Origin of the sequence: Peribacillus sp. YIM B13472 (assembly GCF_042788005.1) — a bacterium.
Taxonomy (GTDB): domain Bacteria; phylum Bacillota; class Bacilli; order Bacillales; family DSM-1321; genus Peribacillus; species Peribacillus simplex_E.
In genome coordinates this window covers 1-44305 of the sequence record NZ_JBHZPG010000041.1, presented here as the reverse complement: position 1 = coordinate 44305, position 44305 = coordinate 1, and the positions used below count along the sequence as shown (strand labels likewise).

49 protein-coding genes and 2 pseudogenes are annotated in these 44305 nt (G+C 40.2%); 33 read left to right on the top strand and 18 right to left on the bottom strand.

Annotation, left to right across the window (positions count from 1 at the left end):
- The first annotated feature begins 297 nt into the window (after window positions 1-297).
- Window positions 298-840: a hypothetical protein gene (locus ACFX4I_RS23075; protein ID WP_309519742.1), complete on the top strand. Its 543-nt coding sequence runs from the start codon at window positions 298-300 to the stop codon at window positions 838-840.
- A 301-nt stretch (window positions 841-1141) separates the two neighbouring features.
- Here the strand turns inward: ACFX4I_RS23075 and ACFX4I_RS23070 are convergent, their stop codons facing one another.
- Window positions 1142-1858, bottom strand: a complete 717-nt coding sequence (locus ACFX4I_RS23070) for a 3-ketoacyl-ACP reductase (protein ID WP_309519743.1) — start codon at window positions 1856-1858, stop codon at window positions 1142-1144.
- A gap of 279 nt (window positions 1859-2137) precedes the next feature.
- Here ACFX4I_RS23070 and ACFX4I_RS23065 point away from each other — a divergent pair, with 279 nt between their 5' ends.
- Entirely contained in the window at window positions 2138-2518 is a 381-nt protein-coding gene (locus ACFX4I_RS23065; protein ID WP_309519744.1) for a winged helix-turn-helix transcriptional regulator, read from the top strand.
- A gap of 326 nt (window positions 2519-2844) precedes the next feature.
- Here ACFX4I_RS23065 and ACFX4I_RS23060 read toward each other — a convergent pair whose 3' ends face one another.
- Window positions 2845-3570, bottom strand: coding sequence for a DUF4261 domain-containing protein (locus ACFX4I_RS23060; RefSeq protein WP_230302979.1), 726 nt, complete (start codon window positions 3568-3570; stop codon window positions 2845-2847).
- A gap of 260 nt (window positions 3571-3830) precedes the next feature.
- Here ACFX4I_RS23060 and ACFX4I_RS23055 point away from each other — a divergent pair, with 260 nt between their 5' ends.
- Window positions 3831-4550, top strand: a complete 720-nt coding sequence (locus ACFX4I_RS23055) for a YebC/PmpR family DNA-binding transcriptional regulator (RefSeq protein WP_053536610.1) — start codon at window positions 3831-3833, stop codon at window positions 4548-4550.
- Between the two features lie 100 nt (window positions 4551-4650).
- On the opposite strand, the gene ACFX4I_RS23050 is transcribed toward ACFX4I_RS23055, so the two are convergent.
- Window positions 4651-6057, bottom strand: coding sequence for a polysaccharide deacetylase family protein (locus tag ACFX4I_RS23050; protein ID WP_377423262.1), 1407 nt, complete (start codon window positions 6055-6057; stop codon window positions 4651-4653).
- Between the two features lie 185 nt (window positions 6058-6242).
- Between ACFX4I_RS23050 and ACFX4I_RS23045 the strand changes: the two genes are divergently transcribed.
- Window positions 6243-6758 (top strand): RNA polymerase sigma factor SigV, encoded by a 516-nt coding sequence (locus ACFX4I_RS23045; protein WP_377423260.1) that lies wholly within the window; start codon window positions 6243-6245, stop codon window positions 6756-6758.
- Complete coding sequence (rsiV, locus tag ACFX4I_RS23040) at window positions 6743-7612, top strand: anti-sigma-V factor RsiV (protein ID WP_377423258.1); 870 nt, start codon at window positions 6743-6745, stop codon at window positions 7610-7612. Before ACFX4I_RS23045 ends, rsiV begins: the two co-directional genes overlap by 16 nt.
- An 88-nt stretch (window positions 7613-7700) precedes the next feature.
- Here the strand turns inward: rsiV and ACFX4I_RS23035 are convergent, their stop codons facing one another.
- Entirely contained in the window at window positions 7701-7925 is a 225-nt protein-coding gene (locus ACFX4I_RS23035; protein ID WP_230302983.1) for a hypothetical protein, read from the bottom strand.
- 347 nt (window positions 7926-8272) lie between these two features.
- Between ACFX4I_RS23035 and ACFX4I_RS23030 the strand changes: the two genes are divergently transcribed.
- Window positions 8273-9766: a peptide MFS transporter gene (locus ACFX4I_RS23030; protein WP_230302984.1), complete on the top strand. Its 1494-nt coding sequence runs from the start codon at window positions 8273-8275 to the stop codon at window positions 9764-9766.
- A gap of 178 nt (window positions 9767-9944) precedes the next feature.
- Here ACFX4I_RS23030 and ACFX4I_RS23025 read toward each other — a convergent pair whose 3' ends face one another.
- Window positions 9945-10217 carry a YesK family protein gene (locus ACFX4I_RS23025; protein WP_230302985.1) on the bottom strand — a complete coding sequence of 91 codons (273 nt, stop codon included), beginning with the start codon at window positions 10215-10217 and terminating at the stop codon, window positions 9945-9947.
- Between the two features lie 713 nt (window positions 10218-10930).
- Here ACFX4I_RS23025 and ACFX4I_RS23020 point away from each other — a divergent pair.
- Window positions 10931-11122, top strand: coding sequence for a hypothetical protein (locus ACFX4I_RS23020; protein ID WP_377423255.1), 192 nt, complete (start codon window positions 10931-10933; stop codon window positions 11120-11122).
- A gap of 210 nt (window positions 11123-11332) precedes the next feature.
- Here ACFX4I_RS23020 and ACFX4I_RS23015 read toward each other — a convergent pair whose 3' ends face one another.
- From ACFX4I_RS23015 to ACFX4I_RS23000, 4 genes are all read right to left on the bottom strand, one after another.
- Window positions 11333-12280 carry a hypothetical protein gene (locus tag ACFX4I_RS23015; protein ID WP_230302986.1) on the bottom strand — a complete coding sequence of 316 codons (948 nt, stop codon included), beginning with the start codon at window positions 12278-12280 and terminating at the stop codon, window positions 11333-11335.
- 225 nt (window positions 12281-12505) lie between these two features.
- Complete coding sequence (gene bioA, locus ACFX4I_RS23010) at window positions 12506-13888, bottom strand: adenosylmethionine--8-amino-7-oxononanoate transaminase (RefSeq protein WP_377423253.1); 1383 nt, start codon at window positions 13886-13888, stop codon at window positions 12506-12508.
- Window positions 13885-14592: a dethiobiotin synthase gene (gene bioD, locus ACFX4I_RS23005; RefSeq protein ID WP_377423250.1), complete on the bottom strand. Its 708-nt coding sequence runs from the start codon at window positions 14590-14592 to the stop codon at window positions 13885-13887. Before bioD ends, bioA begins: the two co-directional genes overlap by 4 nt.
- On the bottom strand, window positions 14571-15155 hold the full coding sequence (locus ACFX4I_RS23000; protein WP_230302989.1) for a biotin transporter BioY: 585 nt from the start codon (window positions 15153-15155) through the stop codon (window positions 14571-14573). The genes bioD and ACFX4I_RS23000 overlap by 22 nt, the downstream gene beginning before the upstream one ends.
- A 396-nt stretch (window positions 15156-15551) precedes the next feature.
- Between ACFX4I_RS23000 and bioB the strand changes: the two genes are divergently transcribed.
- The 5 genes from bioB (at window position 15552) to modA (ending at window position 20503) form a co-directional block, all read left to right on the top strand.
- Window positions 15552-16517, top strand: a complete 966-nt coding sequence (gene bioB, locus ACFX4I_RS22995) for a biotin synthase BioB (protein WP_063234977.1) — start codon at window positions 15552-15554, stop codon at window positions 16515-16517.
- A gap of 467 nt (window positions 16518-16984) precedes the next feature.
- Window positions 16985-17683, top strand: coding sequence for a polysaccharide deacetylase family protein (locus ACFX4I_RS22990; RefSeq protein WP_377423269.1), 699 nt, complete (start codon window positions 16985-16987; stop codon window positions 17681-17683).
- Between the two features lie 17 nt (window positions 17684-17700).
- Window positions 17701-18300 (top strand): DedA family protein, encoded by a 600-nt coding sequence (locus tag ACFX4I_RS22985; RefSeq protein ID WP_377423247.1) that lies wholly within the window; start codon window positions 17701-17703, stop codon window positions 18298-18300.
- Between the two features lie 130 nt (window positions 18301-18430).
- Window positions 18431-19597 carry an MGDG synthase family glycosyltransferase gene (locus tag ACFX4I_RS22980; RefSeq protein ID WP_377423244.1) on the top strand — a complete coding sequence of 389 codons (1167 nt, stop codon included), beginning with the start codon at window positions 18431-18433 and terminating at the stop codon, window positions 19595-19597.
- A gap of 102 nt (window positions 19598-19699) precedes the next feature.
- The gene (gene modA, locus ACFX4I_RS22975) at window positions 19700-20503 is read left to right on the top strand and encodes a molybdate ABC transporter substrate-binding protein (RefSeq protein ID WP_377423242.1); all 804 of its coding nucleotides are present in this window, start codon (window positions 19700-19702) and stop codon (window positions 20501-20503) included.
- A gap of 201 nt (window positions 20504-20704) precedes the next feature.
- Here the strand turns inward: modA and ACFX4I_RS22970 are convergent, their stop codons facing one another.
- Entirely contained in the window at window positions 20705-21202 is a 498-nt protein-coding gene (locus ACFX4I_RS22970; RefSeq protein ID WP_230304119.1) for a VanZ family protein, read from the bottom strand.
- A 120-nt stretch (window positions 21203-21322) separates the two neighbouring features.
- On the opposite strand from ACFX4I_RS22970, the gene ACFX4I_RS22965 reads away from it, so the two are divergent.
- From ACFX4I_RS22965 to ACFX4I_RS22915, 11 genes and pseudogenes are all read left to right on the top strand, one after another.
- Window positions 21323-21694, top strand: coding sequence for a hypothetical protein (locus tag ACFX4I_RS22965; protein WP_377423239.1), 372 nt, complete (start codon window positions 21323-21325; stop codon window positions 21692-21694).
- Window positions 21691-22191 (top strand): hypothetical protein, encoded by a 501-nt coding sequence (locus tag ACFX4I_RS22960; RefSeq protein WP_377423237.1) that lies wholly within the window; start codon window positions 21691-21693, stop codon window positions 22189-22191. The genes ACFX4I_RS22965 and ACFX4I_RS22960 overlap by 4 nt, the downstream gene beginning before the upstream one ends.
- Window positions 22192-22229: 38 nt before the next feature.
- Window positions 22230-22742: pseudogene (locus ACFX4I_RS22955) on the top strand (GrpB family protein).
- 115 nt (window positions 22743-22857) lie between these two features.
- Window positions 22858-23163, top strand: a pseudogene (locus tag ACFX4I_RS22950) (2-keto-3-deoxygluconate permease); the annotation flags it as partial.
- Window positions 23164-23415: 252 nt separating this feature from the next.
- Entirely contained in the window at window positions 23416-23853 is a 438-nt protein-coding gene (locus ACFX4I_RS22945) for a GrpB family protein (protein WP_377423267.1), read from the top strand.
- A complete protein-coding gene (locus ACFX4I_RS22940; protein ID WP_377423235.1) occupies window positions 23834-24433 on the top strand; it encodes a YdbC family protein in 600 nt (199 codons plus the stop codon). Before ACFX4I_RS22945 ends, ACFX4I_RS22940 begins: the two co-directional genes overlap by 20 nt.
- A gap of 109 nt (window positions 24434-24542) precedes the next feature.
- Complete coding sequence (locus tag ACFX4I_RS22935) at window positions 24543-25298, top strand: AAA family ATPase (RefSeq protein ID WP_283932260.1); 756 nt, start codon at window positions 24543-24545, stop codon at window positions 25296-25298.
- A 187-nt stretch (window positions 25299-25485) separates the two neighbouring features.
- Window positions 25486-25866 carry a GntR family transcriptional regulator gene (locus ACFX4I_RS22930; protein WP_230304112.1) on the top strand — a complete coding sequence of 127 codons (381 nt, stop codon included), beginning with the start codon at window positions 25486-25488 and terminating at the stop codon, window positions 25864-25866.
- A complete protein-coding gene (locus tag ACFX4I_RS22925; protein WP_377423232.1) occupies window positions 25863-26549 on the top strand; it encodes an ABC transporter ATP-binding protein in 687 nt (228 codons plus the stop codon). The genes ACFX4I_RS22930 and ACFX4I_RS22925 overlap by 4 nt, the downstream gene beginning before the upstream one ends.
- On the top strand, window positions 26546-27376 hold the full coding sequence (locus tag ACFX4I_RS22920) for a hypothetical protein (protein WP_309519753.1): 831 nt from the start codon (window positions 26546-26548) through the stop codon (window positions 27374-27376). Before ACFX4I_RS22925 ends, ACFX4I_RS22920 begins: the two co-directional genes overlap by 4 nt.
- 25 nt (window positions 27377-27401) lie before the next feature.
- Complete coding sequence (locus tag ACFX4I_RS22915) at window positions 27402-28604, top strand: hypothetical protein (protein ID WP_377423229.1); 1203 nt, start codon at window positions 27402-27404, stop codon at window positions 28602-28604.
- Window positions 28605-28676: 72 nt separating this feature from the next.
- Here the strand turns inward: ACFX4I_RS22915 and ACFX4I_RS22910 are convergent, their stop codons facing one another.
- The 4 genes from ACFX4I_RS22910 to ACFX4I_RS22895 form a co-directional block, all read right to left on the bottom strand.
- The gene (locus tag ACFX4I_RS22910) at window positions 28677-29876 is read right to left on the bottom strand and encodes an MFS transporter (RefSeq protein WP_377423226.1); all 1200 of its coding nucleotides are present in this window, start codon (window positions 29874-29876) and stop codon (window positions 28677-28679) included.
- 12 nt (window positions 29877-29888) lie between these two features.
- Window positions 29889-30308, bottom strand: a complete 420-nt coding sequence (locus ACFX4I_RS22905; protein ID WP_230303685.1) for a MarR family winged helix-turn-helix transcriptional regulator — start codon at window positions 30306-30308, stop codon at window positions 29889-29891.
- A 122-nt stretch (window positions 30309-30430) separates the two neighbouring features.
- Window positions 30431-30622 (bottom strand): hypothetical protein, encoded by a 192-nt coding sequence (locus ACFX4I_RS22900; protein WP_377423224.1) that lies wholly within the window; start codon window positions 30620-30622, stop codon window positions 30431-30433.
- A gap of 304 nt (window positions 30623-30926) precedes the next feature.
- On the bottom strand, window positions 30927-31577 hold the full coding sequence (locus tag ACFX4I_RS22895; RefSeq protein ID WP_377423222.1) for a DUF6944 family repetitive protein: 651 nt from the start codon (window positions 31575-31577) through the stop codon (window positions 30927-30929).
- A gap of 129 nt (window positions 31578-31706) precedes the next feature.
- On the opposite strand from ACFX4I_RS22895, the gene ACFX4I_RS22890 reads away from it, so the two are divergent.
- The 9 genes from ACFX4I_RS22890 (at window position 31707) to ACFX4I_RS22850 (ending at window position 40360) form a co-directional block, all read left to right on the top strand.
- A complete protein-coding gene (locus ACFX4I_RS22890; protein ID WP_377423220.1) occupies window positions 31707-32186 on the top strand; it encodes a DUF4306 domain-containing protein in 480 nt (159 codons plus the stop codon).
- Window positions 32187-32473: 287 nt separating this feature from the next.
- Window positions 32474-33121: a pentapeptide repeat-containing protein gene (locus tag ACFX4I_RS22885; RefSeq protein ID WP_230303679.1), complete on the top strand. Its 648-nt coding sequence runs from the start codon at window positions 32474-32476 to the stop codon at window positions 33119-33121.
- A 213-nt stretch (window positions 33122-33334) separates the two neighbouring features.
- Entirely contained in the window at window positions 33335-34054 is a 720-nt protein-coding gene (locus tag ACFX4I_RS22880) for a VOC family protein (RefSeq protein ID WP_377423218.1), read from the top strand.
- A 193-nt stretch (window positions 34055-34247) separates the two neighbouring features.
- A complete protein-coding gene (locus ACFX4I_RS22875) occupies window positions 34248-35528 on the top strand; it encodes a M20 family metallopeptidase (RefSeq protein ID WP_377423215.1) in 1281 nt (426 codons plus the stop codon).
- A gap of 309 nt (window positions 35529-35837) precedes the next feature.
- On the top strand, window positions 35838-36050 hold the full coding sequence (locus tag ACFX4I_RS22870) for a hypothetical protein (RefSeq protein WP_377423213.1): 213 nt from the start codon (window positions 35838-35840) through the stop codon (window positions 36048-36050).
- A 16-nt stretch (window positions 36051-36066) separates the two neighbouring features.
- On the top strand, window positions 36067-36387 hold the full coding sequence (locus tag ACFX4I_RS22865; protein WP_377423211.1) for an alpha/beta fold hydrolase: 321 nt from the start codon (window positions 36067-36069) through the stop codon (window positions 36385-36387).
- Between the two features lie 127 nt (window positions 36388-36514).
- Window positions 36515-36829 carry a thioredoxin family protein gene (locus ACFX4I_RS22860; protein ID WP_076370176.1) on the top strand — a complete coding sequence of 105 codons (315 nt, stop codon included), beginning with the start codon at window positions 36515-36517 and terminating at the stop codon, window positions 36827-36829.
- Window positions 36830-37001: 172 nt separating this feature from the next.
- A complete protein-coding gene (locus ACFX4I_RS22855) occupies window positions 37002-37508 on the top strand; it encodes an Rrf2 family transcriptional regulator (protein ID WP_230303674.1) in 507 nt (168 codons plus the stop codon).
- A gap of 2 nt (window positions 37509-37510) precedes the next feature.
- Window positions 37511-40360, top strand: a complete 2850-nt coding sequence (locus tag ACFX4I_RS22850; RefSeq protein WP_377423265.1) for a YhgE/Pip family protein — start codon at window positions 37511-37513, stop codon at window positions 40358-40360.
- Between the two features lie 46 nt (window positions 40361-40406).
- Here ACFX4I_RS22850 and ACFX4I_RS22845 read toward each other — a convergent pair whose 3' ends face one another.
- The 4 genes from ACFX4I_RS22845 to ACFX4I_RS22830 form a co-directional block, all read right to left on the bottom strand.
- The gene (locus tag ACFX4I_RS22845) at window positions 40407-40778 is read right to left on the bottom strand and encodes an ArsR/SmtB family transcription factor (protein WP_061465208.1); all 372 of its coding nucleotides are present in this window, start codon (window positions 40776-40778) and stop codon (window positions 40407-40409) included.
- A complete protein-coding gene (locus tag ACFX4I_RS22840) occupies window positions 40779-41207 on the bottom strand; it encodes an SRPBCC family protein (RefSeq protein WP_230303673.1) in 429 nt (142 codons plus the stop codon).
- Window positions 41208-41332: 125 nt separating this feature from the next.
- Entirely contained in the window at window positions 41333-41776 is a 444-nt protein-coding gene (locus tag ACFX4I_RS22835; protein WP_230303672.1) for a DUF6376 family protein, read from the bottom strand.
- Between the two features lie 33 nt (window positions 41777-41809).
- Window positions 41810-42415, bottom strand: a complete 606-nt coding sequence (locus ACFX4I_RS22830; RefSeq protein WP_377423208.1) for a protein kinase family protein — start codon at window positions 42413-42415, stop codon at window positions 41810-41812.
- A gap of 589 nt (window positions 42416-43004) precedes the next feature.
- Here ACFX4I_RS22830 and ACFX4I_RS22825 point away from each other — a divergent pair.
- A partial coding sequence (locus ACFX4I_RS22825; RefSeq protein ID WP_377423206.1) for an SH3 domain-containing protein occupies window positions 43005-44305 on the top strand: 1301 nt, incomplete at its 3' end.

The window sequence follows — 44305 nt, the reverse complement described above, 5'->3', positions numbered from 1 at the left end:
TTATACGAGATCGTAGTCCCAACCAGCCTAATCATGTTTCCACAAGTAGGGGGTGAACTGTTTAGTTGACGGGGTCCAAGCCCCACGGGCAGGAACGTTCTACCCCAGCTACCGTTATCATATATCGATATAAAAAATGGTCAACCAGAAATAACTGGCTGACCTTTATAATACGAACGGGGCAGGATAGTTCAACAAGCATAGTGTACTCGTACTGTGCGGTATTAAAGATAAACACTACTTAATAACTCATATCTTCAATGCTTCAGGGCATCTTATTTAATAATAAGAAAGGGCGTGATTGTTATTAGGTTATTAAGATTATTTGTCCTATGTATTCCTTTTTACTTCACATTCACTGGAACAACTTACGCAAGTAATGACAGTAAAGAGTTTGAAAAGTCGCTTTCTGAAATTGGTTACACTTCAGTACATCAAGCTTTACAAGATAGTAATAAGCATTTTAATCATACTATTTCTTTGCCTATTCAATTACCTCCAGTACCGTTCACTCATAATTACGGCAGGTTTAATAACCCTAAAGGTAAACTCAATGATGGCTTTGAGGTAGAATACTTTAATAAAGGCCTATCTGAAAACCACTATATGATTCGGGTTAGACCAGTTGAAAATAGAATTAAATTTAAAAAAGGTTTTATTGACCAAACATTCAAATTAAATGATGGAAATTCTGCCATATATAGTACCAAGAGTTCTAGTGTGATTAACCTTTTAATTTTCGAAAAAGACGGATGGCAATATATGTTAAGTGTGGATAAGAGAATTTCTAATAAAGTAACATCGGAAATATTGGTAGAAATCGCAAATTCCATAAAATAAATTACCTTACAGTTTGGGTCAACTCTACAATAATCCTTAATGAACTATCGGGGCAGGATAGTTGAAGAGTGCTGTTTGATCTTTATTCAACAATTGGGCCATTAAAGGGCAAAAGACTTATTAATCTAAGGAGTAGGGTTCGTAAGGAGTAAATTACCAATAAACAAGATGGCGATATTTTCAGATAATTGAAGGGTATAATATTTAAAACTTACTGTGGTGATAAGGTCTTATTATTCTAAAAAAGGAAGACGCCATCCAAAATACATCGGATAGCGCCTTGATATTTCGAATAGTTCTATTAAGGGTTCGTCGACCAAAGTCCGGCATGTTTTAATACAACACGTGGATGAAGTTTTAGCTGTGCAACCATTAAATCTGCTAAATCTTCTGCTTGCATCACTTTTTCTGGATTGCCGTCTGTTAAGTTTAGCTCAACAGCCATATCTGTTGCAACTGTACTTGGCGTTAACGTTGTAACACGAATATTTTTCTTACGCACTTCAAGCATTAATGACTCACTTAGTCCGATAACTGCAGCTTTTGAAGCTGAGTATGCACTTGTAATTGGTGCACCTTTTTGACCAGCTGTTGATGAGATATTAATAATGTCGCCTGTGTTGCGCTCTATCATTTCCGGTAATACCGCACGTGTTGTGTAGTACACACCTTTTACGTTGACATCGATAATATTTGTCCATTCTTCAGGCGTTAAGTCCATGAAGTTACCGAATTTTGAGATGCCGGCATTGTTTACTAAAATATCGATTGCACCAAGCTCGCCGCGAATTGATTCAACTGCTGTGGTAATAGAGTCTAAATCCGCTACATTTGCCGCCGCGATTGCTACCTTCACATCATACTGTTTAAGTTCTTTTGCTACTTGTTGTAAATTTTCAAGAGTACGTCCAATAAGACCTACGTGAATACCTTCTTGCGCAAAAGCTACTGCTGTTGCACGTCCTATTCCACGCCCTGCTCCTGTAACTAACGCCACTTTTCCTGCGATTGTTTGCATGTTTTTCGCTCCTTTAGATGAGATAGTTTTATTTTAGACGAAATAAAGTGTATTAAACTAAAACATTTTAATAATTAAGTCAAGTAAGTTTGATAGTATTGTTCTGGTAATATAATTAATAGCGCTGTTTCACTCATAAATGTTTGCCGCCTAAAATAGATAAAGATTGGTCTTTAAGACTAACCTCATTCTACTACGGTTTTCTATTTTGTGAAGAATGCACTTTTTTGTGCGTAGGTTACCAAAAGGTTACTTATTATATGAAAGGGAGTTAGCTCTATGTCGGATAAATTAAGAGAAGAGATAAAAGAGAGAATATTAAATAATGATTATCATTGTGAAAAAGAACTTACCTTATCGATTATTAGCGGGAAATGGAAAGTTGTTATTTTGTGGCATTTAGGTGTAGAAGGAACACATCGCTTCAGTGAACTTCAAAGACTTTTTCCGAAAATATCTCATAAGATATTAACAAACCAATTACGTGAACTGATGGAAGATGGAATTGTTCATAGAGAAGTGTTTCCAGAAATTCCTCCGAAAGTGGAATATTCAATGACTGAACTAGGGATGACGTTATTACCAATCGTTGAGATGATGTATGAATGGGGAAAAAAGAGAATCGATCAAATTAAACAAGAAAGCAACTATTTTGAATAAGAAAAATAACGAGATCATTTCCAATGATCTAAATTGCCTGTGCTGTTAGCAAAAGTTATATTGAATATAAAAAAGGGTATTTTGTTGTATAAAAAATTTCATTTATTCCATAATCATGGCGCGATTCTTTAATAAGAATCACTTTTTTTAATGAACGAACGGTTGCGTTAGTTCCATAGGATGCACTTAAGAAGACCACGAAAAAGGTGGTCTCTTTTATTTGTTCAAAAATCAACATTAATCTTTAACAAAGCCTTTAAATAAAAAAACTGCAGGCAAACTCGCTTTATGCGAATTTGCCTGCAGTCGGGGAGCGAATCGCTCCTCTATTTACTTGTCCCTAAATTCCATAATCCAAACGGGTTGTAGAATGGGTGGTCTTCTTCATATCTAAAGTCCTGAAGGCCCGTCAATATAAAGTCGGGTGCATCCTGTTGAATGCTAAAGGTTTCGCCATTCTTAAAGAGAGGGCGTTCACCTAAATGGTAATAATTAAATGTGTTTAGCAGGGCAGCCGCCTCTTTCGGGCTCATTGTGTTAAGTGTCACGGCATCCGGAAGACCAAAAGCTTTCATTCCGAATGAACAATAATAATCTTCCTCTCCGATGATCGTGACAAAATGGGCATATACCGAGAGAATATCCGGGCTATGATGAAGATGCTGCCAATCTTCCTTTGAATGGGCAATTCCAGCCGTTTCTATTTTCACTGCCATTCCGCCTGCCCTTAGGATCGCTGCCCCGGCATCGATCAAATCGATAACAGTTCCGGTATCGGATACATCGGCTATTATATAAACGGTAAAGGTATGGTCATTGATTTCCTCTAATGCATTCTCTGAAAAGGCGTCTTTACTGGCGTAGGAAAAGCTCTCTTTCAAAGTGGGTTCATAATCATGGATCTCCGCCTGAAAAGTAATGTTCTTATCACTGTTATGAAAAACATTCCCGGCTAAAAGATACCCTTTGCTTTGGGAAGCGACCGTTTGAATCAATTCTGTCCGGTCCTTCCATTTACCGGGTATCCCGATGATGATTTGGTTGTCCTTCATGGATCATCTCTCCTTTCCGATCACTTCATACTATACCACTGCTGATGTTTTCCATAGTATTTCATATAAAATAGCGCCAGGCTCCGATAAATGCCAGTGATGGATGTACAGGACTTTTTCAAAATTATACAATTGATGTATAATATAATCTAGTAAACGTATAGCCTATCTTCAAAGGAATTCCCCTGGTGGTTTTTCTCATAGGGCCGTATCTTAATAATCTATTTGTATATATCAATGATGAAAGAGAGTGGAATATAATGGGTCGTAAGTGGAATAACATTAAAGAAAAAAAAGCGTCAAAAGATGCTAATACTAGTCGGATTTATGCTAAGTTCGGACGGGAAATATATGTAGTGGCAAAACAAGGTGAACCAGATCCAGAGTCCAATCAGGCATTAAGGGTCGTACTTGAGCGTGCGAAAACGTACAATGTTCCAAGAGCGATCATTGACCGTGCGATTGAAAAAGCCAAAGGCGGTTCGGAAGAAAACTATGACGAACTTCGTTATGAAGGATTCGGTCCGAATGGTTCAATGGTCATCGTGGATGCATTGACAAACAACGTGAACCGGACGGCATCTGATGTACGTGCCGCATTTGGGAAAAATGGCGGGAATATGGGTGTCAGCGGATCTGTTGCTTATATGTTCGATGCAACGGCTGTCATCGGGATTGAAGGTAAAACGGCTGATGATGTACTTGAACTGTTAATGGAAGCGGATGTTGATGTACGTGACATCATTGAAGAAGAAGAAAGTGTCATCGTTTATGCCGAACCTGAACAATTCCATGCTGTACAACAAGCATTCAAGGATGCAGGAATCAGCGATTTTACAGTGGCCGAGCTGACGATGCTTGCACAAAATGACCTAACCCTTCCAGAAGATGCACAAGCACAATTCGAAAAAATGATTGATGCATTGGAAGATTTGGAAGATGTTCAACAAGTTTATCATAATGTAGATCTTGGTGAATGATAAAATGAGCAGACCTTTGCTATATGATCAAAGGTCTGCTTATTTTATTTGAAAGGAAAGAGCCTGTTTACGAATCACGAAACAGGCTCTTTCCTTTTGATTATTCATTTATGGTGATTCCGGAAAGTTCACGGTCTTCCTGTACCTTTTCCAATTCCGAAATTGTAACCAGTTGATAACCTTGGTCATGCAGTTGTTTGATGATTTTTCCTGCAGCCTGGGCGCTAGTTTGATAGATATCATGCATTAATATGATACTGCCATCTTTGGCTTTGCTCATCACTTTGTTTACGATTTTCTTTTCATTCCGTTCTTTCCAATCTTCGGGATCGACATCCCAAAGTGTGACTTTCATATCCTCCATGTATTCACGCACATTACTGCTAATCGCTCCATATGGGGGACGGACGAGATTTGGCTCAGTACCTGTAGCTTTTTCTACAGCGTCTTGGGTCTTTTCGATTTGACTTTTGATTTTGTTCTTGCTTAAGCGCGTCAGCTGCGGATGATCCCATGAATGGTTGCCGATCTCATTTCCTTGCTGCAGCATTTTTTGCAGAACTTCCGGATAGTGCTGTACGCGGCTTCCAAGCACGAAAAACGTCGCGTGTCCATCATACTTGTTCAGGTCTCTAAGAATGGACATGGTATGACTTGGATGCGGCCCGTCATCGAACGTCAAGGCAATGACCTTTTTTGAAGGGTCGATCCATTCATTTTGCACGGGCAGTTTGGCGACGATATGTTTCGGCTGCCATTCCTTTACACGATCCTCATTCAAATCTTGACTTTGATATGAATCTAGCAAACTATCTTTAAAAAGTTCCTTCTTGATGGCTATTGTATGGGTCTTAGTTGAATCATCAGTCTTAACGTGGAATACAAGCGTATTTTTCAAGACTGAAAAAGAATTGAAGTTGGCTGCCTTCAGTTTGTTTTCCTTTTTAATGAGACTGTTTGAAATGCCTTCTTCTTCCTTCTCCGTTAACTCTTCAAAAACAATATCGGATAAAACGGATAAATAATCAGTATCCGTGGCAAAGATGTCTTCTATGGAGAGCTTTTGCTGAGATGGAATATCATAAGTGAAGATCTGGGATCCAGACTGCTTCTTTCCTTCCACTTGCTCATATTTATCGAAGGAAATCGTAATGGTCTGTTTGCTGAAATGGAGGATCGTATAGGTGAGGTTAAGCTCGGAAGCTTTTCCGTCGGATGCTTTCCATTTCTTCTCATAATCCTTAATTTCTTTCTTGATGTAGGCTTCTAGCTGTTTGTCGATATTTTCCAAATGCAGAACGGGCCTGCTGGCTGAATATCCGCCTTTCGTATTATCTTTCACATACGTTTGAATATCGGCTTCTGGATAATTTTTATCAGTTGTATAGGCCGAAACGGTTCTTTTCTTATCAAAAGCTAGGCTTTTGATGGCTAACCCCATCGTTCCCACAGCAGCTGTTAGACAAAATAGAAAAATAAAGACTTTTTTATAATTTAATTTACTCATGATGCACTCCACCTCGATAATCATTCTACTATATAGACGCGCCAAAAGCCTTAAAAGTTTGTAAAAAATTTCATTTTTTTATATTTATAGATTTCCTTGTTCTTTTTCAAACTTTTATGGCTGCACCAACGTCTATCCTTTGTACCCAGGATACGTAATTTAAATGTAAGGAGCTCTTTCATGCAATGAAAAATCTAGATATGAATCAATTAATCGCGGCCCGGATAACCGAACGGCAAGAAAATTTGTACAGGCTTGCTTTTTACTATGTTAAAAACCAAGAGGATGCGCTTGATATCGTGCAGGAATCAATCAGGAAAGCGCTGGTCTCCAGCAGCAAAATCAAAGACGCTGCTTCTATAGATAGTTGGTTATATAAGATCATCGTCCGAACGGCACTGGATGTTTTGCGGAAGAAAAAGAAACTGACCGTCGCCGATGACGAAACTATAGAATACTTAAGCAGCGGTGAGGAAGATCACTATCCTGACCTGGATTTGCAAAAGGCCCTTGAAGGACTGTCGGTCAAGTACAAAACGGTAGTCGTTCTCCGTTTCTTCGAGGACCTGAAGCTGGAAGAGATAGCGGAAGTGCTGGAAGAGAACGTAAGCACGATTAAAACGAGATTATATAAAGCGCTGCAACTATTGCGGATCTACATGACTGAACGGGAGGAAACGAAAAAATGGAAAAAAAATTAAAAGATCTGCGGGAAGAATATCTTAAAACACCGATACCAAAGGAATTGAATGATGTCGTTCAAGCGGCCTTGAATGAAAAGCCCAGGAAGAAGCCAAGGGTTGGCAGGAATATCCTCATGTCAGCGGCTGCAGCGCTTCTGATTGTGACAGCTTCCGTAAACATCAGTCCGGCAGCGGCGAAAGCCATGAGTGAAATTCCGATAGTCGATAAGGTCATCAAAGTGATTACCTTCGTTGAATGGAAAGAAGAAGCGAACAATTCCTCGGCAGTAATCAAAACACCTGCCATATCCGGTCTTGAGAATAAACAGCTCGAAGATAGCTTGAATGAGAAATACTTATCGGAAAGCAAGCAGCTTTATAAGGAATTCACGGACTCCATGTCAAAACTGAAGGAAGGGGAAAAGGGCAATATGTCGGTGGAAAGCGGATATGTGATATTGACGGATAATGAAACGATATTATCCGTACAGCGTTATACGGATACGATTTCTGCTTCCAGTTCTACAGAAAGTCAATTCGATACAGTCGACAAGAAAAACGAAGTGCTATTAACGCTAAATAGCCTATTTAAAGATGATCGTTATCTTCAGGTGATCAGTGAGAACATCAAGGAACAGATGAAGAGGCAGATGGCTGAAGATCCGGAAAAGATATATTGGGTCGAAGATGATGACCTTACTGCATTTAAAGGAATCGATGAAAACCAAAACTTTTATATAAACGAAGATGGCAAGCTAGTCATCGCCTTTAACAGCTATGAAGCTGCGCCGGGATATATGGGGGCCGTAGAGTTCATCATTCCGACAAAGGTGCTGTCAGACCTTCTTGTGGGCGATCAATATATCCATTAAAACGGCCTTATTTGTAATTCTTATGACGGGCGGGAGGTTTTTAAAACGGCAAAATACCCATTTAAAAAGACGAACCAACGTTACTTGATTACAGTAACCTTGGCTCGTCTCTTTTTTGTTCGAATTTCATCTGATCCAGTTCAAGCCTCATTTTTTCCGTCTCCATAAGAAAATTTTCATGTTTAAGTTTTTCAAGTTCCAATTCAACTTGCAGCATTTTGTGTTTGGTTTTTGACTGTTTTTCGAAATGGCTTGTCAGTATGCCGATTATAGGGATGGAAAAAATCAGCACAACGGTTATGATCCCTAGCATTATCGTGCCCTCCTCATTTTTTTATATCTATTATACGGTGTATATAACGATTGAAGTTGGTTTTTTTCAAAATGGTTCTCCCTGTTTTTCCGTTTCTCATTGTATTGTGCATGGAAACCAAAGTGATATGAAACGTAATGCCATTGGTGAAATTAGGGCAATATATCTTTGATGGCAGCTCCCTATTAGACTATATAGGGTGTTTTTTACTGTGAAATCCGGACTTTGGCTTGCATGGTGGCAACCCGCGTCTATTTACTTTGAAATTAATTATTTAAATATACTAAATATTTATTTACAAAGGAGAAAATAAAAGTTATTATACAATAATAAAAGGAGGGCTAGGTATGGCAACGATAAATAAACAGAAAATTGTGGATAGTGTACCTCAAAAAGGTTTTTTTGGAAACCCTAAAGGATTATTCACCCTTTTCTTTACTGAGTTCTGGGAGCGTTTCTCCTATTATGGCATGAAGGCCATTCTTGTTTACTATATGTATTACGAAGTTTCTAAAGGGGGACTAGGTCTTGATGAACCCACAGCCCTTGCCCTTGTATCCATTTACGGATCTTTAGTATATATGTCAGGTATAATTGGCGGATGGCTTGCCGATAGGATCTTCGGGACTTCAAAAGCCGTATTTTACGGTGGTATCTTGATCATGCTCGGGCATATTGTCCTTGCTGTACCAGGCAGTCTCTCCATGTTCTTTGTTTCAATGGTACTCATTGTTCTTGGTACTGGTTTATTAAAACCGAATGTTTCCAGCATTGTCGGTGAAATTTATGCGGAAAATGACGAACGTAGGGATTCCGGTTTCAGTATTTTCTATATGGGTATCAACATGGGTGCATTCCTTTCACCGTTTGTTGTCGGAACAGTCGGAATGGACTACAGCTTCCATCTTGGTTTTGGACTTGCGGCAATTGGTATGTTAATTGGACTCATCGTCTTTGTTGCAACAAAGAAAAAGAACCTTGGCCTTGCTGGGACTCTTCCTGCTAACCCATTATCACAGAATGAAAAGAAAAGCGTATTCACTAAATTGGGGATAGCCGCACTTATCATAGCTGCCATCATCGGCATTACTGCCGCTAAAGGCATCTTAACGATTCAAACCTTTATTAATCTTGTAGGTATCCTAGGGATCGTTATTCCGACCCTTTATTTCATTTTCATGTATCGCAGCCCTAAAACAACTTCTGTTGAACGTTCACGCTTGATTGCCTATATTCCTTTGTTTATAGCAGCTGTCATGTTCTGGGCGATTCAAGAGCAAGGTGCAACTATATTAGCAAGCTATGCAGACAAACGGACACAGTTGAATTTTGCTGGAATAGAAATAAACCCGGCATGGTTCCAATCTTTGAACCCTTTGTTCATCATCACCCTTGCACCAGTATTTGCATGGTTATGGATTAAACTAGGAAAGCGTCAGCCGACCATTCCGCAAAAATTCTCAATAGGTTTACTGTTCGCCGGTTTATCATTCCTGGTGATCCTGCTTCCTGTTTATTTCAGTGGATCCGACTCATTAGTCAATCCACTATGGCTTGTACTTAGCTATTTCCTTGTAGTACTTGGAGAACTTTGTTTATCTCCTGTTGGACTTTCAGCAACTACAAAATTGGCTCCAGCTGCATTCTCGGCACAAACGATGAGCCTGTGGTTCCTGGCAAGTGCAGCAGCACAAGCATTAAACGCACAAATCGTCAGATTCTATACACCCCAAACCGAAATGGCTTATTTTGGCGTGATTGGCGTTGCTTCAATAATCCTTGGACTAATCCTGATGGTCTTATCACCAAAGATTCAAGGTTTCATGAAAGGCATTCGTTAACACTTAGCCATCAACGAAAAAGATGACCTCCGAATTAAACGGGGTCATCTTTTTTATTATTATTTCTTTCCTTTTAGCTATAGAACGAGCTGGTTCCTGCTTAGCTTTTTTTCATTTCGGCAATTGTTTTTTTTGTTTTTGTATATATTCCTGTTTTCATAGTTATTTGAAATGAATTCTAGCTTTGCACACGTCTGTTTTTACTCGCAATAACCGAGGCCGCAATAGCAAAGGGAAGTAAAAAGAAAGCCAGTATTCCATATCCAGCTCCTTCAAACCCTCTAATGTTCACAAAACCAATGTAAAACAAAATAATTGAAGTTACTACGGTTAATATGCCTGGTAAAAGCCTTATAAATAAAGATAAATGTAATTTTCTAAACCACCACGCCAAAAATACTACTAACATTCCAGGGACACAAGCAACCAGGAGTGGAACTCCCAACATCATTTTGTAACCTCCTCAAATATCTTATGTGAATAATACCATAATAAGGAATTTTTTTCTTTTTTATTTAAAAAATGAAAAAGACAGCCGGGGGGCTGCTGCCTTCTTCGATGTGTAAGGGAGGAAAACAAAAAAAGTCGAATGTAAAGATAAAAGTAGGTTTATGCAAGTTGGATTCCCGGGAGGTGTAAAGGCAAAAATCGTGAGGTAAATTACATTCTTAATAAAACCTTTTGAATAAAAAGCGAAGCAGTTAGCTATAGTGCCTACTGTTTTGTTGAGGTATAAATTTCGAACGTTGATTTCCATTCCAGGCACTCGCTATCCGCGGACGGTCCGGGAGCCTCCTCGGCGCGCTTTTCTAAGCAGGAGTCTCGAACACCCGCTCCAATCAACTTTGTTTTAAAATTTTGATGGAAACCCTTTTGTTGACAAAACGGACTTCGGAATGGTCTAATCCGAACCGTGATTTTAAACAGGACTAGGTTAAACTTCATGGTTTTTTCCTGTTTTATAAAGCCACATTAAATTGAAGGAATATGCGATACTCCTTGCAGGCTAGATTTTGTAATATAAACAAATATGATACCCATGAGGGTGCCTTTTCTAATGCCATCGATTCATTGAAGGAGATGACCAATGGCTGCGCATAAAAAAGTCATTTAAACATAATTATATATATAACGATAGGTGTTTTTATGGGTAGGAGGGAAGATATGGAGGGAAGGAAGTATAAGTATGAGCTACTATTGAGAAGCGCCAGGAAAGTCGGGTCCAAACCTAAAGGTATTGAAATGCCATCTTCACCTGTATGGAGTCCCGATCATATAAAATCAGCTAAGGATTGGATCGGCTGGAGCCCCATTCTGGAACCGTATATTAATACATATCTTGGACTTAAAAAATAACCCCGTGAGTCATCAGGGGTTATTTTTAATTTACATTTGATAATACTTTTTTTACTGACGGACTATTCGGTGTCAACTTGTTCGAATGATAAGTTGGAATAACGACCTCGTGAGGCTGTGACTTACCAACCTTACTTGCGGATTTAAATAGTTTGGATTTACTATATTTTCTTTTAGGTAAAGACATCGTTATCACCTCTTTCCTTTATTTTACTTAATTTCTTCCTCAGATTCAACATCTGCCTCTTCTTGAATAGCCAAAGATGTGTGATATCTTCGGTATAATTCATATGTTAATGAAGCTAAGCCTGATACTAAATGGCCGTCATATTCATCAAAAATGGTTCGATAGCTCTTTAGGACAATAATATAAGTAATTAAGCATTCTTCCTCAGTCAGCAGATTTTCTTCGACGTTAATTGTATGGATCATAAAGTTTTTAAAGTGTATGTATCTATCATTCTCTTTATTGATAGGAAGCCCGATTCCTTTCACTTTTGCTGAGGGAAGAGATTTTTTAACAAGTTTAGGAGCTGAATAATTCTTTTTAAACTTGGTTTCCGTCACTATATCAAATTCAAAATGGGAGTCCCAATTATTTTTATAGTGATCTCTCATGTATAGGAGCATTTCTTCAAGAAAGTCCTTATAGCTTGTATTATCCCTTTCAACTTCTAAAAACAATGATTTAAAATCCTCTTTTAACCAGTAAGAGAGAAGTCCGAATTTATCTTGTTGAATGGTCAAATTCTTAGCTACCTCGATGGCTTGAGATTCTCTTTCAACTTCGAGGGTCATGAATTTAAATCTTTTAACGCTCAATAGCGGGATGGGTATGAGTATAAAAAGGAATAGCAGGATTAAAAAGTAACCGACATGTTCAAATATGATTTTTGCTTTTGGTGATTCCGCTAATGGTTTTAAAACCAATGATGTAACGGTGGGATCCTTTTCAATGACTTTACTTTCCTTTACTTTTTCACTTTTACTTGATTGTTCCTGTTTCGACTCTTGAACATTACCAGCAGGTGCCTGAAAATAGCGAATAATTCCAGAGACGATAATTAGAATGAGCAGACTTATATAAGCAAAAGTATAAAAAGTCCTGATCCAGTCTTTTCTGGTAGGGGAATCATACTCTTTTTCTATGCCTGACAAAACGGTTCACCTCTTTCCTTTTACCCTGATTATAGCAGAAATACCTAAAAATATTAAAAATATCTAGGTTAATCTATAGGTTTGTAAAACTGAAAAAGAGGCTAATGATGATTTTTTGCCGTGCAGACAATGGAAGGAAATCAGCATATGTACTCCGTATTCCCAAAGTGCTTTGTGAAGAAAGGAAGAAACCGGATGAGCCCTGCTCTTCCGGTTCTTTGTGAATCAGTTTGCTGCTGGAATCAATCCTTTATGAATGGAGACTTCCTGAATGGCACGGTAGACGGTTTCGACCATGAAATCGAGTTCCTTTTCTGACATGGAAAGGATCGGCATCATCGTGATGACTGGTCCAAGTTCCCGGATGATCAGGCCATTTTCCCGTGCTGTATGGATGATTCCGGAAACGACGTTCTCTTGGAGTGTGAACGTTTCTTTTGTTACGCGGTCTTTAACGATTTCCACTCCAATCATGAAGCCGCGCTGGCGAATATCGCCGACTATCGGAAGTTCGTATAGCGCTTGCAGTCTTTGTGATAGATAGTTAGATTTTTTCTGGATGTCTTTTATGAGATTGCGGCTTTCCATCAGCTCGATATTCTTCAGGGCCAGTGCACAGGCTAGCTGGTTTCCTGTATAGGTGTGGCCGTGATAGAAAGTTTTATGTTCTTCCCGTTCTCCCAAGAAGGATTGAAAGATCTGCTCGTTCATGATGGTGGCTGCGAGTGGCATATATCCCCCAGTGATCCCTTTGCCCATACACATGATATCGGGGACGACCTCTTCCTGTTCGCAGGCAAACATTGTACCGGTGCGACCGAATCCTACGGCCACCTCGTCACAAATTAAGAGGATATTGTACTTTTTGCATAATTGTTCGACCTCTTTCAAAAAGCCCTGGGGATGGGTTATGATGCCTGCTGCTCCCTGCACTAGCGGTTCGATGATCAATCCTGCAATTTCCTCTGATTGTTCTTGCAGTAACATCTCCAGTTCTTTCAAGCAATGGTTTTTCACGGCTTCTTGATCCCCATACTCTGTCATGTGATAGGCATATGGTGAAGGGGCGGAAATCCGTTGAAATAAGAGTGGCTTAAAGATTCTATGGAATAGATCCATTCCGCCAACACTCACGGCACCGACAGTATCGCCATGGTATGCTTCGTCAAGGGAGACGAATTTGTTTTTATTCTGATGCTTGACGGGATCGATATTCTGCCAATATTGATAAGCGACTTTAAGGGCGATTTCCACAGCGGCAGATCCCGTGTCGGAGTAGAAGACTTTCGATAAAGAACCAGGAGTGATCTCTGCCAGCTTTTTTGCCAGTAAGATCGATGGTACATTCGCGGATCCAAGCAGCGTGGAGTGCGCTACTTTATTCACTTGTTCAATAAGGGCGCCGTTTAATTCCGGCTCGTTATGCCCGTGCACATTCACCCATAATGAAGCATAGCCGTCGAGGTAGCGTTTGCCATCCACATCAATCAGGTAGCTGCCTTCGCCGCGCTCGATGATCAGCGGTTTACTTTCCCGATACGTTTTCATTTGTGTGAATGGATGCCATACATATTCCTTATCCCATTGCTCTAAATCCTGACTGTTCATGCTTGGAACACCTCTTTCAGTTGTTGGGTATAATTTTGATCACCAAGTAAATCAAGGATGCAGTTCCTCAAGTCTTTTCTGACATCGGCCATTGTTGGGATGCAGGCGAGGCCATTCAGCCCTGTCAGCTTTTCAATGGTTTCGATATTGTCTTGATGGATCCGATCCTCTGACCGGTAATGGTTATACAAAATGGTTTTCACGCATATATCATGGATTTGGGCATACGAATGCGTCGTCACGACATTATGAATCGCCCCTAAACCACTTGTAGATACGAATACGACAGGCATGCCGCAATCTCTTATGAAATCCGTCGTCATATAGAAACCGTTGGATCGTTCAATGAGCGGGACAGCCAATCCGCCAGCACCCTCGACTAATACGATGTCATACATTTCCTCAAGTTCATGAACCCTTTCCACGACTTTCTTCTTATCAATTTGACTACCCGTCAATTTAATCGCCAAATGTGGAGAGGTTTCAGGTTCCAGTGTGTAAAACCCTGATTCCTTTACACCGAGTTCCTGCTCAAACCAAGATATGTCCGGGTATGTATTATTTTCCTCATTGATTCCAGTTTGAAATGGCTTGAATATCGTGACGCTTTTTCCCATTGTTTGAAGAGACAGATAGAGTGCACTCGTGACGATGGTCTTTCCAATATCCGTGCCAGTTCCGGTTATAAAGTAGGCTTGGCCCATGGGTGATTCAGCTCCTTTACGTTTATATATTTTGCAATGCGCGGACGTACTTGTTGAATGATGACAGCACATAGAATGCATAGCATTAAATCACCGGGTACAGGTAATAAGAAGCCGTAGAGAATCGTTTGGTTGATTGAAAGCGGTGTTTCCACAATCCACTTCATCGCACCATACAGCCAGATGCAGCCTGAAAAGTAAACTGTCAGCAAAGAGGCGGCATTAGCAAAGAATATGGAACGAATCGTGGAGAGGGAAAACCGGTTGATCAGCCATCCATTTACATAGGCTCCCAGTATATATCCGAGCAAATAGCCGAAAGTGGGTTTGAATATGTAGCCGAATCCCCCGCCTTCAGCAAACACGGGCACCCCGATAAGTCCGATCAAGACGTAGCATAACTGACTGAGCATCCCAAGCCGGGGCCCCAATAATGCGCCTGCCAAATAGACTGCCAGAATTTGCAGTGTGAATGGTATGTAAGGGATAGGTATCTTAATAAAGGCGCCAATGGCAGTTAACGCGGTAAAAAGGGCCACATAAGAAATTGTCCTTGCTTTCAAATTTTCAACCTCCTTTTTAGAAATGGCTGGCAGAATGCCCACTATTAGTTTGCCTGATTCTCATTTTATATGTCAACTAATTTATACATTTAGTTAACATATAAAATGCCAGCTTTCTTAGGATTTAAAGGGCAGACTAGGAAAATATTGAAAAAAGACCATTGAATAATATTTTGTATGTATGTTATTATTCAAACGATATGTTAACTTAAAATATTTAAGGTTAACATATTAAAAGTTTTATTATGTCGGGAGAACTATTCATATCGCTTATTTCTTCCTTGTCATGCATTTGTGCACATGCGAACGAGGGAAAGTAGATTAGAGATGGGGACACTATAGAACATTAAAAGAAAAGAGGGATTAGGTTTGGAAACATTGGTTAGGGATTGGAAGATGTTAGCGGAGAACGTTATCAAAGGATATAAAGTGACGGAGGAAGAGGCATTATCCATCGTACAAGCCCCAGACGAAGAGGTATTGGAAATTCTGAATGCAGCCTATCTCATACGTAAGCACCATTATGGGAAAAAGGTTAAATTGAATATGATCATCAATACGAAGTCAGGATTATGTCCCGAAGATTGCGGCTACTGCTCGCAGTCGATCGTTTCGGAAGCCCCAATCGATAAATATGCTTGGCTGACTAAAGAAAAGATTGTCGAGGGAGCGCAAGAATCAATTCGTCGCAAAGCGGGTACTTATTGCATCGTCGCGTCCGGCCGGCGTCCGACCAACAGGGAAATCGATCATGTCATTGAAGCGGTAAAAGAAATCCGCGAAACGACGGATCTTAAAATCTGCTGCTGTTTAGGTTTCCTGAATGAGGAACATGCCGGCAAACTAGCGGAAGCCGGCGTTCATCGCTACAACCACAACTTGAATACATCACAGGAAAACTACAGCAAAATTACATCGACACATACATATGAAGACCGGGTAGATACAGTTGAAGCTGTGAAGGATGCCGGAATGTCCCCATGTTCTGGTGCCATTTTCGGTATGGGGGAATCTGAGGCCGAAGCGGTGGAAATCGCCCTATCCTTACGAAGCCTTGATGCAGATTCCATTCCTTGTAATTTTCTCAATGCAATTGACGGAACGCCGCTTGAGGGAACTTCCGAGTTGACTCCCACTAAATGCCTGAAATTGATTTCGATGATGAGGTTCGTTAATCCGAGTAAGGAAATCCGTCTGGCCGGCGGTCGTGAGGTCAATCTCCGTTCCATGCAGCCCATGGCACTTTATGCAGCCAATTCCATCTTCGTCGGCGATTATTTAACGACAGCCGGTCAAGAACCCACAGCGGATTGGGGAATCATCGAAGACCTGGGATTTGAAATTGAAGAATGTGCTCTTTAATTGGATTTTTTTAAAAAAACACCCTCAGGGTGTTTTTTTTTAGTTTGTCGATAAAATACTGTATGAAACCCTTACTGGATGGAAAAAATTTGAGACACTCCTGCCGAATAACTGACCCCGCTAGATGCTTGCTTTGATAAGGCTTGGCAGACAGTCGGCGGAAAGGGAGCGGGTTTCTGAAATCAACTGAACACTTTTCAAGAAAAAACTGCAGGGAACCCGTTTTCTCCTATAGTCTGGATGTTTTATGAATTTGCTGTAAGCAGGCTATTGGTCTGTAAAAATTTACAAAAATAAAAAAATAATTGATAAGTGAAAAGAATGAAATAAAAATGCTAAATTGTAAGGAGAGGTTTTTTAATGAATTACCTGAATACAATAACATTTGCTGCATTGCGGTAAATGATTATGATAAAGGGAAAGGATCAGTATTGGTAATATCAATAATGAGAGGATAGTTTTGTGTGATGCATATATGGCTGATTAGTTTTATTATTTTATTATTGTTATTAATCTTTTATACGATTATCCCAACGGTGCTTATTCGTGTATGCAGTCTGGGAATAACAAAAAAAATCAATTCGAATAATGGGATTGCGCTAACTTTCGATGATGGCCCAAATCCTGAATATACGATAAAATTGCTTGATCTTTTAAAAGAATATGAGATAAAGGCCACATTTTTTGTTGTTGGCAGTAAAGTGAAAAGCAATCCTGAGATTATTAAAAGAATGCATGAAGAGGGACATACTATCGGTATCCATCATTTTCATCATGTTTCAAGTTGGGTGCTATCACCAATCCATCTACGGAAGCAGTTGGAAATGACTGATAAGGCGATAAGTGAATGTACGAATGAAAAGGTTGTTTTTTATAGACCGCCATGGGGCCATTTTAATCTATTCACCCCACTTTTCAGTAAGAAATATAGAGTGATAATGTGGTCTGGCATTTTCGGGGATTGGAAGGCCGAAAATTGCAAAAATACTCTGCTTGATCAACTGCGAAGCACTTCGACAGAAGGTTCCATCCTGTTGCTTCATGACTGTGGTGAAACCTTGGGGGCGGATAAAGAGGCACCAGGCTATATGATTGAAATGTTAAACATTTACCTGCAGGAAAGTAAGGAAAAAGGAACACACTTCATTTCTTTAAAAGACTTATAACTAATTCTGGGGGTATTATGAATATAGATACGCTTTTACATTTTATTGATTCATATGGATACCTGATCATTTTTCTTTTTTTATTCTTCGGCATTGTGGGAGTGCCTGCTCCAGAAGAATCACTTCTATTCCTAATTGGGGTGTTGGTTGTCCAAGGTAAGCTCTCTATGGGGTTAGCAGTGCTGTGTGCAATTCTCGGCGCCTTTATCGGAATGCTTGCAGCTTATGCATGCGGAAAATATGTGGGGTATCCATTTATAAATAAATATGGAAGATTCATTGGGATTACGAGTGAACGCTGGGAGAAAGCAAAGAAAAAATATACGGATAATGCACAAAAAACCTTAGTAATGGGATTTTATATTCCGGGAATAAGACAAATTAGTCCATATTTTGCAGGGATCTCATCTATACCCTTTCGGAAATACTTCCTTTTTTCCCTATTAGGCACCATACTTTGGACCGTCCCCTTTATAGTGGCCGGTTATTATGTGGGGGATGCTTTTAATATTAATCCTAAATATGTTCCATATTTAGGTGTTGTATTTTTAGTTATTTTTGTACTATATGTTACTATCAAATACATGAAAAAGAGAAAACAAATGTCCAAAAGTTGAGTCGGCTCCTTATTATAAACCGTTGAAATGAAATTCATTTAAAGGATTTGTTCAACGATATTTTAAGAGGAAGATATCATGAGCTATATATTTTCGTATTTTCAGAATGATTTCTTAGGAGATGACACATATGAAGAAGGTTTTGTTTTTACCTCTCTTTCGAATGCAGTCGGGACATCATCAAGTTGCAGAGGCATTGATGGATATGTTAAAAAAGCATTCAAATGGGATAACTTATAAAAAAATCGATCTAATCAGTTATACCAATACTTCTCTAGAAAAAATCATCGCAAGCAGTTATCTAACATGGATCCGTTATGCGCCGGAAACCTATAATCTTGCCTATAAGAATCTGTTTTATGTGCACTCGCCAAAGGAACGGATATTTAAATGGTATCAGCAATTATTCATGAATAAACTGGAACAATTGATAGCAGAGGAAGAGCCTGATTTAATTGTGTGCACACACGGTTTCCCTTCCTATCTTTTGAGTCAGCTAAAAATAAAAGGGAAGTGCAGCACACCGGTAATAAACGTGTACACGGACTTCTTCATTAATAATGTGTGGGGAAGCGAAGGGATAGATGCCCATTTTCTTCCTAGTCAAGAAGTAAAAGAAAAGCTGATGAGCAAGCGTCAAATACCAAAACAAACGATGATGGTCACTGGCATTCCCGTGCACGAGGAAATCACTAAAAATGCTTCTGTACAAAAAAACACAGAACGGCCCAAAATTTTGATATCCGGAGGAAATAGCGGTCTGGGAGGGATTTTGAACTTAGGTGATGAGTTAAAGACTTCAACCGACTTTGATTATTTAGTTCTTTGCGGAAATAACAACAAGCTGTATGAAGAAATCGATACATGGAACTTACCTCATATCAAACCATTGCCTTATATCTCATCAAGGTCTGAAATGAATAGGCTTTATGAAGAAGTTGACGCAATCGTTACGAAACCCGGCGGTGTCACAATTAGCGAAGCATTGCGAAAAAGGCTTCCCATTTTTGTTCACTCCAGGCTTCCGGGGCAGGAGGAAATTAATCTGCAGTATTTAAAACAACAAGGACTTGTATTTAAACTTAATCAGAAAATGCCTTTTGAAAAACAATTGCTGAGTATATTAAAAGATCAGAAAAAAATGAAAAAGTGGAACACATCCATAGAATCCTATCATAAAGAAATAGAGTTGGAGAAACCTGAGGGAATAGTGGAGGTCATGAAATTGATCCTTAACCTTAATCAAAATGATACGCCTTCCTATCTAGTCCGACAGCCCAAACTTCTATATAGCTGAGATGTATTGTGTTCTCACTGGTGAACTTAAATGAAGAATGAATACGGAAGGCTGCTGAATTAGCAGCCTTCCTATAATGAAAGGTCGGAAGGAAGAGGGACTTTGAAAAAAATATACCTTATGATTTTTTCGATAATGATGCTTGTGATAGTGGGGGCAGGGTGTTCAACTGATAAAGAAAAAAGCGCAGAAAAGCAGACGCAACAAGCTGACGAGAAAGTGGAACTGACGATTTCGGCAGCTGCAAGTTTGCAAGATTCCTTAAATGATATAAAGAATTCTTTTGAAAAAGAGAATGCAAATGTGAAAGTTCATTATAACTTTGGAGCCTCTGGAGCGCTTTTGCAGCAGATATCCCAAGGAGCACCTGTTGACCTGTTTTTCTCAGCTGCAGAAGATAAATTTGATAAATTAGTAGAGGAAGGTCTTATTGAAGAGAAAAACGGAATCGATTTAGTCGGTAATGATCTGGTGCTGGTGGTGCCAAAGGATTCCAAAAAGCGAATCGGATCACTGGAAGACCTCACTAAGGCCGCTAAAATTTCGATTGGCACTCCAGAGTCTGTACCGGCAGGGCAGTATGCGAAACAAACTTTGGAAAACATGAATCTCTTTAAAGAGGTTGAAGATCGATTGGTATATGCCAAGGATGTCCGGCAAGTGCTTACATATGTGGAAACGGGGAACGTGGACGCAGGGCTCGTCTATAAAACGGATGCGCTCAATTCACCAAAAGTTGAAATCATTGCAACAGCCCAAGCAGATTTACATGATCCGATCATATATCCCGTCGGAATGATCAATGACCTGGACCATGCCAAGGAAGCCAAGCTATTCTATGACTATCTCCAAACGGAAGCCTCCATGAAAATCTTTGAAAAATACGGATTTAAAGATTTGAAATAACCACCAATCTGGTGGTCTTTTTTTATGTATCTTAAGTAATATTAGGTATATTTTCCTTTATATTGAAACCTCTTCTCGCTTTAATCGTAAGAATAAGAACATAGTTGTATTCATCTATCAAGATAAGCGGATAATTCGACCTACGCGGGAAGGATTCGAAGCTGCGTAAAAAAGACCTTGTGACAAAACAAGGACAGCAAATTACTGTCCTTGGGCTTGACTGCGCATGGTTCGATTCTTTAGGAAGACTGTGTAAAACAGCTTAATCGGCAGGTATCCTATAATTCCACCGAGAGTATTCAGGATCAAATCATCGGTATCAAAACTTCCTAATTCAAATAAAAGCTGAAGAACCTCATAGGTGAAGCTAAAACAGAATGTTGCAATCAAGATCGATTTAAATCGGGAAAACATTTTTGATAGTAATGGAAGCATAAAGCCAAATGGTACAAACCCGATGATATTCCCCACTATGTTCTCAATCCGGATGGATGTATTTACATCCGCTATGAACAGGTAATGGAAAATGGTTTTAAAAGGGATGAAGTTATGGGAACCCCAATAGCGGCCATTGAAGGAAAAACTAATATGATCATTCATTTCTGTTATCGAGAAGGTTTTAAATAAAATGAGCTTTGTAAGAATTAATAGATAAAGAATCATACATAGCGATAAAAGGATTTTTACAAAAATTTTCATGATGCAACTCCAATATAAAAGTAGGAAACATTTATCATTTTATCATAAATGGTATATGATGATTTTAATGTAATATTTTACAAGTAAATTAGAGCAAATTTACCAAGGAGGAGTAAAAAAGTGGAGGAAGCAATAATTGATTTTCTCATTGCAGTCATATTAATTATTGGTTTCACATACGGTCTCATAAGGCAATTTAGACAATGTGTCAGTATCAGGAAGGGAAATAAATCGGAGTATGCACATTACAAGCGGATACTGATTGGAAACTATCTGATTTGCCTATCTTATTCAGGTTTTCTTTTTTCTTATATTTTGAATTCATTATTGGCATCCCGTATTATACCGTCTTCATTTATTACAAGTGATAATACTAGTTTTTGCTGTTTCAGTTTTCTTGCCATTCTATTAATCGCTAAATTTGGGATTATTCCAAAGAAAAAGGAACAAGTTGAATTACAAGAATACATAGTTGAGAAAGAGGAAATATGAAGAAAATTTCGCTTACCTTATTAATCGTATGTATATCGATCACCTTTTTATTGAATTTTACCATGCCTGAATTTGCTGGCAAAATGAAAGATAATATAAGTTCCATGAATATCATTTACTCATACAGTGTCACAAAAACATTCTCGGAACAAACCCAAGATACGATCGAAATCGCATCCGTGCCTTCAAGGGAAACCGAGACCAGGAACGTCGATTTCCGAAGTGATGTTAAGCTTGAGGACACTCCGCTGAATATAAAAAGTGTAGTGAAAGAGAGCTTGAACAAGCCGCAAGATTATAAATTCAAAGAAAAATTAACCGGTCCGGAAAAAGGGTTTTCATACCGGAAATATTATCTTACCAAAAATTATGATAAAGGAAGATATACAGTCATCCGAACGAATAAAATAACGGGAAAAGAAAAAGTGTATGTCGGAACCTATCATGTGCCGAGCGCGCAAGATCCTTTCGTCGAATGGTCACGTGATGTAAAATGATGGCGGACAATAGCTTTTAAATGAAAAGTTGAGTGATTATATGGGGAAAAAAAGTGAAGATCGAGGATTATAATCCTGATTGGGCTAGGGAATTTCAACAGGAAAAAGCGAGGATAGTGGAGGTTTTAAAGAACTATTCCCTTTGTGTTGAGCACATTGGAAGTACGTCCGTCAAAGGCTTGGGAGCAAAACCGATTTTGGACATCATGGCTGGCATCCAACATTTAGATGAAGCTGACATGTTCATTGAACCCTTGAAATCGATTGGGTATGAGTTTGTCCTGCATAAGGAGTTTCCCGAAAGGCGTTTTTTTAGAAAAGGTCAATGGAGAGCGGGAACACACCATTTGCATATCTATAAATACGGAAGTGAACAGTGGAAGACTCAACTTTCATTCAGGGACTATCTAAGAAGCCATCCTGACGTACGAAGACAATAACAGGAATTAAAATTATCCTTAGCTCAAAAGCATCCTGCAGATATAGTGGGGTACACGAATGCGAAAGCACCATTTATATTAAATGTCATAGAATCAGCAAATGGTGGGTGACTTCCAAGGGTAAAGTTATAGCCGTGTTTCGGTAAATTACCAGAAAGAGAATGAAACTTCAACGGTTAGCTGTTCTGAAGGGAAATGGTAACGGCAGTGAATTTAAAAAGGTGTCTTATATCTACTGGACCGCTACGTTACAGGCTCGGATGGTGTTGCTGGGGTCGCAGCATCTTCAACAGCGGGGGCGGCAGTTGCAGTGCCTTTCATTATTGCCGAGTTAAACCCGCAATTTGCTCCTGTAGCAGAATCGGCAACAGCGATCATCGCGACAAGTGTATTGGTGACAGCAATTCTAACACCCATGCTGACGATGTGGGTTGCAAAGAAACAAGAAGAAAGAGGGATTCCGCAGCGAAGAGGCATGAAACCAACTATTTTGAAGGATCCACCTGTGACTTCCATACAAAAAGCGAAGTAAAACCAATAAAATGTAAGCGTTATCTAAAAAGCAACTGGGGTTATTATCCCGGATGCTTTTTTTGTGATACACGCACATTGGTGTTAAAATAAGGAAAAATAAAAAGGGATATAAATGCCAATTCCTATCAAGGAGGCTTTCATGAGAAAGGTCGAGGTCGTACCATATAAGAAAGAATGGTCCAAGCTATTTCATGATGAATGCCAAAAATTACAGGATATTTTCGGGCTTGAATTGATATAGTTATACCATATTGGCAGTACAGCCATCCCGGCAATCCATGCCAAGCCAGTAATAGATATTTTGGCAGTGGTAAAAGATGTGGAATGTGTGGCTGATTTTAATAAAGAGATTGAAGAGATAGGGTATGATGCCAGGGGGGAGAACGGAATCTCTGGACGGCGGTTTTTTCGTAAAGGCGGGGATGAGAGGACTCACCATATTCACATGTTTAAAAAAGGACATGAAGAAATAGCCAAACACCTCGCTTTTCGGGATTATTTGCTGGCACACCCTGAGGAAGCACAAGAGTATAGCAGGCTGAAGCAGCGTTTGGCAGCGGAATTCCCAGATGATATCAAAGGATATGTAAACGGGAAAAATGATTTCATGAAAAAGAGTGATGAAAGAGCGAAACATTGGGCGGCGTCCTTGAATGAGGGGAATCATCATGTTAATGAAGTGGATTAAATGCCGAGTGAATGAGGAAAACAAGCGTTCATTCTCAAAAGCACAAGAGGGATGGGGAGAATTGCGCCATTGTTCTGGTTTCATGGGACAAAGCGGAGGGTGGAATAGACATGAACCCTATGAAGCAGGCATTCTCTCCGTTTGGAAAGATCTTAAATCTTATCAAGGTTTCATGCAGCATCAACATGATGAAATATTCGTGAAGAGTGACCAAGGAAGTACATATATAAATATTTCTGTCGATATATACGAGAAAATATTCAATATAGGAACAACAGACATTACGGATTTTTTTGGCAAGGGGAATTTACTTCGAGTGGATGACTGTTCTGTTGAAAATGATAAACAAGCCGGATTTGAGCAGGTGCAAAAGGACATATGGAACAAAGGGATGACACCGGGCATGCTGTCTGGTGCAATCGGAAAAAGGCAATCCGGGAGATATCTGGCTGCCTCATTATGGGACAATGAATATTCACATCAACGGTATGTGGATAAGGAATTGGCTGCCCTGATAAAGGAATCGGGAGTGAATACAGGAAGTTTATTTGAATTGCATCCAAAATGGGAGGTCATTTAGAATCAAATATTATCAATCTATCAATTTTGGATAATCAATAGCGTCCAGTGGAATGTAAGAATGATCACATTTCAGCGCTCCAAATATATTTTACAGAAGGTGATTACAAATGAAACTAGATTATGATTCACAGTACATCAGGGGCATCTACCTGAATAGAGACCGAATATCTTCGTATGCCCATTTCCCTCTTGACCTGCCGGTTATCAAGCACCTTCATGAAGTGGCTTTTCATCCCAGTGTTACCTATGTTATCGGTGAAAATGGAATGGGAAAGTCCACTTTGCTTGAAGGTATTGCGATTGCATATGGCTTCAATCCGGAAGGCGGAACGTTGAATTTCAATTTTTCCAATTATGATTCACATTCCAATTTGGACGAATACCTCCGTTTGAAAAAGGGCGTGTACAAACCAAAGGATCATTTTTTCTTTAGGGCGGAAACCTTTTACAATTTAGCTACGAATATAGAGGAATTGGACAGGGAGGCATCGTTCGGGTCGAAAATCATCGATTCCTTCGGTGGAAAATCACTTCACCAGCAATCTCATGGGGAATCGTTTTTTTCAGCTTTTGTAGAACGATTTCAAGGCAATGGATTGTATATCCTCGATGAGCCTGAAGCTGCTTTGTCGCCATTGAGACAAATATCGATGCTGGCCAGGATAAATGAGCTTGTTCAACAAGGTTCCCAATTCATCATTTCCACCCATTCCCCGATCATCATGGCCTATCCGGATGCTAAAATCCTCCAAATTTCAGATGAGGGAATGAGTGAGGTGACTTTAGAGGAGTCCAATCACTATTTGCTAATGAAACAGTTTTTTGAAGATAAAGATCGGCTGCTGCATCATCTTTTCGAATGAGATTCTAGCATCTCCTTTAAAAAAACCCCGACTGCACTGCGCATTCGGGGTTTTCATTTTGTTGAAATTCATTATTGACAGTTTAAGTGTATTACGGGTATAGTACATCTATAAGGTGTATGAACCACTTAGTACATACACGTAAGACACTATGCATATCTTTTTTAATAAATAGGGGGTGGTTTTAATGAACGTAAATACCCGGGAACCGGTATATCTGCAAGTCGTTAGGCATTTTAAAGAACAAATAGCCATAGGCAAATTCGTGGCCGGACAGGAAATTCCCTCCCGAAGAGAACTGGCGGCTTCACTGAACATAAATCCTAATACTGCCCAAAAAGCGTATAAAGAAATGGAGGAACAGGGCTTGATTCATACTGAACGAAATTTCCCCAGTCAAATCACGACGAATGAAACGATTTTACAGGCTGTGAGGCAGGAATTGATTTTGGCAGCCGTCGATACGTTTGTCGATGCGATTCGTCCGATTAATGTACCAGTTGATGAATTGCTTCGTGTGGTTAAAGAAAAATACTCGGAAGAAATAAGGGAGGAGGAAGAAAAATGATAGAAGTAAAAAAGATCTCCAAGAATTATGGCCGGAAAAAGATCTTGGATAGTGTTTCATTTACAGCCAATAAAGGGGAAGTCACCTGCCTGATCGGAATAAATGGTGTCGGTAAAACGACTACACTCAAAGCGATCATGGGATTGACGCCATATAAAGGTGAAATCCTGATCGATGGTCAAAAGATGACTAAGGATAGTTATGAAAAAATCACCTTCATTCCGGACGCACCGACCATGCTTCCGCAAATGACCATTAAACAGGCCATGGTTTTCATGTCGGATTTCTATACGTCCTGGAATCCGGAAAGAGCTAACCAACTGATGGGGTTTTTCAAGCTTAAAGAGGAAAATCGCATTTCGGAATTGTCAAAAGGGAATACAGCTAAGCTCAACCTGATGCTTGGTCTGTCCCTTGACGTGGATTATGTACTGATGGACGAACCATTTTCGGGAATCGATATATTTAGCCGCGAGCAAATTGCCGATGTCTTTGCGAGCCACCTAATTGAAGATAGGGGAGTCATCATCACGACCCATGAAATCGGTGATATTGAACATTTAATCGATAAGGTCATTTTATTGGATAACGGTACCGTACTTAAAGAGTTCAATACAGAAGAAATGCGGGAAGAGGAAGGAAAATCGGTAGTCGATGTAATGAGAGAGGTGTATCAAGCATGATGCGATATATAAAACTAGTGAACTTTGAAATCAATCGTTTCAGTAAAATCTATCTTAGCTTATTGTTGATCACCTTGGTTTCGCAATTTGCAGGAGTGATCATCGTAACGAAGAGTCTTCTTAAAGATGCCAGGGAGACCATTTCAAATGAAAAACTATCGGAAGCCGCTTATATTGCAAATTATGGAGGCATTGATTTTACCCATATCGCCAATACCCTCTTGTTTGTAGGACCGATTGCGCTGAGTGCGGTTGCCCTTATTTTTTATATTTTCCTTATTTGGTACCGTGATTGGTTTGGAAAAAATACATTCATTTATCGCATATTGATGTTACCGACATCCAGATTATCGATCTACCTTTCCAAAGCTACGGCCATCTTCCTGATGGTATTAGGTTTGATTGCTTTCCAGATCATCATTTTACCAATGGAGAATGCCCTGTTTCATTCAAATGTGCCGGAAGCGCTCTTGAATGAAATATCAATATCCACCATCACGAAAGCCAGTCAGGTTTTGGCATTGATCATCCCAAGCACGTTCACGCAATTCCTGCTTTCCTATGGCATTGGACTTATGATCATGTCGATATTATTCACAGCGATCATGTTTGAAAGAAGTTTCCGCATAAAAGGAGTCGTAATGGGCTTGGTGTATTGCGGAATCGCTATAGCGTTGTTTTTAGCTCCATTTTTCGTAATGGCGTTTGGGGATTTCTATTTTTACCCTAATGAATTATTTGGCCTGCTGCTCGCATTAGGTATCATTTTGACAGGATTATCGGTTTGGCTTGGTGCCTGGTTATTGAAAAATCGCGTGACCGTATAACAACAACTTTAAAGGAGTGAACAAGGTGAAACGTTATTTATGCAGCATCATTATTGGAATGGTTGTCATCTTAAGCATCGGGACCTATTATGTCAAATTTTCCTCCGCTTCCAGCCTTCCAAAGTATACGTTCAAGACACTGGAAGGCAGTGATAAAGAGCTTGATCCGGTAATCATAAATGCTACGCTTGAAAATGGTTCTTTTTATGAACCATTAACATTTGAATCCAATACAACCACATATGCCAGTGAAAGGTCTTACTTGGAGAACTTAAATGGAAGACAAGATCATCAAATTGAAAGATTAATAAAAGAACATCGTTCGTTTATGCGTGGCAAGGATTCCATAAGTTCTTTATATGAAGACGATGATTTTCTCGCTTACGCTTGGGTGAATAGCGAAATTACGAATAACGGGAAAATGGAAGCGGAGTTTGATATCGGTTTACTGGAGAAGAAGGACGAAGAAGAAACTTCTTTCCAAATCGAGCTTCCGAATCAAGAGAGAATCATGAATACTGATGTCAGGGATGTGCAGTTGGTCCATTCAAAACTACAGGTTTTAACGATGAATGATGTGAATGTTAACAATGAGAAGCAGACGAAAGAGGTTCATCTGTATACGATCGATGTAGCCAATAAAAAAGTCTTGAGCGATAAAACCCTTGTATCTGAAACCTTTACTTACCCTAATCAAGTTGATTTCGAGATGCCAACTGATGTTGCTCCCTCCCAGCCAAATAACATGGTATTCATTTCGGTAATTAAAGGGGTAAATCATGAGGATGGCTTTAAGGAAAAACTAAAGGAAAGCAAGCTTTTATCTTATAATTATGAAACGGAAAAATTAGAAACGGTTAAAAAAGGATCGCTTAGCTTGGACATGGAAAGATCAGGATATGCAGACAGAAAAAACCTTTATTTAGTTGAAACGAAATCAGGTAAATATCGCATTAAAACATTTGACCTCAGCAGTCAAACGTTAACGAATGATACGGAGCTGGATTTAGCCGTTAATAAAAAGGAACATTTCGCTGCCATTAAGAACGGGCGTGTGTACCTCCTATTAGGCAACGAAGTGGATCAAGACTCTTTAACTTACAAGCCTGTCCAACTTCTAATTGCCGATTTAACGACTGGAAAGACTTTATATAAAGGTGAAACAGTCATAAATAAAAAGAACAGCAAAAGTTTTGGACTTTTTATCAATGACTTGGAAGTAAAGTAAATACCTACTATCTATAAAAGCTTTAAATGAAAAAGGGATATCCCCCAATGGGATATCCCTTTTTTTTATCATTTAAATGGAAGCCAGGTTCGTTCTGGCTGCACGTTCCTTCTTGCCGTGCAAGAAGTAGTAAAGGACGGAGGTTGCGATGACCACAATGCCCAGGATGACATAAAGTGTGCTGTAACCTGTTAATGGAATGATGAATCCCAGAATATAAGGGCCGAATCCAAGTCCTGCATCAAGCATGATAAAGAAGGTGGATGTTGCCATCCCCATTCGGTGAGGCGGTGTCAGTTTAACGGCAATCGCCTGCGAGCTTGATTGCATATTACCGAATCCGAGGCCAATGAGGAAACCAGCTGCCAGTAAAGTGAAACTATTTGTTGTCATACTTAGAAGCAGCAAGCCGACTCCGAAAATAATGAAAGCCGGATACATAATGAAATTCGATCCTTTCCGGTCCATCAATGGTCCTGAAAAAGGACGTGATAACAATACGGCTACTGCGTAAACGACAAAGAAGAAGCTTGCCGTATTGACCAGATCAATTTCAATGGCATAAAAACTGATGAAAGAGAGGACACTGGAATAACAGAATGCCAATAATAGAGTGATGATTGAGATGGGCAGTGCCTTAGGTTCGATGAAATTGGAAAGCTTGAATCCTTTGCTTTCCGTAACTTTAGCCGTCACTTTCAATGCCGGGACATACAGGAAGAATGCTGTAATCAGGGAGATCACCCCTAAAGCCAGGCAGAAACTGAAAATCACTTGGAAGCTTGTATGTTGAGCCATATACAGACCGATGAAAGGACCGATTGCCGTCGCAAGTGTCGCACTCATGCTGTAATAGCCGATGCCTTCTCCCTTTCGAGTTGCCGGGATGATCTGGGCGACGATCGTTCCTGTCGCAGTACTCGCCATCCCCATCGCCATCCCATGGATCAGGCGGTTAACAAGCAGGAAGCCAATTCCAAGGTCCACAAAATATAGAAGTGTTGTCAAAGTGAAAAAGATCAAACCGATGAATAATGTTTTCTTGCGGCCAATTGAATCAATGAAACGGCCAATGAACAGACGTCCGATTAACGTCCCGATAATAAAAATACCCGATATGAGTCCGGCTTCGCTTGTAGAAGCATCCAATTCATTAACAGCATAGATGGCAAGTGTGACCATCAGTAAATAAAAGATTAATGTTATGAAAAAATTGATGGACGAAACGATGACAAAGTCCTTCGTCCACAGTCTGGCTCTGGATTGTTCCATTTTATTATCTCCTTACTTTATAATATTATTTCTTATTTCGCCCATGATACGTATGGCTGCAAGTTGTTCCTCTTCCGTGATTCCTTTCAAGATATCCTGTTCGTATTGATCGATTGTCACGCGGACTTCGCTGTATATCTTTTTGCCAAGCTCCGTAAGCCGCATTCTTTTCTCGCGTTTATCTTTGCTGGGCACATGCTCGACATACCCCAGTTCTTCCAAGCGGGCAATGGTCCTCGTAATCGTTGGTTTTTCCACACTTTGATAATTGGCAAGCTCTACAAGCGTTGCCGAATCATAATTGAATAAGAAATGTAAAATGGACCATTGCGCCCTGTGTAAATCATGCTTACCCAGCTGGATATTAAGATTATTTTCAAACGGACGGTACAGCAGCAAAAATTGCTGAAAGAACTTTTGGTAAGTCTCTATCAGAAACACCCCTTATACATAATATATAGTTACCCTTAGTAATTGTTACCCTCGGTAACTATAATAACAAAACAAATCCATTCTGTCCACTCGGATTTGAAGTGTTTAAAAGAACCAACCCCTCATGAGTAACGCCCATTTACGAGTAAAGCGCCGAAATTCACGAGTAAAAGGCCGAAATTCACGAGTAAAATAGCAGAATTCACGAGTAAAAGGCCGAAATTTACGAGTAAAACGTCTAAACTCACGAGTAACGCGCCAAATCCACGAGTGAAAGCCTCAAACTCACGAGTAAAACACCAAAAAGCGATCATAAAGGTAGATGACAGGTGCTAAAGGGATTTCATCATCATATTGAGCTGCTTGTTTCAAATTTAAAGAGGACCATTGTTTTGGGGCTGTTTTTAGGACGAGATGTGCTCTGTGCTATTTCAAGAGAGGGGAAGCGGGAAGAGTTGGAGATTGGGTGAGATGTACATGTTTTTGTACAAGCTTGAAACAAGGTTTCTTGACTAAGGGGAAGAGGAGTTCCACCCTTTATGCCGCTAAGCATCCATTTGCCGGTATCCTCTATATTTCGGAGATCGGATGAAGGTCGAGCTCGTGGCCCCTTAATCATCATACATAATAGTTGGCATAGCTATATTGGCCGTTATGTCCATCTTTACCTTTCTCGGGCTGTTCGTGTTCTGGGCCAAGTGAAAAGGCATCGATCAATATGAATGCACCGAAAACTTGGGTCCAGCTGCCTAGTAAAAGAATTTGTTCTCCCATTCGTTGTTTTTCATTTAAAATGAAAATATTTCCAATAGATTCCAAAAAAGAACCTGCTGCAATGAGGCCATTTCCCTTAATCTCAAAAGAGCGTGAAATAGACTCCTCCGTCAGTGATGCCCCGAATGCTTCAAAAGCGGCACCTAGCCCTTGGACTCCACTGCCGATTGCATCGGTTCTGGTGCCCTCCTCCTCTGAACCACTCAACTGCATATCTATTCCAACTGCATTTGCAGTATTGCCAATAGCCTCAAGCCAAGCACCGAATATGAAATAGGTTTCCACACTTTCATTTTCCGGGTTCAGCATTTTTGAACGGCCGATTGCCTGCAGCGAATTTCCAACGGCTTCAATGCCATTCCCTTTGAGGACCAGATCTTTTCCGAGGTTAGTGCCCGTTAAAGTTTGCCGGGTTTGCCCGATTGCACCTACAAGTGTGCCGATGCCAAGTAACCATGCTCCTGAAATAAGGAGGTCATCTCTATGAGTGATCATATCTCAAACGCTCCTTAAAAGTGGTTAGATTATATTATTCAGGAAACAGTGTTTGTTTACTTATTGCTTTAACCGGCATTTTTAAATATAAACCATTTTTTGGTATAATGGCAGCTGGAGGAGATGAGATTGACTTTTAACAATTTATTGCAAATGATTATCGCTGCACTTTTCTTTATGGGTTTTACGTTCTGTACCTGGTATGAAGGCAGCGAAATTCTGGATAGGCCTTTGGAATGGAAGTATTCCACGCATTTCACAAAAGTAGATGATGATCAGGCGTTGGATGCAAATGATATTTCGAATTTCGACCATTTCGTGTATGCCGCAAAATTCAAACCGTTATTTCCATTTTTTATGGTCCTTGCCGCATCTTACTTAATCATACTTACGGGATATATCCTATTTAAAAGAAGTATTAAAAAAATGGCGCTATTCTTGTTGGGATTGGGTGTCCTTTTTCTGCTTTCAACTGGTTTTGTATCCAATTCCCCGACTGTTGGAGGTAATATCTTTACAGCATTTTTTCTGATAGGCGGAATGATAGCCATAATAGGTGCAGCTCTATATTATTTCCGGATGCCAACAGGATTACATACTGAAGTTTAAAGTTACAAGGCTGCCGATGAGGCAGCTTTTTTTTTGCTAATGTTGATGGAAGATGACACAAAATAACGAAAAATAATAGTCATTTTCGCGAAATTCTTAGATTGAACTTCACTGAAATATAGCTTATATTTAAGTCGAATTAGAGTAGACCGGTTGCTATTACCAGCTGTGGGCCCATATCGGTTTAAACCTTTAAAAAATAAATCATACCGTTTCCGGTAAAGAAGTGTGATGCAGTTGGAAAAAAATTATCCAGTGATTGAAGAATAAAGTGAAAAGGTGATAATATGTCAGGCAAAATCAGAATTGAACAGCCAAAGATCCCTCAAGACTTAACTCAAGCGAACTTTCAGGAAATATATTATCAAGATGAGCCTTATCTTGAGTCCTGTATTATAACCAATTGTACGATCGATAGAGAAAAGATGGACAAAATCGTATTATCACAGGTTGTTTTTAAAAATGTGACATTCAGCGATGTATCGTTCAGGAATATCGAGTTGACGGATGTCACTTTTGACCATTGCGATTTGACGAATGCCGATTTCATGGGCGGCTCGATTCATCGGGTGGAATTCAAAGAGTCCAAACTATTAGGCATTAACCTGTCTGACGCGAGTTTAGGGAATGTCTACTTTGAGAATTGTAACTTGAATTTAAGTGCTTTTGGTTATTCCAGTTTAAAGCAAGTGAAGTTCGATCATTGCTCATTGGAAAGTGCTGATTTTTATGAGTGTAAATTCATCAAAGTGAAGTTCGAAACATGTAGATTAAATGAAGTGAACTTTTCCCGGACACCGCTCAAAGGAATCGATATTAGCAGTTCTACATTTCAAAGGCTTACCGTATCCCTGGAAGATTTAAATGGATGCGAAGTTTCCCCGGACCAAGCGATAGGCTTTGCAGCCATGCTGGGCCTGAAAATTAAAGAGTGAATCTTTTAAGGTGAAAAAATGACTCAATGGACCTGAAACGAGGGACCACCGAATTTGGTGGTCCTTTTTTGAGTTGGCTTATCGCTAATTGTTGGCGATTTGTAGCGAAAATGGGTAGCGTGTATATGAATATATGATTTTGAAAAGTACGGAATGTTTGCATAAATTCAGGATTACTTTACAATATTTGTTAGTTGGAAGGGGGATTGAACGTTGATTATCAATAAGGTCACTTTGTATAGTCATGCATGGGATGAAATGCGGAATTTTTATGTTGATGTGTTAGGATTTGAGTTACTATCGCAAACTGATGATGTTTTTGAAATTAAGGCAGGGGAAAGTGTGCTAGAAATCAAAAAATATCATCACAAAGAAAAGCCTTTTTACCATTTTGCCATGAACATACCGACCAATTTATTTACTTCGGCAAAAGCTTGGGCGAAATCAAAAGTGGAATTGACTAGAGAAGATGGGGATGACGAAGTTTATTTCAGCTTTTCTGATGCGCATGCTTTTTATTTTTTAGACCCTTCAGGCAACATTGTCGAGTTCATATCGAGATATTCCGTATCACCCAAATCCGAGGCTAAGTATTTTTCAGCTCAAAACGTCCTGTGCATCAGTGAAATAAACATTACGACAGATGAAGTCAGGGATTTGGGAAATAAGTTGATCAGTAATGGTGTACCTGTAAGGAATGGTGAAGCGATAAGTGATAATGGATTAAATTTCATGGGGGAACATGAAGCAGGTTCGTTTTTACTTTTAGGTCCAAGGAAACGGCGGTGGATTTTTTCGAATAAAGAGTCGGAAATCTTTCCGCTTTCGATAGTCATAAATCAGCAACTGGATATTTCAATGGATGGCAAAGGATTTATGGAATTAAAACCAGTCAAGCATAATCAGCCAAATAGTGGAAAGAATTGCTGTTAAGATAACGGAGGTTAGGCATTACCCCTATATATCTTTGGCTCATTAAGTTTAACTATAGCATTGAACGAGACTTTAAAATAACATGTATCAAATGTTTCCCCACTTTTAGCCTCAGAAATATGATTTAGGAACAGCACATAGAATAGTATAGAAATACTGCGGCTAATGCTGGACATGGAGGGGATGTATTTATATGAGTACCAGAATAATCCGGCAGCTGATAAGGTCAAGGCAACAGGAATTAGTCGAACTTGCTGCTTCATTTATTCGAATTCCATCTGAAAACCCATCGCCCGAGTTTAAGAAGCGGTCAGCAGAAATGGGACGCCATATTAGCCGATACCTAGCAGCAAAAGGGTTCTTGATTACCGAGCACCGCCGTAGCGAAAATGCGTTGGTTACCGTGGTCTGTGATGCTCCCTTAACCAGGGTACCTGGTCCACGGCTTCTATTTTGTGGACATACAGATGTCGTACCTGCTGGCGATTGTTCACATTGGACCTTCGATCCTTTCTCAGGAGAAATCAGAGCGGGTATGCTTTTGGGTAGGGGAGCCTCCGATATGAAAGGAGGCTTGGCATCACTGGTTTTTGTGGCTGGACTACTTCAGGAGTTCGCCCCCGCTCTTAATTTGAAAGGTAGCCTAGGAGTTATTGCCTCTCCGGATGAAGAGACTGGCGGCATTGAGGTGGCCTCGCTCCTGGAACAAGGATTGATTAAGGGTGATGCTTGTCTGATTGGTGAACCAACGGACCCCCACCATCCGAATGCCGGCGAAAAGGGCAAGGCATGGATGCAGGTGATCATACCAGGTCAGGCAGATCATGGCAGCCTACAACCGCTTTATGGAATCTCCGCCATACGAAGAGGGGCAGCCGCGGTCGAAGCACTAACCAAGCTATGGGAGCTCAAGGCGACGCCTCCGGCAGAGCCTTGTCAACTTTTGTACAATACTGAGTGGCTCCTCTCCCAGTATCCAGGAAATCCCTTATTGTCACAGTTACTTTATCGTCCCTCTTACAATCCAGGTGTAACCCAGGGCGGAACAAATGTGAATGTCGTCGCAGACAAGTGTATCATTAAAGTGGATACCCGGGTTCCATTCGGTATGAAGTCCGAGTTTGTACTTGATGTCGCAAGGAATCTTGTTAGTGCTGTAGCGCCAGGTGCGGTTGTAGAGCCTATAGTACCCTGTACTAACCCGAACTGGACCTTAGAGAATCGTCCAATTGTAAGGGCCATAGAACTGGGAATTCAACGTGTCCTTGGAATGGAGGAACCCGTCTTCAGCTTACTTTTGCTTGGTTCAAGTGATGCCAGTCACTTCCGGCGCCATGGCATTGACACCGTCCTTTATGGTCCTGGGCAGGAACAAACTATCCATGGGTACGATGAGCGGGTTTCAGTGGAGAACTTAGTGGAATCTGCCGAGATATATGCAGAGACGGCAGTCAAGTATCTTAGGTCTTTTTAAATCTATTTTCATTAAACTTTATGCAGGGTATACTGCACGTGCTACTGCTAATGTTCTCTTTCAAGGTGTATTTGGTGGTGGTTATGGGTGGGGATATTTTATATACTCGATGGTATTAATTCTTTAGCTAAACTAAATATTTATAGTGTGTTTTGATCAAGCTTTAAATTTACATGAAGACCAAAAGCTAAAAAAAGCTTTGGAGCAGAAAAACCGCTTCAGGCTTTTTTCAGTTTTGTGGCCAAAGAGGTTCCTAAGTGACACCCCTAACCATGAGGAGCGGACGGATCGAAAAAAGTGCGTTAACGAATGAAAAAACTTAAACAAGACCTGGTTGTACTGCCAAGCCATTTTTTCGGAGAAGAAGCGTTGGTGAAAATAGAAGAAACCGGTACGGATGAGCAAAAAAGGATGGCAAAACTTCTATTTGAGGGGACTATGGAAAAACAGCAAATGGCTGAATTCAGTATAGTCATGGAACAGCTCTATTTTTATTCATCAAGGGGAAAAGTAAGGAACTGAAGCGGAAAAAGAGATAATGCGAGAGAAGAAATCGAATTTTAATTTGAAAGCGGCTAATGTAGGGGCCAAATTTTTAAAAACATTTAACTTAGTGGACCAGCTAAATCAAATAACGTGTCCAACATTAGTGGCAGGAGGCCGTAACGAATGGATCACTCCAGTAGAGGCATCCATTCTCATCGCCGAAAAGATTCCTGACAGTGAATTGATTATTTTTGAAAAATACTGTCATTATCTTTTCATTGATGAAAATAGGGAGTCCATTTCAAGGATTTCCTCTTTCATAAAAGAGAGAATAGGACTCCAAGAAAATGCGGCTTTGCCTAAGTTACATTAAGCGGCAAGAGTTAGATGGATCCAGGATAAACCGTTTGTGCTGTAAAGGAATTAATTATATATTAATCCTTGAGTACATTAATTCTTGGATTAAAGTATGATGAAAAGAAAGCCCGGAGGAGACGATCATGAAAAATATCAATACTGAACAAGAATACCGTGAACAAATCAATCAAGAGGGACTGACGGTCGGGATTTTTACGACGACATGGTGTCCGGACTGCAAACGTTTAGACATGTTCATCGATGAAATCACTCAAGAACATCAAGACAAACAGTGGTTTACAATCGATCGTGACGAGTTCCCTGAGATTTCTGACGAGCAAACGGTAATGGGAATTCCATCACTATTAGTATTTAAGAATGGGGAAAAGGTTGCACATCTGCACAGTGCAAATGCTAAAACTCCGGAAGCGGTCAATGAATTTCTAAATGACCTATAAAAAACCTTGAAAGGTGAACCCCGCATGACGCTGTCATAAGGGGTTCACCTTTTTTTAGAAATTTTTCTAGAATTAACTTGATTTCTAAGATGAAACGGGTTTTAATTATAGATACCGAATATCCATTATGGACATCGAACATCCACATACATACTGAAAGAGGTGAACTGATTTGCAATTAACAAAAGGGGTCGAGCAAGCTATATGCATCATTGTTATCCTGTCTACCCAGGATAAAAGTGTACCGCTTTCGTCTAATGAGATCAGCAGGCGATTGGAGGTTTCTCCTTCTTATTTGAAAAAAATCATAAGGAAATTGGTCGTTAAGCAGATAATCACTTCCGTTCCTGGTAATAATGGCGGCCTTACTCTTGCCAAAAGTGTAGATAAGATTAAAAACCTTGAAATTATTGAGGCGATGGAAGGCCCCATTTCGATGTTTCCGGATACGGGACTTATAGAAAAAGCGTTTAAAGATGGAGAGTATGCAGAGAAGGGGATGGACGTCCTTCGTCGGATGTTTTCCCGGGCGGATCAACTTTTGATAGAGTTCTTTTCCAGCCAAACAGTGGCAGATTTGCTGAAAGAAAGCTTTAGCACCACGGACATACCGACTCTTAATTGGAATTCAACGTCATTGAGTGATGTACTGCGTGAAAAGAAAGGTGAAAAGAAGTGAACATGCTTAAACAAGAATGGAAGCTTTTCCTTACAAATCGAAAACTGGTCGGTGTCGCAATCGTTTTACTGTTCGTCCCGATTATTTATGGGGGGTTATTTCTTAGTTCCGCTTGGAATCCATACGGAAATACAGGCAAATTGCCTGTTGCAGTCGTGAATAAGGATGTGAAGGCGGAATATGAGGGTAAAACCTTAACAGTTGGTAATGAGTTAATCGAGCAATTAAAGGACAATGATGATTTAGAATGGCATTTCGTAACGGAAAAAGCGGCGAAAAAGGGATTTGATGATGGTACATATTATATGGTCGTTACCATTCCGGAGGACTTTTCGAAAAATGCTGCAACCGTCATGGATGATAAGCCAAAAAAAATGAATTTGACGTATGACGTGAATCCTGGACGCAGTTTCGTTTCTGAAACGGTCGGAAAACAGGCAACGAATAATTTGAAAACGGAAATTGCCGAAAGTGTCACAAAAGAATATGCGGAAGCGATTTTCTCCCAGCTGGATGAAATCGGAGATGGATTCAATGATGCAGCAGATGGGGCATCAAAACTGGATGACGGCGCAAAAGAACTGCATGATGGAAACAAAGAAGTGACGGAAAATCTGAATAAATTAGCTTCCAGCACATTAACTTTTAAAGATGGAGCGAATAAACTTCAAATTGGCGTCGGCGAGTTTTTGGAAGGAGCCAACAAGCTGGAAAGTGGTGCGTCGGAATTAAATAAGGGAATTTCACAATATACTTCCGGTGTCGGTCAGTTGGAAAAGGGTGCGGACGAACTCGCATCAGGCACAGGGGAATTAACTAATAATAGTGAAGCACTTATACAAGGTTCTTCCCAACTTTCCACTGGGCTGGCCAAAGTGGTTCCAGGAGCGCAAACATTAAATACGGGATTGGCACAAGCGCAAACAGGCAGTGCGAATTTGAATGATGGGTTGAATCAATTATCACAAAATGCAAGCCAGCTTACGGACCAATCGACAGGAATTCCAAAATTGGCAGCAGGTCAGCAAAGTTTAAATGAGGGAATCAATAAACTGGCAGAAGGAAGTCAAGCGTTAAATGACGGCCTGAAAAAAATGGATGGCCAATTGCCCGCAGAAGAACAGCTGAGTCAACTTAAGCAAGGACTGACAAGCATTCAAAGCGGTGTAAATCAATTGCAAGAAGCGGTTCCTGCAGGGAGCAGCACGTCCGGTACCGTATCTGGCATTACTGAAGACCTCAATAACAGTCAAGCGGCCTTAACGGAACTTCAATCAACCATTGCGAATAATGGTCAGAGCACGATCAATGCCGTTCAAAACACGGAAGCATACAAAAGCATGACAAGTGAACAACAATCCGAATTAATCGGAGCCATTCAAAATGAACTTCAAAACCAGGCGGAAGCACAAAAACAAATTGCATCGACTCTTGCTGCAAGTGTATCCGACTTATCAACGCAATTAAAGGATAAAGTAATGCCTGTATTGAATGGATTAGGCCAGCTTCCAGAACAAGTGGCCAATTTAAATAATGCGGTCAATAAAGTCAATCCAAGCGCCGTTTCAGCGTTAAACGGCTATACAGCAATTAGGAACGCACTGGAAGAACAATTGATTCCTGGTGCAACCCAATTAAATGGCGGCTTGAATGAGGCTGTTGATGGCAGCAATCAATTAACGGCGGCAACACAAAGTTTAAATGAAAAGACACCAGAATTAGTGAAGGGGATCAACCAGTTAGCACAAGGCGGTTCCTCGTTGAATAATGGCCTTTCAAAACTAACTGAGGGGTCTGGTCAGTTGGTTGATGGAGTTTCACAACTTCAAGCAGGGTCAACCTCCTTTGGGAATGGCCTTGAGAAGTATGCGTTTGGTGTTAGCCAAGTTGGCGAAGGGGCAAGCAAACTTGCTAGTGGGGCCAATGAACTGAATGCCAACTCAGCTGCCTTGAACGATGGCTCATCAGCACTTGTTAAGGGCACTGAACAGTTGGCAAGCAATCTGCCTACTTTAAGCAATGGAGTCATCCAGCTTGCCGATGGGGCAGGTAAGATCAATGAAGGTTCATCAGCACTTGCTGAAGGTTCCGGTAAATTGGGTGATGGCATATCCTCACTTAAAGATGGAACGGTCGAGCTTTCCGAAAAACTCGGTGATGGAGCAGAAGAAATAAGTGAAAACAAAACAACCGATGATAATTACAGCATGATTGCTGAACCGACACAGGTTAAAGAACAAAAAAGCAGTGACGTGCCGAATTATGGTCATGCACTGGCTCCTTATGTATTGTCTCTTGGCTTATTTGTAGGAGCTATTGCCTTCAATATGGGATTCCCGACAGGCTTGCCTTCCACAAGGCCTACTTCAGGAGTGGCATGGTGGTTCAGTAAATTTACGGTCCTGTTTATCCAAGCGACGCTTTCAGCATTAGTGTTGGATGCGATCATGATTTGGGGAATGGATTTACAGGTCGAGAACATGGGGCAATTCATTGGGGTTTCCATACTGACTTCCCTTACCTTCATGTTCATCGTCACCTTCTTGACCGTAGGATTCGGAAATCCGGGTCGTTTAGTAGCGATGATATTCCTTGTATTACAGCTAGGTGCAAGCGGAGGAATGTTCCCTGTGGAACTGACCAATAACTTCTTCAGTCATGTTCACCCGTTCATACCAATGACATACTCTGTCATGGGCTTCCGTCAGGCGATGAGTACGAGCCTTGGAGCGGATGCATTGACAACGAGTATAGTGTTCCTTACTGGATGCATCATTGTCTTCAATCTACTACTATTGCTAACGATGGTCATCAGGAAGCGCAAAGAACACAATGTGGAGATGGATGCATAAACTAATGAAGAAAACCCCCGGCGCATTGCACCGGGGGTTTTCTCCATTATGATGGTTCATCCGTGTCCTTTTCTTTATCGATGACTTTCAATCCATTTTCCCCTGAATTTTCAATCACATGTTTAAGGATGGATAATTTGTTATCCCAGAATTGATCGTAAAAAGAAAGCCACTGTTTCAATTCCGCTAAAGGTTCTGGCTGAAGCCGAAAGCGTTTCTCTCTGCCTACCTTCCGGCCACTGACCAATTCAGCTTCAGAAAGGATATGAAGATGCTTGGCAATCGCTGTACGGCTCATGGAAAAGTGAGAAGTGATTTCTGAAATGGGTAAATCCCCTTCAGCAAGCAATTGCAGGACCTTTCGGCGGGTTGGGTCGGCGATAGCCTGAAATACATCATGCTTTTCTGCTGCAGACACTTAGCCCTCAACAACCTTTTTAAGTTTTGCATGAACGATCTGTTCCCAGCCATGATCCATTCTATCGCGAATCACTGAGCTTTTTTCATTCGGTTTCGGAAGAATCGTTTCAGGCTCTTTCCAACCACCATGAATAAGGGTGAACTCCGTTTTGCCGTCCAGTTCTTTTAAAATGAAGGAAATGAACCAACCGTCCGTATCCCAACTGAATGAAAGGCGATGAGGAGCATCTAACTCCGTTACCTTACAAGGAGATGGACCAAAAGGTGATTGCACATGGAACTCATGTCCCACTTTCGGTTGAAAATCATTTGGCATGAACCATGAAGCTATGCCCGCTGCAGTCGAAACTGTATCCCAAACTTGTTGGATGGGGGCTTCAAGAATGACCGTCTTCTTGATATCCTGTAGTGTATGTTGATTTTCCATACTGATTCTCCTTTTTAACTGAAAATATGAAACCAATTGGTTTTGCTTTGTTGATTATATAAAACCTTTTGGTTTCATGTCAATGATTTGTTTCAAGCGATTCCATTTTATTCATTGCAGGATGCTTATTTACCCAACTCTTCAATTTGTTTTGCCAATCCTGTTATATTATCGATTGATTTCATTATCTCTGAATCTTCCAATGCCTTAGGGTCAATTTGACCATTTTCAATATTATTCAGATATAATTCAATTCCATCTGAAAGCTGTTGATTCGAGCTGACGATCTTTTCATGGATGCCTTCAGCGATTTGGGGTGGTTCCGTTGCATTGTATTCTTCAATCTCCGTTTTCATCAATTCCAGTTCTTTTTCAAGATTTGCTCTTGCTTCGGCATTCGTGACGGCGTCCTGTGACAACGCAGGCACCTCATTGGCAAATTCCTTAACGGTACTTATATACTCCGTCGCATTATCTGCATACTCCAATGATGAATTGACTTCTTCTAAAGCTGAGCATCCGCTTAATGTAAGGATGGACAGTAGAGCAATGGTCATTATTTTTTTCATATATGCCTCCAATGTGATTTTTTATAGTAAGGATCAAATGGGCAGAAATCTCTTTTTATAAATCGCTGCAATGGAATTCAGTATGAAGCTGGGGATCTTCTTCGGAAAAAATGACTTCGAATAGAAAAGGTGAAAAGCACTTTTCAAGTCGTGCCACTGATTGCAGGATTTCACTTGCTTAAACCTTGCAACATCAATGATCTTCACCTTTTTTTCGGAAGTGATGAAGATGTTTCGTAAATGGATATCCGAAGGGTTCAATCCCTCTTTCCTTGCCAATTGCAGGGCATGGTCTATCTCAGCAATGTTTTCTTCCGTTATTGGGATTCCCAATGTTAAACATTCAAAAAGAGTGTTGCCTTCAATGTGATCTATAACCAGGTAATTTACCCCCGCATCATATAGGGTTGGATAGTATTCGATGAATTGGACGGTTTTGTATATTTCAGCTTCAACTTTAGCTGTGTGAGTATGATCCGGGAAAAACACTTTTAGTGCCTTATTGGTGGAATGTATTTTGAATACATATGCGCTTCGGCCTTTTCCGATAAGTGATAAAGATGGGTCGGCATCAAGCAATATATGCTTTTTATCATCGGAAATCTTAACGCTTTGAGCTAATTCATTATAGTTCTGCATACTTTTCACCTCTATTTTGCAATTTTTCGAATCAAAAAAGACGGTATAACCGATTATTGGTTATACCGTCTTTTAAAAATTAAAAGACCTCACCAAATAATCGGCAAGGTCTTGCAAACAACTAAAATCAGTTGCCAATAAAGCCGAGGATTCAATCCTGTACTGACGACTTTATTGTATAGCTACTCCCCTTAACAGAAGGATTCTTATAAGTTATATACAGTAATTATATAGGTTATTGCCTCGATCCGTCAAATACTAAGGATCGTGTGCTCACCCTTTATGTATATTCAGTAAATGCAGAAAGATGCTCGTCTCATAAGCATTAATTTGAGTGGTGAGAAATTATATTAATATACATTATATTCATCATTTGCTTGCCGGGTAAGCTTCGTTGCAAATGTTTCTATTTCGTTACTTAAATGTCTATTATTTTACTATTATGTTACAACCTCCTTTGTCTCCCTATAGATCTAAAGGAATATGATATATTTTAAATGAATGAGCACATATACCTATATTATTACACTGATTTTATCCGATATTTAAATAAATGTTTAAAATATAATTCTTTAGTAGGGAGAATGAGATGAAGAAATTAATTATACCAACTTTCTGTTTTGCAGTGTTGTCTACAGTTGCTTTCGAAGAAAAAATATCTGCAGCTCCACTACATGCGGAAAAGGCCAGTATTGAGGACGTCATGTTCGTACATGTAAGTTCCGGTTCGCTCAATATGAGAAAAAACGGGGCAGAGGATGCAAGAATAGTTGCAAAGCTGGCAAATGGCACACAGGTAACGGTGTATTCGGAGTCAAAAGGCTGGGCGAAGATCAAAGCCAATGGAAAAGATGGATATGTCAGTACCAAGTATTTATCGGCAACGAAGCCAGGGAGTTTAACGAAAACTTCAGTAACGATTAAAACGACAACAAAATATGTGAATGTGAGCACAGGTTCACTGAATATGCGAAAAAGCGGCAGTGATAGTGCCGGCATAGCCGCGAAGCTGACTAGGGGCACACAGGTAACGGTGTATTCGGAATCCAAAGGTTGGGCGAAAGTCAAAGCCAATGGAAAAGAAGGATATGTCAGTACCAAGTATCTATCGGCAACGAAGCCTGAAGCTGTAAAAAAAGCTGAGGCGACCGTTAAAACGACTACGAAATATGTGAATGTCAGCACGGGCTCCCTCAATATGCGAAAAAGCGGCAGTGGTAGTGCAAGCATAGTCGCAATCCTTTCAAAAGGAACGAAAGTGACGGTGTATTCGGAGTCCAAAGGCTGGGCGAAAATCAAAGCCAATGGAAAAGAAGGATATGTCAGTACCAAGTATCTATCGGCAACGAAGCCAGGAACGGTAACCAAAGCTGCGGTAACGGTTAAAACGACAACGAAATACGTGAATGTCAGCACGGGCTCCCTCAATATGCGAAAAAGTGGAAAAGCTACCGCAAGCATAGTCGCAATCCTTTCAAAAGGAACGAAAGTGACGGTGTATTCGGAATCCAATGGCTGGGCGAAAGTCAAAGCCAATGGGATGGACGGGTATGTCAGCACCAAATATCTATCGACGGCAAAGCCAGGATCGGGATCTACTGCAGTAATGCCTGAAAAAACGACGACGAAATATGTAAACGTAAGCTCTGGAACGCTCAATATGAGAAAAAGCGGGTCGGAAAGCGCGAGCATAGTCGCGAAGCTTTCAAAAGGAACGAAAGTGACGGTGTATTCGGAGTCCAATGGCTGGGCGAAAATCAAAGCCAATGGAAAAGACGGCCATGTCAGTGCCAAATATCTATCGACAACAAAGCCAGGAACGGGATCAACGGCAGTAACGCCAGAAAAAACGACGACGAAATATGTAAACGTAAGCTCTGGAACGCTCAA

Coding starts and splice junctions, on each gene's coding strand:
- ACFX4I_RS23070 (WP_309519743.1), bottom strand. CDS start 1,858: ATGCAAACAATCGCAGGAAAAGTGGCGTTAGTTACAGGAGCAGGGCGT.
- ACFX4I_RS23065 (WP_309519744.1), top strand. CDS start 2,138: ATGTCGGATAAATTAAGAGAAGAGATAAAAGAGAGAATATTAAATAAT.
- ACFX4I_RS23060 (WP_230302979.1), bottom strand. CDS start 3,570: ATGAAGGACAACCAAATCATCATCGGGATACCCGGTAAATGGAAGGAC.
- ACFX4I_RS23055 (WP_053536610.1), top strand. CDS start 3,831: ATGGGTCGTAAGTGGAATAACATTAAAGAAAAAAAAGCGTCAAAAGAT.
- ACFX4I_RS23050 (WP_377423262.1), bottom strand. CDS start 6,057: ATGAGTAAATTAAATTATAAAAAAGTCTTTATTTTTCTATTTTGTCTA.
- ACFX4I_RS23045 (WP_377423260.1), top strand. CDS start 6,243: ATGAAAAATCTAGATATGAATCAATTAATCGCGGCCCGGATAACCGAA.
- rsiV (WP_377423258.1), top strand. CDS start 6,743: ATGGAAAAAAAATTAAAAGATCTGCGGGAAGAATATCTTAAAACACCG.
- ACFX4I_RS23035 (WP_230302983.1), bottom strand. CDS start 7,925: ATGCTAGGGATCATAACCGTTGTGCTGATTTTTTCCATCCCTATAATC.
- ACFX4I_RS23030 (WP_230302984.1), top strand. CDS start 8,273: ATGGCAACGATAAATAAACAGAAAATTGTGGATAGTGTACCTCAAAAA.
- ACFX4I_RS23025 (WP_230302985.1), bottom strand. CDS start 10,217: ATGATGTTGGGAGTTCCACTCCTGGTTGCTTGTGTCCCTGGAATGTTA.
- ACFX4I_RS23020 (WP_377423255.1), top strand. CDS start 10,931: ATGGAGGGAAGGAAGTATAAGTATGAGCTACTATTGAGAAGCGCCAGG.
- bioA (WP_377423253.1), bottom strand. CDS start 13,888: ATGAACAGTCAGGATTTAGAGCAATGGGATAAGGAATATGTATGGCAT.
- bioD (WP_377423250.1), bottom strand. CDS start 14,592: ATGGGCCAAGCCTACTTTATAACCGGAACTGGCACGGATATTGGAAAG.
- bioB (WP_063234977.1), top strand. CDS start 15,552: ATGTTAGCGGAGAACGTTATCAAAGGATATAAAGTGACGGAGGAAGAG.
- ACFX4I_RS22990 (WP_377423269.1), top strand. CDS start 16,985: ATGCATATATGGCTGATTAGTTTTATTATTTTATTATTGTTATTAATC.
- ACFX4I_RS22985 (WP_377423247.1), top strand. CDS start 17,701: ATGAATATAGATACGCTTTTACATTTTATTGATTCATATGGATACCTG.
- ACFX4I_RS22980 (WP_377423244.1), top strand. CDS start 18,431: ATGAAGAAGGTTTTGTTTTTACCTCTCTTTCGAATGCAGTCGGGACAT.
- ACFX4I_RS22970 (WP_230304119.1), bottom strand. CDS start 21,202: ATGAAAATTTTTGTAAAAATCCTTTTATCGCTATGTATGATTCTTTAT.
- ACFX4I_RS22960 (WP_377423237.1), top strand. CDS start 21,691: ATGAAGAAAATTTCGCTTACCTTATTAATCGTATGTATATCGATCACC.
- ACFX4I_RS22940 (WP_377423235.1), top strand. CDS start 23,834: ATGTTAATGAAGTGGATTAAATGCCGAGTGAATGAGGAAAACAAGCGT.
- ACFX4I_RS22935 (WP_283932260.1), top strand. CDS start 24,543: ATGAAACTAGATTATGATTCACAGTACATCAGGGGCATCTACCTGAAT.
- ACFX4I_RS22930 (WP_230304112.1), top strand. CDS start 25,486: ATGAACGTAAATACCCGGGAACCGGTATATCTGCAAGTCGTTAGGCAT.
- ACFX4I_RS22925 (WP_377423232.1), top strand. CDS start 25,863: ATGATAGAAGTAAAAAAGATCTCCAAGAATTATGGCCGGAAAAAGATC.
- ACFX4I_RS22920 (WP_309519753.1), top strand. CDS start 26,546: ATGATGCGATATATAAAACTAGTGAACTTTGAAATCAATCGTTTCAGT.
- ACFX4I_RS22910 (WP_377423226.1), bottom strand. CDS start 29,876: ATGGAACAATCCAGAGCCAGACTGTGGACGAAGGACTTTGTCATCGTT.
- ACFX4I_RS22900 (WP_377423224.1), bottom strand. CDS start 30,622: ATGATCGCTTTTTGGTGTTTTACTCGTGAGTTTGAGGCTTTCACTCGT.
- ACFX4I_RS22895 (WP_377423222.1), bottom strand. CDS start 31,577: ATGATCACTCATAGAGATGACCTCCTTATTTCAGGAGCATGGTTACTT.
- ACFX4I_RS22885 (WP_230303679.1), top strand. CDS start 32,474: ATGTCAGGCAAAATCAGAATTGAACAGCCAAAGATCCCTCAAGACTTA.
- ACFX4I_RS22875 (WP_377423215.1), top strand. CDS start 34,248: ATGAGTACCAGAATAATCCGGCAGCTGATAAGGTCAAGGCAACAGGAA.
- ACFX4I_RS22870 (WP_377423213.1), top strand. CDS start 35,838: ATGAAAAAACTTAAACAAGACCTGGTTGTACTGCCAAGCCATTTTTTC.
- ACFX4I_RS22865 (WP_377423211.1), top strand. CDS start 36,067: ATGCGAGAGAAGAAATCGAATTTTAATTTGAAAGCGGCTAATGTAGGG.
- ACFX4I_RS22860 (WP_076370176.1), top strand. CDS start 36,515: ATGAAAAATATCAATACTGAACAAGAATACCGTGAACAAATCAATCAA.
- ACFX4I_RS22850 (WP_377423265.1), top strand. CDS start 37,511: ATGCTTAAACAAGAATGGAAGCTTTTCCTTACAAATCGAAAACTGGTC.
- ACFX4I_RS22840 (WP_230303673.1), bottom strand. CDS start 41,207: ATGGAAAATCAACATACACTACAGGATATCAAGAAGACGGTCATTCTT.
- ACFX4I_RS22835 (WP_230303672.1), bottom strand. CDS start 41,776: ATGAAAAAAATAATGACCATTGCTCTACTGTCCATCCTTACATTAAGC.
- ACFX4I_RS22830 (WP_377423208.1), bottom strand. CDS start 42,415: ATGCAGAACTATAATGAATTAGCTCAAAGCGTTAAGATTTCCGATGAT.